Consider the following 41,863-nt stretch of genomic DNA (forward strand, 5'->3'; position numbering starts at 1 on the left):
TACGCTTTGCCACCATCACATGCTTGATGCCAGCAGTCTTTAGAACAGACTTTGCCCATGCCTTAGTACCAGTTAAAACCATTGTTGTTTCCTCCTTTGATTTTCTCTATATTCACGTACGAACACAGCTTAACATATTCAAAAACCCACATGCAAAGAGACCTAAAAGTCACTTTAAAATCCTGGATGTTCTCTTGCATCCAAACACAACGGGAACGTTTGTTGGGGTGGTTAGAATAACCGCACTTCTTCGCGGTACACGGCGACCTGCTCTTTTAATCGATCAAGATTATCAGCATCAAATTTATCTAGAACTGCTTTAGCCAATTCAATAGCGACCATCGCTTCCGCAATCACGACCGCTGCCGTTACCGCAGTGGTATCAGACCGCTCAATCGACGCACGGTGATTTTCGTGCGTATCAATATCTACACTTTGCATTGGTCGATATAGCGTTGGAATTGGCTTAACTACCCCACGTACAACAATCACATCCCCAGTTGTCATACCGCCTTCAAAGCCGCCCAGGTTGTTACTGCCCCGCGTAAACCCCTGGTCAGCATCCCAAAAAATTTCGTCCATCACTTGATCGCCAAATTTTTCAGCATTTTCAAAGCCACCCCCAAAATCAACGCCCTTGAACGCATTAATACTAATAATTGCCCGGGCAATTTTCGCATCTAGTTTTTCAGTCGCCGCAACGTACGACCCCAACCCAGCTGGCATCCCCGTCACCATTACTTGCACGGTACCGCCAACTGTATTCGCGTCACGTTTCGTCCGATCAATGACAGCTTGCATCGCTCGATCACCCGCTGCATCCAGGGCCCATGTTGGAAAACTTTCCGTTACAGCCCTTAATTCCGCTAGATTTTGGAACGTCGTTAAACGCTCTAGATTACTAAACGCCGGTCCAACATTTCGCACAAACCCGTGTACATCGACACCGATTTCTCGCAATAACGCTTTAGCAACCGCCCCTACCGCAACACGCATCACCGTCTCACGCGCAGATGATCGTTCCAACACATTTCTTAAATCAGACTGATGGCGATATTTAATACCCCCGACTAAATCAGCATGTCCAGGTCGTGGTCGCATAACCTTACGCATCGAATTTTCTGCATCCGCTGGCGTATTTGGATCCATAATCTTACGCCAATGATTGTGATCATCGTTATGTACGTTAAGGGTGATTGGTGAACCAAGCGTGACCTGATGGCGAACACCCGACAGAATGGTCACGGTATCTGTTTCAATCACCTGGCGTTGCCCCCGGCCGTACGCATGTTGACGCCGTGCTAATTCATGATTAATCATATCGGTTGTCACGTTTAAACCTGAAGGAATCCCCTCGATAATTGCCATTTCTTCTGGCCCATGGCTTTCACCTGCTGTCATGTATCGCATGCTATTATTCTCCTATTTCTGTTCGATTTCTATCCACTACGCGAATAGCGTGTGTCCCAACTAAAATGACATTAATGACACTCACGACCAGCAAACTCTGCATAACCTGTGCCAAGTGCTGTGTCGCAAATTGTCCGGTGATGATTGGCATTAATAACACCGCAATACTACCCGCAAAGAAGTACCACCCAGTCGCGCGACCGTTAAACCCTGGATTATGTGCAATCAATTGTGCAACACCAAGTTGTAACGCCCCACCAGCGGCCGACATACCAAACAAACCTGTCGCGAGGCCAACTAAGACCATTGTTTTGGTTTGAATGGTTAGCAAAAGTAATAAGCTCACCAACGCCATAAAATTCAACAGCACTAGCAACCACTTTTCGGGTATTAACTTGCGACCGGTTAGTACAAAGACAATGCCAACACCTAGTAATGACCCAACACTGTAGCAAGTCATCAACAAATGTGCATTTGACGCGCTAAAGCCACGAACCAGTTGAAAATAGCGTGTTACCCACTGTGTAAAATGAATCATCAGCCACATCGCCGTAAAACCATAGATCAAGAATGTCACTTGCACAATATCCCAGCGCCAACGTGGTGCCTGTGTCACCCCTTCAGTTACCATCGCTGTTGAATTTGGCATATTAGTCCCCAACAGCACAACCAATGCCACTGCTAAAATCCCAGCGGCCACCCAAAATACCCAACCGAACCAAAGTTGGTAATGATTTAAATTGATAATGATGATTGGCAAAATCCCTTCCCCGAGCGAAATCATGGCCTTGATCAAAACGTTGCCGTTCGAACGGCCATGATGAAGTATCAGTAGCATCGGGTAGGCTACCGCATCTAACATGGCGTTCGCAATACCGGCAAAGCTTGTTAAAATAAGGCCTTGCCAAATGTGCGTTGACACTGGCACACAGATAAAAAATAACCCGTACGCCAAAATCGCTAGCAATAACAACGTTTTCCGCGGCCAACGATCAGATAGTTCTCCCAAAAATGGATAAGCAATCAATTTACCAAGCCCAATCGCTGTTACTCCCGCTGTTACTCCCGCTAAATCAGTATGCCAAATCACGGTTAATGCGCTCATGGTCTGTGCCAGAATAATCAATGCAAAACCTTGTACAACGTACATGAGATAAACAATCGCCTGCATGCGAATCGCAAGTGCCTTGTTCATATTTGCGCCTCCTCTCGTTGAATCGCCGTTTCCGTCATCAACTTCAGATAATCCGAAACAAGCTGTGACGGTAACGTTGACGCAAAACGCGCTTGCAACCGTTCTTGCATGGCTGCCATACGACCTGGCTGTACCACTGCCAAATGATGCTTCGCTTTAATATTGGCCACTTTATCCACCAGTGCTAGCCGCGCTACCATTGCTTGCAAGATTTGGCGATCAATCGCATCAATTTTACTTCGTGTGGTGTCTAAAACATTTGCTCCTGCAATATGACGAACAATTTCATCACAAATTTCTGCCGGTGTTTTAAAATCGGTCGTGACCATTAAATCAGCCGTTTGTGCGTATTTTATTTGTCGTTCCTGCCACAGTGTAAAAAAAGAGGCTAGTGAGTGTTGTAATGCCAATGGCCGTATTTCGTCAGTCGCTAGCAAACGGTCGGCCACTGTACTAAATTCACTATCGAGCCAAATCGTGTAAACATCTGCCCTGTTTAACAAGGTGACACAACTTGGCGTTTCAATCACACCACCCCCAGTGCTGATAACAACATCTTCTTGTTCAAGTGCTCTCTCTAGGAGGTTTGCTTCAATTTCACGAAAGGTTGGTTCACCAACTTGCGTAAAAAACGACGGGATAGGTTGCCCGACATGCGCAGCAATTGCTTGATCTAAATCAATAAAGCGCTGCCCTAAATCACGGGCCAACCTTTGCCCCACCGTCGTCTTACCGACTCCCATAAAACCTATTAATAATATTTTCATGCTAATTCCCTTCGTATTTGTTGAATAGCTGTTAAAGCAGCTAATAATTGCTCGGCATCATTATCTACAAGCAAATCCCGCAATCGTTGCAGTTCTATCATGAAATGCGTTACTGCTTCAGTAGTCGCAACTCGGTTCGCCAATAATATTTGTGTCCATAGTTCAGGTTTGGCAGCTGCAATCCGTGTCGTATCACGGAAGCCCGGCCCGATAAATGATGGACGTACCTCTCCGCTCACATTTACGGCCAAAGTTGCTACTAATGCTTGCGCAATTAAATGCGTCGCATCACTTGTTAACGCAATCAAGGCATCGTGTTCGGTAGCATCAACCGTCTCGAAGCGACTATCTAAAGGCGAGAGTAGCGTCATAATACGACGACAATCAGTGTCATTACCAACTAAGAAAAATGACGCTTGATCAAACTTGACCTTTTTGCGACCAAGAAAGCCTGTTTGATCTGTACCAGCCATTGGATGTCCCCCAACAAAATGCGGTAGATGATCCGCCGCCTGCATAATCGGCTGTTTTATAGAGGCCACGTCGACGACTAGATTATTTGTCTGCAAATCACGTAACACCGCCATTGTTTCCGTCGGTGGCACAGCGACCACCAATAAGTCGATTGACAAGGCATTGATTTCCGCCGGATTAAACGCACCTTGGATAACCCCAGCCGCCAGAGCTTCACGAATTGTCACAGGATCAATGTCAAAACCTAACACTTCATAACCCTCAGTCCGACTCAGTTGTTCTGCCATCGCAGCCCCAATGGCACCAAGACCCCAAATTGCAATTCTAGTCATCAATCAGCACCGCCAAATCTTTGTAGAAGGCCGGGTACGATACGGCAATTGTCCCGATTTCTTCCTGCAGTTTAACGTTGCTGGTCAATAATTTCGCAACTGCTTGTAACATAGCGATTCGGTGATCATCATAATCTGCCAAGGGTTGATTTGGAACATGCAACTGGTCAACACCTGCAATCACAAAGCCGTCGGGCGTCTCGTTGATTTGGGCACCGAATGCCTGCAATGTCTTGGTAACGGTCGCAATCCGATCACTTTCTTTAATACGGAGTTCACTTGCATCAAATACGCGACTCTCCCCCTGGGCTACTGACAGGGCCAACGCCAAAATGGGTAATTCATCAATCATCGTCGGCACTTCCATCCCAGCAATTGTCGTACCAATAAGCATGTCAGCACTCCTAACCCGAATATCAGCAATCGGTTCACCATTTTGTAGGCGTTTATGCATCAATGTGATGTTGGCCCCCATCCGACGCAACACTTTCAGAATGCCTGAGCGTGTTTCATTCACATTTACATCTGCCAAGACAACGTCACTATGCGGTTTAAGCGTTGCGCCGACTAACCAAAAGGCTGCTGCAGACATATCACCTGGCACTTTAACCGTTGTCGCCACTAATTGTTGATCCCCCGCGACAAAAATCATCTCCGCCTGACAATCAACCGCTGCCCCAAAACTCGCCAACATGTTTTCCGTGTGATTACGTGTTTTAAAATCATCAAAGATAACGACTGAAATTCCCGCGCTAAGGCCCGCCAACATTAGACTGGTTTTAACTTGTGCAGATGGCACTGCTAGCGTTTCGTTAATCGCATCAGCTGTAATTCCTGAACGAATTGTCACTGGTAAATGACCAGCCGTCGTTTGAATCTCGGCACCGTAATCTGTTAATAACGCAACAATTCGATTCATTGGGCGACGCGTTAAACTTGCATCCCCCGTAATCGTTGCTGGTATCCCTAGTCCTGCTAACACGCCAATCATCAACCGCGTGGTCGTACCTGAGTTACCAAAATCAAATTGCAAAGGTTGTTGAAAACGATTGCTACGAATAGTCAAAGCCCCCGGACTTTTAATGATAAGTGCCTGGTCTTCGGTAACCTCAACGCTAACGCCTAACTGTTCAACTGCGTGAATCGTTTGCCAAGTGTCAGCAGACAACAACGGGTGGATAATGCGTGTCACACCAACTGCTAGTGCCCCTAAAATGATGGCCCGATGTGTGATACTTTTGTCGCTCGCAACACGTAATTGACCATTTAGGCCAGTTTGAATCGTCATAATATTTCCTCCAGATAACAAAAAAACGAATCGTGCGCCATGAAAGCACCGATTCGTTTAGAAAAATATCCAGCTGGTCATATTTTTTCTATTCCAAATCAAGCGCTTTTATGTTGTCGCCCGATTCGTAATAGAAAATGCTTCTATTTCGGGCACGTCGTGATTGACGTGCCCAGCACATTAATCACAACGTTCAGAAATAGAAGTAATAAGCATTATTAAATTGTGAGTTCTTAAATAACATAGTTTTTCACCTGTTTCTCATAATTCATTAACAAAACACACTATACGGACTTATTTTTTATTCGTCAACCCTAAATTTACTAAAACAAACGAAGGAGCTAGCAATCCAAGTGAATCACCAACTCCTTCGTTACTGTCATAGTTTACCAATGGCGCCGATTTAAGTAGGCCATGATAGGCGTCGCAATGACGCCTACCAAGATGGCCGAAACAATAATTTCGACAAGGCCATTGACCCCTGCAACCGATAAAATCAACCAGCCTAATAAATGATTATTTGGAATGCCAGTGAACGTCGTGTGCATGACAGTGAATCCAAGCCACGTAAACAACAGGACGAACGCTGTATTAATAAACGCAGCCAATCCACCTAATCCCATAAAAATAATTGGCTTTGTCCGCTCGGAACTATCCTTGAAAAAACGCCAATATAAGAACCCAATTATTACACCAACTAGAATTCTTGGTATCAAGGCTGTCAAAGGGTTTCGGAACATCAGTGCCCCGATCGATGGCACGCTAGTCCAAGCATCCCATAAGGCATAAGCGCCCCAAACGAACCCTAGGAAAGCGCCAGAGCCAGGCCCCAAAGCCACTGCGCCAATCGCTACTGTGACACCGATTATTTGAACAGCTAAGCCAACCGCAAACGCACCTAAAGGCAGCAGTCCCAACATTGGAACGATAGATTGAATAAGAATAATTGCAGTAAACATGGCGATTAAGACTAGCTGACGTGTCTTATTTTTTGGTCGCATACACAACCTCCCGTTAAAAATAGTTGCAGTCATTGTTTAAAATAATGGTGACTACCTCGTAAATTATACGCGTTTTCGCATATCATTACCTATCAAGTTTTGGAACCATGAAAAAATTACTAACAAGCCACTGTCCCTCACATTATATTTTCTAAGTTTATCTTGAAAGTATATTTCGCCTAATTTTAATCTTGGTGTCAAAGGACTGACTACGGGACAATCCAAAATTGCTGGCTAGGAATTCGCTCTTGATCAACTAATTCAAACAACAATTAGTTATGCAGACTATGCATGCAACTGCCATCATTGATATTCTTGACTCTAATGCACACATCCGCGAACGTATCATGATATACCGCTAAACAGTATAATCATCATCCAAATAACATGAAGTTTGATACGTATTCGTTTTAAATTTGCTTATCACAGTTTCTTCTGCTTTAAATAAAGAAAACATCAATCCTATCAATCGTTGATATCGCCGACGTGTCTAGAAGTACCTTTTACGTACATTTCAATGACATTTTTGAACAATACTAAAGAGCAGACGATCAACACTTAATTGTTAATCGCCTGCTCTTTAGTATTCCTTGGCATATAGCATTGTTGTTAATGGCACACTATCCGTGCCATTTAACATCGAAATCTGTTTTTCTCCAACGCGAGTAAAACCTCGTTTATCATAAAACTGAAAGGTTGATCCGTCATCCGTATATAGGTAAATGCGCTTCCCCTGCAAGTCTTTCTCAGCCTCGGACAATAGTTTGGATCCGACACCTTTGCCTACAATTGCACCATTCACCAAAAAGAAATTCAACTCACCGTCCACAGCGTGGTCTTTTTTATATTTAGCAAGCATCGTTGTATTCGCATTGCTGTATTGGTCAGACATGTCGGCGTAGCCCCATTGCATGACCCATTCCACGAACTTAACAAATATCGATGCCCACTTACTTTTATAGGCTTTTTCCTCACCAGCAATATCAAGTAGGAGCACACCAGCGAATTCGTCTCCATCATAGGCGGCATAAATTCTTGTCGCACGCAGAAGTTCTAGGTACCAAAAGTATTTTGCATAAAAGAATAGTTCAATCCGGTTTGACGTGTAATTAAAAAGGTGCATGCCAGTAATGGCAAACTGCTGAATCTTACCAAAATCTCTCCGACGTAACGACTTAAATTCCATGATCAACATTCCTCCACTCGCATTTTCTGCCAGTATACGAGATAGTCTGTCGTTACGCCATTCCAAACAACGCATTTCATCCAAAAACGGACATTCACCGCCATTTTGTCTAAAACTACCACCCGATTTCGCTAATATACAGACGCGCCCGCCGTTACTTGACAGTTTAATCAAAATATCGTGCTGTCATCACTGCATCACCAGACGTCGTATATAATTCAACAACATCATTGTCAACGATCAGTAACAAATCCCCAGAAATCTGCGCCCGCCTAATTTCAGTTTCGCCCGACTCCCACGCAATTCGTTTAAACGTAGCAGTATCCTGATTCCGTTGCATGGTCATTGTAGCTGTCAACTTAACTTGCCATACATCCGCAGTTAAGCGCCAAAGTCCAGGACCCGTAACTTCATCAGGCGTTACTTGCCTGAACTCGCCTAGTTCTGCAATGGCATACTGATGCAACCTACCGCCAACAAGGCGTAGTTCACGTGGCAACGACAAAACATGCGCCCAACCAGCCTGCATGGTTGGCAACGTCTTTTCTCTGCCGGACGGCATCATACCAGCCCAGCCCCACAATAAATGACGGCCAGCATGCTGTAACGTTTGCGAGGCATAAAATTCAAATCCCTGATCCAACTCTTCGAAATCCGACGTCACTTCAAATGAACCAGATGTACTGTCAAACTTTCCTAGAACATAACCTGTGTTGTGAATGTTTTGTAACCGGTCGCCTTGGGCAGGTAGTCCCTGCGGTGAGAACATCAGCACATCTTGGCCGTCAATTGTCAAAATATCTGGGCATTCCATCATGTACCCGCGATACGCCGTTACCTGTTCACCTAAAATCGACCCTAGAAATGTCCAATTGCTTAAATCTGTTGACTCATACGCAATAATATCACCAGTTAAATCAAGTTTTTGGGCGCCGAGCAGCATGAAAAAATGACCATCACGTTCAAAAACTTTCGGATCTCGCACATGACGGGTATAACCGCTCGGCTGGTCAAATAACTTACCGAGCTTGTCAAAGTGGATGCCATCATCCGACACAGCCGCCATTTGGAAAGAGGCCACACTTTCACCCGCATCATTCCGTACATTGCCCGTATAAAATGCGTACAATCGGCCATCCTTCACCAGCGTTGTGCCGGAATAGACGCCTGACCGGTCCTCTGGCAGACTTGGCGCAATCGCAATTGGCATGCGTCGCCAATTTACCAAATCATCACTACCCACGTGGGCCCAAACTTTATACGTATGATCCAGTGCGTTAGGATTCCACTGATAAAAAACATGATATTGCTTGTTAAAAAAAACAAGGCCATTTGGATCGTTAATTAAACCATGTTCTGGATAAATGTGATATCGTTCAAAATTTTCTGTGTCTCCAATAATCAAACGTTCGTCTCCTTTTGGGCTGCCAAAAGCGGTTCACCCGCCATAACTGTTTGGTTTGCAATCTGTTTAACGTCCAGATACTGCCCTGTATTCGTCACGATGACCATGACGTGTTCATCTAAACCGGCTGTTTTAATCTTATCCGCATTAAATGTCCCTAATGCTTCACCAGCTCGAACATGCTGATTTTGCTTCACAATGGTCTCAAAGCCATCCCCATTTAGCGATACTGTGTCCACCCCAATATGAATCAGGATTTCAACGCCATCGTCACCCAATAATCCGTATGCATGGCCCGTTGGGTACACAACAGTGACTGTCCCGTTAATCGGGGCAAACACTTGACCATCGGTGGGCAGTACTGCGACACCTTTACCCATTGCACCACTTGAGAAAACCGGATCATCAACTGCACTAAGCCGGTCAACCCGACCTGCTACCGGAGATGCCACCACGATATCATCAGGCGCTGGTTCATAGCGCGTTGGCACATCAGTTCGTGGACCAGTTTCACCGAAATGACGGCGCTTGCCATAACCATAGGTCACCGAAAAGGCCAAAACAAACGCCAACGCGATACTGATGAAGAAGCCAACCCACTTGGCGGCTGGAATGGCAATAAAGCCAATCACACCTGCAGGTCCTAATGAAGATGACAACACATGGAACAGGCCAATTACCAAACCGGCAATCCCAGCCGAACCAAGTGCAATGAAGAATGGAAATTTATATTTCAAATTAACACCAAACATCGCCGGTTCTGTAATACCAAGCATTGCTGAAGCCCCGGCAGATGATGATAATGCACGCAGTTTCTCGTCCTTTTTCGCCAAGAAGAATACTGCAAACGCTGCGGCTCCCTGAGCAACGTTAGAAACAGCCGCAATTGGGAAAATAAAATCACCACCCGTTTTTGTAATATCAGCTAATAACGTGGTTTCAATTGCCGGAAAGCTTTGGTGCAACCCCGTCACAACGATGGCCGAATACACTGATCCAAAAATCCCCATGCCGACAAAGCCTAACGTTTGATACAGAGTTACTAATCCATCAGTCAAGCCATTAGACAACGTCCGTAGTACTGGGCCAACCACCGTAAACGTCAAGAAACCCGTGATAATAATGGCAAACATTGGTGTGAACGTAAAATCAATCGCACCCTTTAAATGTTTATGGAAAAACTTTTCAACGTTAGCTAAAATGAATGCCACCCCAATGACTGGCAATACCTGACCTTGATACCCAGCTTGCGCAATATGCAGACCAAAGATATCCCACGACGGCATCTTTCCAGCGGCCATGACCGATGCCACGTCATTTCCGTTAATCAGCGCAGGCATCACCAAAATCATGCCAGCCACGGCTCCCAAAATTTCACTCCCGCCAAAGCGTTTAGTGGCTGTATAACCAATTAAAATTGGCAGAAATGCGAAGGGCGCCGACGACATTAGGTTAATCATGTCAGCTGCATCTTTGATTTGTGGAAACATTTGCACCAATGATTGCGGTCCAAACAAATCCTTTCCCGTCAGGATGTTATTCAATGCCATCAACAAACCTCCAGCTGTCATCGCTGGAATCAATGGCACAAAGATATCCGACAATACTTGGACCATACCCATAATCGGATTCTTTTTCTTACCCTGTTGCGCTGCAAGTTCCTTCAGTTCTTCAGGTGTCGCTGTCTGGACCCCTGTCTGGCGAACATAGTGATCATATACTTTATTGACATCACCCGGCCCAACAATAATTTGGAACTGCCCGTTTGAATCAAACGTACCCTTTAGGTCTGGATCGTTATCAAGTGCTTGTTGGTCAATACTGTCACGGTCCTTCACAATTAACCGTAAACGCGTGGCACAATGCGCTGCCGTAATGACATTATCATCACCCAAAGCCTTCGCAACCCGCTTTGCTACCTCTTCGTGGTTCATATTATTCCCCCTAAAACATAATTACGGAACCGGTTCCATTTGTGTACGGGTTAATTGTAACCGTTTTCAAAATAGTAAACAAGTTCAAATTTAGCTTATCTTGGGTGAAAAGACAGCAAAAAATGCCCGATGACTACGAAACATCATCAGGCATATACATGTTACAAGCGAATTTTGAGTAACTAACTACAACAGTTCTTCGCACGATCATTGAAAAATATTTTCGTATCAGATAACTTCTAAGAACTTTACATCGTCAACATAACCAGCGCCCCCAACATTAACACCTATTATTTCATCCTGCTGATTAACAGAAAGCTTTACAACGATTTCTGAAGGACTTCCCAAATTGGCGCCTTGCTGAAAAATGTACTCCTTTTGGCGCCGAATATTTTTCGTGAATAGATAGCACGCCAAGGCACCGCTTGACGTGCCAGTTGCAGATTCTTCGTTAATGCCATACAACGGTGCAAAATTGCGACAGACAGTATCCGTTTCTGACAAGCCAAATACGTGCATGCCGATGACACCATATTGCTCACTAAGTGTTGCTATTGCTTGCCAATTAGGATTTAGTGCGTTGAGATCATTGATATTAACCGGTACCAAAATATCTTTCCCACCTTTGGATACCACTTGAATATCGAAGGTGTCATTAACTGCTGAAATATCAATGGCCTCGCTCAATTCAGACTTCTCAATCTTTTCAAAAAATTCTGAGGGCTGCTGGTTCATAAATATTCTTTTCGGCTGGACTTCGATCGGAATAATCCCCCCTCAATAATCATCACTAATGTCTCAAGCTTATCACCTCGTTCATAAACCCCAAAATAGTCTATCGACTCGAGGCGAAATCTAAACGAAATTTTAGTATCGTTTTGCAAACGTTTTTTATGTTTGGTATCGTTTTTAAGTATTCAAACTAACACAAAATATATATCAGGAGGACTCTTATTTTGATAAACAAAAAGTCACTTGCCACTTCACTTATGGCAACAACTTTTCCACAAGAGTTGCTCTTGTTTCATGGTATCAACAATGAAATTGTCAACTAAGTCAAAAAAAAACGCTATTTTTGGCGGTTTAATAACACTTGTAGCATTAATTCTTAGTGCCCTGTTCCCAAAAGTAAGTATCACTATTTTAGTTATTTGGTTAATAGTGTTCGTTATTGGTGTGTCAAAAATTTCTAATTCAACGCCTAAGAACTAGATCATTTTCGGCGCTATGTAAACAGTCACTGGCATACATCACAATCTGTATTCTTCAAGGAAGATAAATAACTATTTTGGCATTTTCCCAAATTCTTTGACCAGTCATAACTGAATGAAAGAAGCCTGATAACCATTGCATTGCGTGATTATCAGGCTTCTTTCTATATATACGTATTAGCTTTTCGACTGCCTTAAGTTAGTTGCTCATCTATTAATTTCAATCCTAGACTTTCATCTTTTTTATTTTCAATAAGCTTTCCTTACAAGACAAGCCATTAACGTCGCTATACCAAACCCAACCAATCCCACATAGAATACGCCATCACTGCTTTGTACGTGTAAAACACCGTTTGATATAGCATTCGTCACTATTGGCGAAGCAAATACACCAATATTTAGAGCGATTGAAGCTATCGCTGTATACCGATCTGTACGACGAGTTGGCGCAATTTCCGATACCTTGTTAAAAAGTTCTGGTGCCATCAATCCATACGCAACTCCCACCAGAATAGTTGCAGTGTACAGTCCTAGAATGCTGTTTTGAACAATAATCAAAGCATAACCAATCGTCCCCAGCAATGGAATCAAAACGATCAACATATTTTTAAAAAATCTTTTAACCTGACCGTAAACTAACGACACTGGAATACTGATTAGTGTAAAAAATCCATACAGATTTGATGCGTCCTGGACACTGCCCAAATGTCGCTCTACTATCAACTGTGGCATTTTATAGCTCATCGCAACCAGCGCGATGAAAAATGCTAGCGTCATAACCACTAACTCCATCAAAACCAATTTATTATTCAAGCTATTATTATCTCTCGTATCCACACCTGGTTCGTATTGTTTATCAGGCACTGTATCAACTATACGTGGCACCCATTTCCAAAACACGAATAATACTGGTACGGCTAACAGATAAATTGCAAAAGCACCGTGCCAACTGTAGATCACAAAATAGCTCAATGTAAATGAGAAAAATGTACTACTTACACTTGCCGTCGCATTTTGAAATCCTAACATTTTAAATAATGTCGGCCCTTGAAAAAACCGACTTAACAAAGAAATGGCCAGTGCACTAAATAGACCTGAGCCGATTCCCAGTAATACCCTAGAAGCCAAAATGATAGTGTAATCATTAAAATAAAGTGGCATCGTACCAAACACTAAATATACAAGTACGCCTAGAAGTACTGTCGTTTTTGATCCGAGTATTTTAATAACGTACCCTGACATGAGTAATCCTATTAATGTTCCGAAATTGGGTACGGTACCAAGTAATTCGACACCAGCTTTTGAAACACCTTCAAACTGCGCATACATCAATGGAAAAGCCGCCGCAACAACTTGGGCTAATGCAAGAAGACTTGATATCGACAACAATCCTAGTTTGAGTCTAAATTCTTTATAATTTCCCATTAATGAATCACCTTAAACTCAGACATAAGTGCCTTATATAAGGCTCGTCGAAGAATAGGTTCTGGTCCTGAATTATCTTGCATCATGAAGACTGCCACTAATTCACGCGATGGATCAATCACAATAAAGTTGCCACCAGCACCGTCCCATCCAAACTCACCGATAGTTCCATTAACACCTAGCACCTTAGCCTGCTCAGGGTTGGTAAGAATTCGCATGAGATTTGAATAGTTATACCCAGGAACGGTAACACCAACTTCATCCTTGTTTTTAAATGCCATTTGCTTCTCCGTCAGACTAGGCGTAACCATATCTTTAACTGTTGCCCCTGATAAGATCGTTACGTCGTCAAGCCGGCCATTATTACGCAGCATTTCACCAAAAACAGCATAATCGTCTGCTGTTGAATAAGCGCTTCCGCCACCCGCAACGTACAGAGGCGCTACCACATCAATGTTATTATGTAGTGGTAAAGTTAAATACCCATTTTCCGGCTTTTTAGTTAGAGGCCGATTATGTTGAACGACTAATTCGAACTTTGTATCTCGCGTAAATACACCACTCACACGATGTGTCTCACTTTCAGGGACAAAAAAATGGGTGTCTTTCATTTTCAGCGGCTCAAATAACTCCTCCTGATACAGCGTTTCTAAATCTTTACCAGAAACAATTTCAAGAACACTACCTAAAATATCAGCATTGGCACCATATTCCCAGCCTTCACCAGGTTCAAAATCTCGAGGAACTCGACCGTATGAATTAGCAATATCCCTGTTTGATAATGTTCGCCCAGCCTTCAACATCGCCACAATCGCCTCTTCATGCTCCTTGGTTTTCTCTTTACCATATGTCCCTGTAGACGGGTATGAAATACCTGACGTCATATTTAATAAATGTTCGATTGTAATTGGCTTATCACTGTGATTAATATGACCATCTTCGTCAAAATATAACTGATTACCATACTCAGGTAGGTAGTCAGATAGCTCGTCCGTCAATGAAAGCTGCTGTTTTTCGATCAATTTTCTTGCAACTACCGCTGTAAAAATCTTGGTCATTGAATATAAACGATAAATTGCATCCTCACCATCAGTACCATAGTGAGCATGAACAACCTTTTTGCCTGATTGTAAGATTGTTAAATTAGCTCCCCCAAGGCTACCATTGTTAATAGCGTTATTGATAATGTCATCAAACTTGTTCATAGTTCCTCCAAAGTAAATACATTTTAGTAAGCGCTTACATTTAATATTGTATTTACTCGAAGAAGTAATTTGGCCAATTATCTACACTAAAATAGCCAATTTCTGACATTGGCTTTGTTAAACATGCTTCATCAACAAAGTTGGTCTAAATTAAATATCCCCCATACATTAGTTGCAAATTGAGATTTACTCTCAACACTAATGCATGGGGGATATAAGGTTTCTATAAAGTGTCTGTTTTTGATCGACTGTTCTAAAGCGTGTAATTAAACTGAATACAAGGACTTGATTCGTTCGCTTAATACCTAGCCCAGTGTCTAAAATTTGCATTTCGTATTCTTCGTGTTGACTAACAATTTGATAACGATCTCCTTCAGGAGCACCAAACGCCTCCAACATCACCTGGTATGAAATATCGAGAATTTTTGTGATTTCTTCCTGATTTCGCCCTTTTATCATATCAATTTTCATTAATGGCATTATTCATTTACCTCTAAAAATAACTGCTAATCATTTGCGCAATTTCTGCGGCATGAGTTTCCAATGCGAAATGCCCAGTATCTAACAAATGAATTTCGACATTTTCTGCATCCTTTCTAAACGCCTTAGCTCCTTGTGGAATAAAGGAAACATCATTCTTTCCCCAAACAGCAAGGATTTTAGGCTGATATGCACGTATATACTGCTGAAACTCCTCGTACTTCGCCACATTATTTCTGTAATCAAAAATCAAGTCGGATTGTCGTTCTGCATATTCTTCAGACTGGGTATAGGCAATATCCAAAGTATAACCATCGGGTGAAACCCTGTCTCGCATTGTCCCCTCTAGATATTGATTAATAATTGTCTTTGGCGCGAATGCTTGTTTGTAGGTTTCACGTTTGGATATTGTCGGATTGGCCCAATATGCCTTCCTATCCTGCCACTTTTCTCCCAATCCTTCTTCATAAATATTGCCATTCTGACTGACGATACCAAGAATCTTGTCAGGGGAATTCTTCGCAATTCGAAAACCAATTGGTGCGCCATAATCGAACACGTAGAGATAAAATTGTGGGATATTAAGTTGCCTGATAAATTTATTCATTACGTCAGCTAAATTGTCAAATGTATAATCAAATTCGGCTCGTAAAGGAGCGTCCGATTGGCCAAACCCCGGATAATCAGGTGCAATTAGCCTGAACCGCTCACTTAACAACGGCATTAAGTCTCTGAACATATGACTTGCAGACGGGAATCCATGCAACAAAAGCAAGACCGGTTTATTAGTTGAACCCATTTCCCGGTAAAAAATATTAATCCCATCAATATTAACGGTTTTATATAAGCTAATGCCATTCATCATGTTTTGACACCTCCAAAAGCATTTAACGCTCCCCTATGTGCACCATTATAAGCACCTCGTTTTCATATTGTTATCAAAATCGAAACTAAAAAGGCCAATTTCTGACATCGGAAATTAGCCTTTAAACTATTTATTACTGATTTCTAAAACTTTTACTGCCATTGCCAAAGTAGCGTTTCATCCATCTGTTCATATTTTTAACGTTTTTGAATCCGACTTGTACTGCAATGTCATCTAACCGATAATTCGTCGTGTCAATCAGATGTTTTGCATGATCAGCTCTGACAAGATTTATTAATTGTGTAACAGTAATCCCCATTTCGCTTTTTACTAGTCTTGCAATGTACGCTTCAGAGTAATTTAACTGGCGAGCAATTAAATTCGTATTTATTTCGTCGGCAAAGTGTGTCATCACGAAATTGGTTACTTCAGCAGTGCGTCCAACAGAAAATGTCAATTCATTATGGCCATCTACTTCATCTCGATATCTAAAATGATACGCAACTAACTCTTGAAGCAACTGCAATAATCGGATATCCTGAAGAACTTTTGCATCCTTTCGGTCACTACGATACAACGACCAAATGTCATTACCCAAACGCCATAAATCATCCCTGCGTTGTAAATTAATTTCGAAATATCCGAGAGATATATCCCCGTAAACAGCTGCCAAGAAATTGTATGGAAATAGGATAGTTAAAGCCTTCGGTGCTGCAGTTTTGTAGAGCGCTTGGTAGTTGTGTATTTGCATTGGATTCACTAGCCAAATATCACCTGACTTATGAACGACCCGGTTTTGTCCAATTACAATCACTGATTCGGGCCAGTCCATCATGAACGTAATTTCTAACGCTTGATGCCAATGCAACTCATTAGCGCTAGGCGTTTGACTATCATGTGCAATAATTTTCGCCAGTAACCCTGCATCTGGCTCTATATTTTGATGATTTAAAATTGTAGCCACCTACCTAGTTTGAAACATTTTTTCATAATACTGAATCGAATCCCGTGAGCTGCTATCAAACGATACAGATCCTTCATCCGGTTGAGTTCTTGCCAACCCTAATTCCGTCAACAAATTTTTAAGTCGATTGGCAACGCCTTCGTACCCTGTATGAATAGCGATGTTAGAACGGAAGCATGAGCGGATAGTCTCTGCAACAAACGGATAGTGTGTGCACCCGAGTACAACGCCGTCAAATGGAACATCTGAATAACTTGCCAATAAATTCTGTAGCAATCCCTTCAGTGCCTCATCGTCATGCATCCCCGATTCTATATATTCAGCTAAACCAGGGCTAGGTAGCGAAATAATATGACGTGTATCGCTATACTCATTAACCATCTTTTGATACTTTGGCAGTTTCATAGTTAATTTCGTTCCCATCACCAAAATATTTTGTTCGTTATTATCAACGGCCTCTTTTAGCGCTGGCTCGATCCCAATAATTGGTAGTTCTGGGTATTCTTTGGTCAATCGTTCTTTTGCTGCACTGGTTGCAGTGTTACATGCTATCACAATCGCTTTACCATCTTTCTGCTTAAAATATTCAACTATATCTTTTGACAACAGATAAACTTCCTCTTGTGATTTGCTGCCGTACGGCGCATTTTTAGAATCACCGTAGAATAAAAAATCTTCATTCGGCAACATCTCATGCAATTTTCTTAGAGTACTAACGCCCCCAACACCTGAGTCAAATACACCAATCGGGCGACTGATTTCTTCCGTTTTTTGCATATTAGTTCTCCATTCTCTGCATGCAATACAGGTCAAAAATTATCCACAAGAGATGTAATAATTCCACTCTTTGATTAATTTCAATATCCAACACAGTTCAAAAATTGTCAAATGTCTCAAGTTATAACTTGATGACATTTGACCCAATCTCAAGTGATATTTTTTAACGTTATTGACTTTTAGGAATTGATTTTACTACTAGTGAATAAATTGACTCATTCCAATTAAGGTGTACCGATTGACACAGGTATGATTAGTTACGATCACACGAACGACAAGTACATCATCGCTGCCACAGAGTACGCACAATTGCTTGGCACCATCAGCAATCACAAGCTCTGCAGCAAAACAGATGCGCATTCGTCATCTCGCTCTAGTGGTTGACCAACGAGGGCCAAAGTATGCCAAGCGTTATAGCAAATACACAAAACACAAAATCACCCCGACGCACTACTGGTTAGCAGTTTCGTCGGGGTGATTTTAATGAAAGAAATAACTAATCATAACGCAAGTACATACATACTTAATTGTCAGCCAATTCGTAACAGAAAAGAATACTCAAACCGATAATTTATCTTTGATTCGCCGCGCAATTACAACTTACCAAGACGCTCCAATTAATAATCAGCAAGTGCGGTTCCGGGTCTGCAACCAAGCACATGTGTGCGACAAAGAAGCATTCATACTGTCCCTCAGCATTAAAATGGCTAACGTAATCAATACGAATCATGTGAACTAGTTGACGTTAATCAAATGTTAAACAACTAAAAGTCCCGGTGATCATCCAGAGTAATTAAAACATGGACATCATATTAACACCCACCTCATACAGTAAGTGTGCATCGTATAGAATGAGAGATAGTAGGCATTGAGATGCCCGCCTTAATGAATAAGACATCCTTCATTTCCGTAAACAATCCAATTGATGATAAATCATCAATATCGGTTAGGTTACCAAACCGATTTAATAGTTAGCAATATACCATAAATATACAAAATCAAAATATGTATTCTACATCACTTTTATCATTTAGCCACAATTATTTATCCGGAAAAATATCTGGAACAGTTTAAAACAAATTGGCAGATTCGTGTCTGTGCAAACTTCTTCAACCAAAACATGTAGTTTACTGTTTACTGTTTTTTGGTTGTCTAGTCTCTTTTCTTTTATGTTCTCAACCACAAAAAGTAGCCTGACGACCACTTCTTCGCGCGATCATTAGGTTGTTTTCTACTATAATTAACGTTCTTAGTTAGGCAGTCCAACCCATACACCAAAGCCAAACCCAACAATAAACAATCCTAGAAGTACGCTTGCTGCGATTACTTCTGGAGTGAACTTTGATTCAGTAATAAATTCGCTGATTTTAGACATAACATCTACCCCCTAGTCACTTACTATCTTAATGCTACCAAACAAAAATCCGGTCAGCAACCTAAAATAAATAAGGTCATTAACCGGATGTTCTACTATGTTATTGTTGCTTGAACTGGCTCTTGGCTTGGCGCATAACTGCGTTAACGTCGTCTTTCCCACGCCACCCTCAGTCGTGGCAAATGTAATTGTTTTCGTCATGTGTAAACCTCGCGTTATCGATAGCCAAAAAGGCATTATAAAATAAAAAGGTTCTGACAAATGTATTTTATACACATAAAACCGTCTAAGCTTCGTGGCGGAATATTTGGTATTATTGGATTAACAAAGGAGTTTAAAGCCATGGAACCATACTCAACACGCCACGTTCGTCTCACTCACAGGATGCGTAATCTTCAAAATAAAATCGATTCATTCAAGTTAGGCCGTGACGAGAATGGCGTACCACTCGACATGGACATGATTGATTACGAGTGCATGAACGACGAGTACATCATCGCCGACACAGAGGACGCGCAATTGCTGGAAACTATACGCAATCACAAGCTCCGCAAGAAGTCGCGTATTCGTCATCACGCGCTCGTAGTTGATCAACAATGGGCCAAGTACGGTAAGCGTTACGGTAAGTAATCGATTTTTGATTTGATTATGAAACTGCCCTAAGCGTGGCTGCGCCCCTCGGGGGTTCCCCCTGTGTGGGCTGATTAGCCACACAAATGGATTTCCAGCATCCTGTGGTGTTTGAAACTGCTTAATTAAAGATAGCCCGACGACTGGATTAAGAAGAAGACTACCCCCAAAAAATGAAAACACAAGCAAACCATTTACATGATCATGTCAAAAATTACGCTGTAAAATGTCATTTTTTAACGTCATATTCCGTACATAATTTGATTTCATTCACACTTAACTGAGCATCCCCGCCTGCTGGACTCACATTTCTTGTAAGTTCAGCAATTTATTATCTCCATAAATCAACAATTGAAAGTACAAGCTGGGATTGAATTTTTCAAGGTAATCCCTATTTAGTTAAGCCATCTTTCTTAATGAATGAGCACAAGATTTATTCAATCTTGGTTTAGCGGCTCGCGTTCACAACGAACTCAAAAAACGATAATCCTAAAACTAGTCGCGAATGCAAAATAAAAAGCACCGGGAGAATCATCTCTCGGTGCTTTCTTGTATGGGCCTAGCAGGACTCGAACCTGCAATACCCGGTTCGTAGCCGGGGTGTTTATCCAATTAGCATATAAGCCCAAAACATTTACTTCGTTGCCTCAACAACATAATTAATAATAGCAATTCACTTCCCGTTTGTAAAGGATTTTTTATCGAATTTTTTTAAGAAAGCAAAAAGCCCACACCTTCAGATGCGGGCTTTTTAAAATTATTGACCTAATAGCTTACTATTACGTGCCACTTTTCGGTTTGGAAAAACACCAAATATCATGATGATCAGTATGCGCGGCCACCGCTTCAACTGGAACTGACATCACCGTCGTCCCCATCTGCGCCATGCTATTGAAGTCAATCGCAAAGTGCAAGATAATCCCGTACAAAATTGAGCCTGTCCGTGCATAAATTGCCGTAAAGATTAGACCAACCCACGTTGCGAACAATACTTGTGACAGTGTGGACGTTAAATCTTGGCCAGAGGCCATATTTGTTAAATGTAATAAACCAAAAAAGACAGATGAATAAATTGCCGCCTGAAACGGTGCATTCCGACGCTTTTGTAAGACACGTAGCAGAATATAGAAAATGCCGGCTCGTAAAATTGCTTCTTCAAGAATACCAGCTTCAAGTGCTCGCAATGTCAGCGACGCTGCTTGTTCAAAGTGATAATGCACGATGTTAGATGCACCAAAAGTTAACCTTAGTGCAACGATAATCACATAGCAAACCAACGGCACCCAACTAGCAAACTTCGTAAATTTTAGACCGATATCATGTTGCAACAATTGGTGCATAATGCGTACGATAATGAACAACGTCAAGATAGCATAAGCAATCGTCGCAATCGCGTCAATAAAATTGGGCACATGAAACAGCATCATACCATGCTCTAAAACAAAGTAACCTAGTAACAAACCGAGTACCGTAATGAGCGCTCTTTTTTCATTTTTAGTCATAACAAAGCCTACTTTACTGGTGCATCTTGTTCACGAATAAAGTCACGTGAAAAGACGGTCTGACGAACAATAATCGTTGGTATCGCAATCAACGAAGGTATAATCGTTATCAGCGTTGACCCATAAGCTGAGATGAAGGTATTGTCCGTGAAGTAAATACCAACCGATTGATGCGTCAAGACGACATACACTAGGTAAATCAAAATGATTAAAGCGAACATGATTACATACCATGTCAAAGTTAACATGAAGAGTTGTCCTTTATACCCTTTCATTTGATCATCAGACCAACCAATGTAAGCCAAAGCCCCTTGCAATGGACGCCCATTTTCAAAATCATCAACGGCTTTAGGAACTGCTTGCGTATAAGCGTAGGCCTTCACAATACCCGGAATCAGGAGCAATATGCCCCACAACATTGTAAAAATCGCCTGTAATATACTAATTTTTATCAATACCCAAAGCAACCGGCCGTTTTTGAAGTAATCGAAAATGCCACGTTCAGACCGATTAAAGGTAATCAATTGGTAAAGTGTCCCCAACATTACCGCCCCAAATATAGTCGCAACTAAAGCTAAAATTAAGCTACCGCCATAGAATTCACCGATTTTATCATCAACGACATCCCCAACCAAGGTAAAGAAAAGATCCCCAACAACCGCAATTAGTGCAACCAACAACACCCGCTTAATCGCTAAAAAACCACGACTATCCCGAATAATATCCGTATTTCTACTCATAAATAAATCCTCCAAAAACCAAACATTACAAATACGTTACCATTTATTTTCATTAAGAACAATTGACCAAAAATATACCATTTCATTGAAATATTAGTCGATTGTGTTTTTGTGGCGTTATGTAAAATTATTTATGACCTATACCGTTTTAAAAAAGCAACTGTCAAAATGACAGTTGCTTTCATGTTTTATTTATTTTTTCATTGCGCGTTGAATTAATGTACTGACTTGATCAGCTACGTCTTCCTGCCATGCCGTTACTGCAAACGACGTTGGCCACATCGCCCCATCATCCAATTGGGCGGCATCATTAAACCCAATTGTGTTATACCGGCTTTGAAATTTCGTAGCTGGTTGGAAAAAGAGTACCACTTTACCGTCCGCATTTGCATATGCTGGCATACTGTACCATGTCTTGGGTTGCAACTCTGGCGCAATCTCTCGCACTAAGTCATGCAATTTCGCCGCGATAAACGCCTCATCATCCGGCATTTCAGCAATTTTCTCCAGCAAATCGGCCTCTGGATTCTTCTTACTACGCTTATTTGCCTGTTCTCGTCGTAATTCAGCTGCGCGTTCTTTCATCGCCTGTTTTTCAAAATCTGAAAATCCGCTTTGTTCAACCATATGTTCACCATTTTCTTTCAATCTTTCTTGGCCTAAGTATAGCAAAAAAATATGGCAACCAAACAAAGTTGGTCGCCATATCCGTCTAATTTGAAAAGTCCATATGTTCTAAGTGAGTAAACGTCGCTTCCAGGGTTTGTTTCAGGTGCTGATCATAAATTTCATAATAGACCCGATTTCCAGACGTTTCGCGCGTCACCACGTGATTTTGATACAAAATTGCCAAATGTTTCGACACCGTCGGTTGCGCGATTCCAGTTTTCGCAACCAATTCACTCACATAAACAGGTCCTGGGTGCGTCACCATATAGTGCAAAATCGCTAGGCGACTCTCATTACCTAGGACTTTGTAAAAGCCGGCAACCGCACGCAATAGCGCTTGTTCCTGTGCCATCTTATCACCCAACCTTTAAATTGTGTTGCAGTTAGCTTCTAAGTGTGTTTCTGCCTGAATCGTTGTGTGGGCAATGCCAAACTCATGTTTCAACGTTTCCGTGATGTCATCCAGGTCAGCATCGTTAAACGTCGGTGCAACTGCTAAGTGGGCTGTTAACGCCGCTTCAGTCGTCGAAATCCCCCAAATATGAAGATCGTGGACTGATTTTACTGCCACATGGTTTGCCAAGTAGTCCGCGATACCTGCCTCATCAATCCCCGCTGGGACCCCATTGAGTAGCAAATTCAGAGACTGCTTGAATACATCCCATGAACTGACCACAATCACAATGCCAATTAAGGCTGACACCAACGGGTCGATCCAGTTCCAACCAGTCAGGGCAATCAATACCCCTGAAATCACAACGCCAACAGAAACGCCGGCATCGGCCAACAAGTGAATATACGCGCCACGTGCATTCAAATCATGTTCTTGCTGACCACTTTTGGCAAAGAAGTGTGCTGCCAAGAAATTAACTAAAATTCCAACTAACGCCACCCAAATCACGATATCGCCGTCAACATGCGCCTTACCGTTAATCAATTTATCAATAGCTTCAAACCAGATAATGCCAACGGCAATTAATAGCAAAATAGCATTGATTGCACTGGCAAGAATGGTTGTGTTATGAAAGCCATATGTTCGTCGTCGCGTCGCTTTCAACCCAAAAACTAATACTGCTAGCCAAGACAAAATTAGCGACGCAACATCACTCACACTGTGCAGCGCGTCTGCAAATAAGGCTGTCGATCCAGCCAATTTCGCAAAAATCATTTCCCCAATGATAAAAGCCAAGTTTAGTCCAATGCCGATTAAATACGGCGTCTGATTATTCTGTTCAATTTCATGATGATGCGTGTGTGCCATCCTCATCCCCTCCGTTTCCAATATGTCACATATGGTATATGCCAATTATGGCATATTAAAAACTAGAGTTCAAATGAAACCTATCATTTTATGGCCTAGGCTTAATGTTCAGTAAATACACTGGCCAACCAGTCTGCAATCGTCGCCATGACTGCGTCAGTATTCTCTGTTTGTGTCACTTCAATCGTAAACGCCTGTACATCTTCAAAAAAATCTGGCGTGGGGTCATAGCCATTTGTAGTCAAGAAAGTTTGCACAACTAGCATGGCCGTTCGCTTGCTGCCATCCACAAATACTGGCGTTTTGACAATTTGTTGCATCATGTAGGCCGCTTTCAGCCAAATTGTTGGGTACATTTCTTGTCCGAACACAATTTGCTGTGGTTGCGTAATCACAACATCAAACGCCCGCGGCGACTGCACCCCTGCGTTACCGCCACCAAGTGTTGCAATTGCCGTTTCATTTAGACGCAGCACTTCAGCAGCTGTTAAATACTTTACCTGATTCATGGATTATCCACCAATTTCTAAAAAAATGACGCTTGGGCCTTAATGCCAAACGTCATGTTTCATTACTTATTTTTGCAGCTCCAACAAGCGCGCACGCAATGCGTCATCGTACGCCGTCAAGTACAAACCGTACTTACCGCGCTTGATTAAGACGTTCAACACGTTTGCGATAAACGCCTTGAACTCATCTTCCGTAAACTTACGATCTTGACGCTTCTTGAAAATCTCCTTGTGAGAATACTTTTCTGGAATAATTGTCACGCTATCAGTCTTTGGATCATAACCAAATGAAGGACCAATAATCATCCCCACATAATTCAAATCAAATCCTTGCAACGTGTAAATCGTTCCGACCTGAGTAATCGATCCCTCACGCTTAGCCCAGTGGGTACGCTGTGGATCCCATTCATCCCAAGGCAAGTTAAAGGTATCCATCTCAACGTTGTGACGACCATCAATTCGTGGGAAGCCAGACGTTGCGACCACGCGACTTTGACCAAACTCCTTGTTCTTTTCCTTAATTGCTTCGTACAAATCGCCAGCCTTATCAAAGACCTTAAATTCAAACTCAGAATTATATGGAAATGGCTTCAAAGGCTTTTCAGCCGTCAAATCATCCAACCAGTCAACTTGTTCCTGGCTCGCTACCATTCGATATTGGAAGTCCATGTCAAATTGGTGATATGGGTTGTTACCAATCGTCTTAAACAACAAGTCCTTGTCCCAGTACATCTTTGACTGGAACACTTGGGCAAAATCGTAAACAACGACAACGACCTTAGCCAATGACATCAAATCTGCTAGTTGGTTTTCACCATTGTAGTGCATGTAAGGTTCAGGCTTTGATAGTAATAAGTGGGCCTCATCAACGAAAATGACATCGTATTGCCAGTTACGCTTTTGTGCATTGTTAATCAACGGTGTCGGCCGTGTAATATCCTTATCACGCATGCCTGGAATATCAACGGCCAAGTCCTTGTATGCTTTAAACAACTCTGGGTGGTTTACAACCAACGCCGTCTTGTAGCGCTTGTCAGTCATATACTTCGTAACTAAGTTCATTAGAACAACTGACTTACCAGTGCCGGCAGCACCTTGAATAATTGCAACACGGTGATCATTTTGCTTCAAGCCATCACCAATGTAGGCATTCATATTAGAAATAACAGCTTCTTGCTCCGCTGAAAGATTATCAACGAAAAATTGTTCTTTTAAAATTTTATTCATAATAAAAGACATTATACAACGTAAGTACTCCTTGTGCTATTTCGATGCCAAATTTTTCATCATTAACACATCCGTTTGTTGGTCAGTCCCCATATAGAAATCATGCGCCTCACCCGTTAACGTGAAGCCCATCTTCTCATAGAATGCGATGGCATTCGGGTTGTGTTCCCAGACCCCAAGCCAAATTTGGTGCTTATCTAGTGACTTAGCTAGTCGCTCGGCTTCACCGATAAACACACGGCCGAGACCTTGCCGTTGGAAACTTCGGCGTACATAAATGCGCTCAACTTCAAGCGCATCCTCGCCCATTTTTTCTGACTGTGCGTCATCCACATTTAACTTGAGATACCCTGCAATTTTTTCATCCACTAAGACAAAATAAAACATTGATGCTGAATTGGCTAATTCAGCTGCTAGTTTCTCTGGCGTGTACGCCGCTGCCAGGTAATCACGCATGTTTTCGGCCGTATTTTGTGCACCAAATGTATCTGAAAATGTTTCAATTGAAATATCGCGTAGTGTGTCCAAATCCTTGGTTGTCAATCGACGTAATGTCATACCCATCATTAATCTCCTCGTCTTTAATAGTTACGGTGTTGTCCTTTTTTTACAGCGTTCCAATCGGCTGCAACATTTTCACGCATCCGTATCAACATGGCGTTCAATTGTTGCACCTCTGCATTGGAAAATCCTTGTAACGCCACAGCTTCTGAGTAATCATTTTCCCGTTTAATCACTTGGTAAATGGCGCGCCCCTTTTCCGTTGCGCGAAGATGTTTAATTTTCAAATTACCGGGATTATCCTGTTTCTCAACTAACCCATCGGCAATTAATTTCTTAACAGCCCGCGACACCGTTGTGCGGTCGACCATAATCAAATCTGACAACGCCTCTTGAATAATATCAGGCTGTTCAACAATTCGAACCAAATACAGATATTGTCCTTTGGTCAGATTAAATTCTTTAAATTCCACATTGCTTATTGAATCTAGGGCACGCGCAATCATGCCAATTTCTCTTAAGTTAGCTGTCATATTTTCGTCCTCACGCATAGTCTATAATTATTTTGTTGCAAATGCAACAAAAAACGGTAATCATTAAATTGATTACCGCTCTTATATAGTGTTAATTAATCTAGTGCGTCATAGTCCGCATCTGAAACCGGCTCAAGCCATTCTGGTGTTCCAGCCGTAATCGCAATGTGCTCAAACCAACTATCTTTTTTGGCACCGTGCCAATGCTTCACACCATCACGTGTCACGATAGTATCACCCTTTGTCAGTGACTGAGCAGGTTGTCCTTCTTCTTGATACCACCCTTCACCGGCAGTCACCAATAAAATCTGATAGCCGTCATGGTGAATATGCCAATTATTTCGTGATCCTGGCTCAAACGACACTGAACCAATGCCAATCTTTTCATCCGGTGACGTCACCAAGTTGGTCAAATAGGTGTCACCGACAAAAAATTCGCCATAGGGATTTAGAACACCCGCTGCAAAGATTGTCCCCGTTTTAATTTCTGGAAACTTTGCCATTATGCTACCTCATAAACTTCTTTTGCGATATTAAATGCTGACCAGGCTTTGGGCCAGCCAACGTAGAATGCCAAGTGGGTAATAATTTCAGCCACTTCATCAGCAGTTAGACCGTTTTCTTTCGCTTTCTGCATGTGGAAGGGCAATTGTTCAAACGCCCCTGTGGCAATCAGTGCGGTAATCGTTGCAAACGACCGATCACGAGCTGAAAGTGCCGTCTCGCGTGACCAAACCTGGCCAAACAGGACCTCGTCATTTAATTCTGCAAATTTAGGTGCAAACGCGCCCAATGCGTCGTGCCCTGCAGTTACCTTCTCTGCCATATCACTCATCTCCGTTCTTAATCTAACGTGCCCCCGAACACTGGGAAGCCACTAAATTCACCATAATCGTTAAACGTAACTCGCTTTAGCAGCGTCATATCATCATCACTAATGGTAAAGTCGACTGTTGCGTTATGACGCATGTGGTCTTCAGACAGCGTCTTTGGCAAAGGCAAGGCATCTAATTGCAACAAGTAGCGAATCCCCAATTGTGGTACCGATACACCATACTTATCAGCAATTTGTTGCAAGTTCGGATTCTTCAGCATTTCACCGTGACCAAATGGCGAATAGGCTTCAATTTGAATATCGCGTTGCTTGGCATAATCAAAGAGACCAAATGGCACATTGCCGATGTGCGCCAAAACTTGATCTACAGCAGGCTTAATGCGTCCGTTATCAAGAATGTTCTGCAAGTCAACTTCATCAAAATTTGAGACACCGATTGTTCGAATCTTACCAGCATCAACGGCCTCTTCCAGCGCACGCCAAGCAGCCAGATTACCGGCAAAGAAACGGTCCTCTTTTTGGAAATCAACCCAAGGCTTTGGTGAATGAATAATCATCATATCGATATAGTCCAACCCTAAATCAGCCAATGATTGGTCAATGGCAGCCACCGCATCATCATAGTCCTTGATTTCACCGGCTAGTTTGGTTGTCACGAAAACATCTTCCCGTCGTACACCACTGTCACGGACGCCACGACCGACACCGACTTCATTTTCATAGGCTTCAGCCGTATCAATATGCCGGTAGCCCACTTGAATCGCCGTTTTAACAGCTTGGGCTGCGTCATCGTTATCGGTAATCATCCACGTGCCAAACCCAATCTTTGGGATTTCAACACCATTATTTAATTTGTAGGTTTCATCAAAAATTGTCATGTTCATGCTCCTCGTTCTTTCAAAATCACACGGACCGTCGCCTCACGTGGTCCGGCACCCAGCATCGGTGGCATATAGGCGCTGTCCGCATACTTTGTCTGATAGGCAGTATCAATTGCCGCCTGAAGTTGCTCATGGCTAGCCCCCGAAATGAGTTCAAAGGCGACGCGATACGCCTGACCAGCAATGGTGATTTCACCCGCCCTTTGGCTCTTCGCTGATCCGTACCAACGTGATTGCACCCCATTCCAAGCCCGAACATATAACTCACCGTCGACAACAACCGACCAAATCCATGTTGGTGTCCCCGGCGTGCGACCATCAGCTCGATAAGGTGCAATATGAAAATCATCTGCCCGACTAAAGTCGTTAACTTGTTCTGGCGTTAGTGTCATCTTAGCTACCTCCCTTGTATCTCAAGTGTAGTGCGTTATACTTGTCATTACTAATGCCTTGTTTTTATAACAAACTATAACGAGAGGTAATAATATGGAATTGCGCGTTTTAAGATATTTCCTAGCTGTTGCACGCACTGGCACACTAACCGCCGCCGCAGCTCAGTTAAACGTGACACAACCTGCTTTATCACGTCAGTTAAAATTGCTTGAAACTGAACTTGGTGTGCAACTGATTAACCGTGAACATAAGCCTGTCACGCTAACCCCTGAAGGCATCTACCTGGTCAAACAAGCTGAATACATGATTGCAATCGCTGACAAAACCGTTACCAATTTACAATCCAAGGAAGCGATTGCCGGCGTTATCACGATTGGTGCTGCTGAAACAGTGATGTTCGATCATGTTATCCAGGCAATCTCTAAATTACAACGTGACTACCCGAACGTCACGATTACTTTAATTTCTGGATCAACAACTGACTTACTGGCTCGCCTTAACCAAGGCGAACTCGACTTCCTGTTTGCCCTTGATTTCACGCAAAAAGCTTCTTATGACTACCTCGACTTTCCAGATGCGGATGTTCGTGGGGTCTTTATCAACCAGCATCATCCGCTGGCCAGTGAGCCAGCAATCACAGCTGAACAACTCACCCAATACCCCGTCGCGATTTCAAGGCAGTCCTCGTTTAACGATTCCTTAGTAGAAGAACTTGACTTGAAGGCGTCGCAGCTAAATATTCGCATGAAGTACAATCTGATTGGTAATGCCCGCATGTATCCATTGGTTGACGACCAGCTCCTCTTGGTCGGTATCGCTGGGGTGATTAATGCCCCTGAGTTACTCTTCAAACCATTTACACCTGAAAACATTTCGACAGGCACGATGATTTGGAAGCACACCCCCTTCCTAACCCCCTTGCATGAGGAGTTTATCCATTATTTGGAGAATGAACTCCCAATTAAATAGTGCTACGCAGAAAGGGCTACCAAAATGAATTGGTAGCCCTTTTTGGTTATTAATATTAGTAAATTAATTAGTGAAATGAGTTTCCCGCCGCTGACGCCACGCCAGCCCCGTCGCAAGAACGCCACCGATTGCCAGATATGTCAAAAATGAAGGCCAATACCAGTTAGCATACGAGACCCAGTCAAACACCTCGGTTAGCACACCAAACAAAACAGCACTAATGACTGCTCCTCCCCAATTAGGTGCTAAAGACATAATCACGGCCACTAAGGCAACTGCTAAGTAGAACAACAACTCCGCAAAATTATGGCGGATTACAAGTGTCGGAACTGCGAAAATTACCACTATATACAGTACATTTTTCGACCACGTGTTCATATTTTTTAACATCATTGGCCTCCTACTGTTTTGTTAGGCGTTCGCTTTCGGCCAACATTCCTAACATTTCTTGTTTTGTCGCATCAGTAGCGTTGACCGAAATCGTAATCCAATGCCGCTTATTCATATGATAAGCACGGGTAATCCCGCGCGTTTTAATCATCTCGTCAACATGGTCAGGCGTTAGTTTCAACGTCAAATACAACACCGCCTCACGTTCAAAAATCATTGCCGTAATTTTGTTACTTGCGTTATGCTTCATAACTGTCCAAATAATCGTCTCATGTGAATTGGTTTTGTTAAATGGATACGTTTCATGAGTCGCCGCATCGTTTTGTACCAGCGCGATCAACTGTTCTCTGGTGTACATCTGAGTCGCTCCTTCAATCATGTTTCACCATAATAGCACAGACAACTTGGACGGCACCTCTATATTTTTATAGTCAACACAAAATCACGTTTATGTACGAAACCAAGACAGCCTACTGGCAGTATAACGCCAACACCTGTTTTGCTTTCTCTAGCGTTGTCGCATCCGGCGCCTCGTAAATTTTGATTACTTCCAATACTTCTTTGCCAGCGACGGTTTTGTACCGCTTAACCCCGTCATGGGTTGGATCGCTATTATAATCACCCCAATAACCACCATCATGAGGATCTTTAAGCAGCCAATATTTATCATCTGTAACCCGCCCAGTCCGATTCTCCACGATACTTAGTGCGTAATCCAAGCCATGTTTTCGTGCATCCAACACCAACGCCCGCTCAGTCCGGTTCACCGGTAAGATATTCTGGATAGTCGGCTTATCGGGGGCTAATACGTCATCAGTATGCGTCACCGCTACAAATGCACCCGCAAAACCAATCAATAGTAACAAAATCATTTTCATGCCATTCCCTCTTATATGATATATTTCATCAATATATTCATATAATCATATAAATACGAAGGAATAGTGACTACCTATGCTTTATTGCCAGCTAAACAATAGAACCGATAACAATTTCATTACGATAAGTCTTTGGCCTTCATTCGTTCAAGTTCTTGTTGAACTTTCTTCTTACGGGCATCCAAGCTACTTAGCCAAATACCATTTAAAATTGATTCACCAACTAACAGCAGTGTTAATGCACTGAAGAATGACGTATGATAGAAAATCACCAAATAACCAACAAGCACGGCAAATAATACACCTGGAACGGCCCCAAACCATTTGGGCAAATAGCGATCCGCCAGATAAATAACTGCCGCTATTAACATCCCCATCATTAGTCCTTTAAAATCACTCATTTATTTGCCTCCCGATAATCTGAAATAATTTCTTTTGCAACATCCAACGATATTTTTTCCGCAATCACCATCTTCATAATGCGGCCTTCAAAACTATTAGCTTGTTTACTATCAATTAAATTAATGGTCTGAATGACCATATTCAACCTAGTTCTAACAGTTGGGTAGCTCACATCATATATCTTTGCTAATTGTTTTAGTGACCCAGAAGAAAGTACCAATTGTTTTACAAATTCCTGATCTTCAATACTCAACTCTAAAAACCATTCCATCACTGTACTCCTTTAACATTGTTTATTTAACTTTAACAATGTTGAACGAAATGTGCAAATTTAATTTACAAAAAGAAAAAGCCACGTTGTTAAAACATGGCTTTTTGATCATTATCTATTAAATTATGTCAGTGTAAAAATTAGTTTGTGTGCTTTAACAAGCTTCCTTCGCTAATCTCAAAGACCTCAGTTGCAACATCTCTCACGAATTGGGCATCATGGGAGACGAAAATCACAGCTTGTTTCGTTGTCTGCAGATACGCAGTCAATGCTTCTAACGCTGGAATATCTAAATAATTCGTTGGTTCATCAAGAATTAATAAATCACTAGCTTGTAGCAAAGCTTTGACCAGCGCGACACGAACACGTTCACCACCACTCATATTGCCAACCAATTCATTAACCTGTTCTAACCGAATCCCCATTGCCCCCAAGAAGTTACGAGCAATCTGTTCTGATTCATCAGTCGTCAGCATGATATTTGCCAAGGCTGTTTTGCTGGCATCTAATTGACGCAAGTCCTGATTAGCATAACTAATCCGCAAATTATCAGCATGTGTAATCCCCAGGCCGCCCTGCAACAAACGATTAATTAGCGTCGTTTTACCTGATCCATTTTTGCCCGCAATTGCTACGCGATGACCGGTTTCAACCTTGAGTGTCACATGCTGGATTAATTCCCGTTCAGCTTGTGACACCGTTACATCCAATGCGGTGATAACCGGCTTACCCGGGCGCACCAACACTGGATTTTGTAACATCAATTTTGTCTCTGATAATGGCTTTTCAACTTTATTTAACCGGTTTAGACGACTATTGAAAGCTTTGCGTTGTTGCGCAAAACCTTTCTCAATGCCATTTGAATTATTCTTGATTGATTCAACTTCAGCTCGGCTATGCTTGTGCGGATTGATTTTTTTAGCGCGGTTAGACCGTTCACCAGCCTCTCTAGCGCGCTGCGATAAGCGACTTTTCTCCGAAACGTACGCTTTGTAGGCTTGCATTTGAGCGTCGCGCTTAGCAGCTGTCTCAGCTAAATACCCCTCATAGTTGCCATTGAAAGCGGTGACCGTCCCATTTTCAAAAGACCAAACCGCCGTTGCAACTTCACGCAGGAATGTCCGGCTGTGCGAGACCAAAATAACCAACCCCTTAAAATGGCGAAGTGACTTAATTAACCACGCTTGATGTGCGGCATCCAAATGTGATGTTGGCTCGTCGAGAATTAAAACATCTGGTCGACTGACTAATGCTTCACTAATTAGTCGTCTCGTCATTTCACCACCAGACTCCCCATCTACCGTATTAATTTGTGGCACAAATGCAATAAAACCCGGTAGCGTGACGGTACCAGAATAATCTGCGTCCACTCCTCGTAGTATGTTTAGCAGCGTTGTCTTGCCTGCACCGTTCTCACCAACGATGGCAACAATACCTGTCTGGGGAATCGTGATATGATCAATTTCGAATAGCGTGTCGCCACTAATCCGCTTAGTAAGATTTTGAATTTGTCCTTGTAACATAAAAGCCTCCAATCTCAATGACGATGAGATTGAAGGCACTTCAAAAAGCATGTTTGTTAGTACACGCAAAAGTCCACACTAAAACCAATCTCACCGATAGTATCTATCAACTTGAAATCAGCTTAATTGCGCAATGGACCTTACCTCGTGTTCTTTTAATTGTTTATATTATGCCAGGATAACTTCGGCTGGTCAACAAGAACCGCTTTCTGGTTTACATAATCTATGTTATCCCAAGTGGATTTTTACTATTCAAAAAATCTTTCCCAATAATTAGCAATTTTATTATTGTCGTCAGAACGAGTTTTACCAGAAACCAATTTAAAATTTTTATTCATACATATACAAAAAAGATACCGACAAAACGTCGATATCTTTCGGTTTAAAAGTTTTGGTGACCAATTGTGACCAGAAACGCTGTCAGCCCAGTCATATCAAGGGTTGGTATTAATCGTTACGCGTGTTTCCGTTCTCGTCGTGGATTGCGCGGATCTTGCCGCCGTTCTCCAAGTGACCAGTTCCCGTGTATGGCTTTACTTCGTCAAAGAAGACGCCCTTCTTAGCGTAGTGGTCAAGCAATTCTTGACGTGAAGCTTCGAAACGTGGTGGCAAAGCGAACGTCGTACCCAAGTCGAACAATGACTCGTCCAACGTAAATCCTGGGTTCGTCGTTGCCAATTCGATACGGTTTCCACCAGGCTCGATGAAGTAAGCTGAACGGAAGTAACCACGGTCGATGAAGACTTCACGCTTGAAGCCCAAGGCCTTAGCACGCTCCCAGTAGTACTTCAAATCTTCTTCTGACTCAACACCCAAAGCGTAGTGGTCAGTTGAACCCTTACCAAAGCGTGAGTTAGGTGCATCTTCAGCAGTTTGAACCAATTCGATTGCTTCAACACCATCCAAGTCGATAATGTTACCCTTAACTGGGATTTCCAACAACTCTTCAAAGAAACGGCCCGTTGCAGCAACATCTGGCACGTGCAATTCAGCACCGATTACGCCAGTGATTTGGAACTCAGCTGGAACATCTGACATGTAGTTGATGTGCCAGTCAAAGTTCTTACCCTCAGTTTCTTGCATACGGATTGGCAAGTCTTCAAAGTCAGCCGTACGGATACGGCCCATAGCATCAACTTCAGCCTTCAACCCCTTTTCAGCAAAGCGGTCCAACCAGTATTGCGTTGATCCCTCAGGAATTGAGTAGTGAATACCTGAGAAGAACATCTTACCGTCAGTGCGGTCGCGCAAATCGTCGATTGGGAAGAACGTGATAACCGTTCCTGGTGTTCCCATGAAGTCACCATAGTAGACGTGACGGTTACGTGGGTTAGCTTGGTTAACTGAGTTCTTGATGAAACGCATGCCCAAAACGCCAACGTAGTAATCAGCGTTCAACTTAGCATCGCCAGTCAATAGTGAAATGTGGTGAGTTTGCATTACTTCTGCCCTCTTTTTATGTTTAAAAATTTTTATGTCATTTACTTTATGTACACATAATAACCAACTACCAAAAACAATGCACGTAAAAAGTGTCATTTTTTTATCAAATATTTTTGACAGCTGACACCTGCATTAAACCCGCATTTCAGGTAGACTATAAGTATCAAATAATATTGAGGGGTTATCACAATGGATTACAATATTGAGGCAAATATGCAATTTCCACTGGTGACATATAACTTGTTACCCAACGAAACAGTTCGCATTCAAAGTGGTGCGATGGTTTATCACACTGGCGACACCCAACTAAAGGGTCGTCTAAACGCAAATGGCGGTTCAGGTATCGGTAAGCTATTGCGCGCCGCTGGACGTGCCATGGTCAGTGGCGAATCAGTCTTCATCACGGAAGTCTCAGCCGGTGCGCAAGGTGGTGATTTAGCTTTGGCCCCCGCCGTGCCTGGTACGATTCAAGCCTTGGAAGTTATGCCTGGTCGCAACTACTACTTGAATGACTCAGCTTTCTTAGCCATGGATGGTACCGTGCAGTACAGCATGGAACGGCAATCAGTTGGCCGCGCTATTTTGGGTGGTCAAGGTGGTTTATTCGTTATGAAGACGTCTGGTGAAGGGACTTTGCTCGTTGCAGCGTTCGGATCAATTAAGGAAATCGACCTGCAAGACGCCCACGACTTCACCATCGATAATGCGCACGTTGTCGCTTGGGAAACGTCACTGACTTATGACATTCACCTTGAGGGTGGCGGTTTGATTGGTTCAATCGGCACAGGCGAAGGTGTGGTCAACACGTTTAACGGCACTGGAAAAGTTCTCGTTCAGTCATTGAATCTTGAGAATTTTGCCAACATGCTCAAGCCGTTCATGCCACAACCTAGTTCAAACTAAAAAAATGGGTATCGACCGCGTTGTCGATACCCATTTTTCTATTGTTTTTTAACTTGGCTAAAGATGATAAAACCAACCAATTGCACCCCAACAATCAATATTGCCATTGGCATGTATGTGTGTTGGCCGAAAAGCCCGACAATTGGTGACATCAGTCCACCCAACGCATAACGTGCTAGTCCAAGCAACGCTGAAGCTGAACCTGCGTTTTGTTGTTGTCCTTGCATCCCCAACGCCGTCGTCAATGAAATAATGCCCCCGACCGTTGCCACAACTAAGAATAATGGTGGCAAAATCAGCCAAAGTGACTTAGGCAAGAATGCCGTCACAAGTAAGAGGCTCCCACCTAAAAAGCCAGCTCGGATAAACCAGCGGAGTGCGCGGTATTCACCAAACTTCACCGCCCAGCGACCGGCCAGGCTCGACATAAGCGCGATACCAGCACCATTAATCGCGTACACAATCCCGAAAGTTGTCACTGACATGCCAAAAATCTTTTGCAAGACGAATGATGAACCAGAAATGTATGCAAACAACGCTGCCGTCATAAAGGCTTGTGTGAGGGCATATAGCACAAATTCACGTTGCTTAAATAGTTGTGCGAAACCACCCACCACTGATGGACGGTCAGCTACCTGTGCCTTTTCAACCGGCAAGGTTTCCGGCAAGGCAAGCAAGACGCTCACAAACAAAATCAGCCCCAAGACTGCCAAAACCCAGAATGTCATCTGCCAGTCCGCAATGGCAATAATCACCCCACCAAACACGGGTGCCAAGACTGGAAAGACGCCATTAATCGTTTGATTAATCGCAATTTGCTTTGTCAAAGTCTTACCAGTAAATAAATCCGTAATTACCGCCAATGACAAAACAATCCCTGTTGACCCGGCCAACCCCTGAATCAACCGTAAAATAATCAACACCCAAATGTTCGGTGCGAAGACAATTGTTGCCGAACTCAGGCCGAATAAGACCGTGCCCCACAGCAACGGTGTCCGCCGGCCAATTCGGTCAGACAACGGTCCAATGATCACTTGTCCGAGGGCCAACCCCAGCAAGGATGCTGTAATCGTCAACTGCGCTAATGACGTCGACGTGTGTAAATCCTGTTGTAACTCTGGTAACCCTGGCAAATATAAATCCATTGCCAGTGGTGAAAAGGCACTTAAGACACCCAATAAAAAGAGCTGAAAGATGCCAATTTTCTTCTTCATAACCCACAATCTCCCAATCAAAAAACGACCCAATTTGAGCCGTTTTACTTAAATCATGTTTTTAGTATAAGCGTACGTCCTACTTTACGCACTCACAAAGTGACTAATAAATAAGCCAGCGATGTTGAAATAAATAATGACGGATGTCAAATCAGATAACGTTGAAATGAACGGACCCGACGCAACTGCTGGATCAACCCCGATTTTATCCATTACTAGTGGAATGAATGATCCTGCGACATTCGCTACCAGAATGGCCACACCCATCGCCAGACCGACCGCAACGCCTAAGAGCATATTGGCCTTCCAAATCCACACAACCAAAAAGATGGTCAAACCGGCCGTCGCACCAATCATGGCACCAATCAACACCTCAGTCATCAACATCTTAATGAGCGAACTTGTTTCTTTCAACGCTAAGCGACGGACTGACACGGCCAAAGACTGCGTCCCAGCATTACCGGCGGTTCCCGTAATCAAAGAGATGAACACCGCCAAAATCGACGCTTGGCTCACTAAACCTTCAAAGTTATTGATTACTGAAGCCGTTCCCATTCCCAAGAAAATCAAACCAACTAGCCAAGGTAAACGCTTAGCAGCGGATTTAAATGGATTCTCTTCCAACGTGACAACGTCCACACCGGCCAGACGAGAGTAGTCTTCCGCGGCCTCTTCATCAATAACGTCCACGATATCATCGACTGTAATGGTACCAACAAGGTGGTCTTTCACCACAACTGGAATCGACACGAAATTATAGTCGGCCATCAATCGGGCAACGTCCTCTTGGTCATCACTCGGCGTCACCGTAATCAAGTTTGTATCCATCACATCCGCAACCTTGGCTTCGTCCGGCCAAACAATCAAAGAACGCAATGAGATAACGCCGACAAGCTTTTCGTCATCGTCAACGACATAAATGTAAGTAATTTGTTCGGCTTCCTGAGCAGCCTTCTTCACCGCTGTCATCGCCTGACCGATTGTCAGTTTTTGATTAATCGCGACAAACTCAGTACCCATCAAAGATCCAGCTGTGTCGTCTTCATAATTCAACAACCGACGAATCTGAGCTGCATCTTCCTTCGGCATCAACGCCAAATACATCCCCAATTCACGCTGGTCCATGTCTTCAAACAAGTCAACCGAATTATCGGTATACATTTGGTTCAGCATTTGGGCAGCATAGCGTGGTGACATTTCCTCCAGCAAGTCGTTAATATCAACGTCTTCGGGTTCAATTTCGTCAAAGACTTCCGCCAATTCAGTTGGTGTTAACCACTCGATAATTTGATGACGGAGCTGTGATGGCAAAGTCACATAAAAAACGGCCTTGTCGTAACCGTGAAGTTCGTCAAAGCCGTCCAAGAACGCCTCTTTCTCACCATGTTCCAAATAATTGACCAAGTGATGAGCTTGTTCGGAAAGTTCATCACGCATCTCATCTGTAATTTCGTCCAGCATGTCGTTCATGATTCTTTCCCCGCATTCTTAACAATTAATTTTCGTCTGGTTCGACTTGATAGCCGTCCAAAACAGCCACGATATCTTGTGGCAATGCACTTTGTGTCGTGCGTTCAACTTGTGCAAATGGATCATAGAAGCGCAACCAATAAGCATGTAGCGCTTGGCGTGTAATGCCACGATCCATTGGGCCACCATAGATTTCATCCCCAATCAACGGGTGACCCAAATACTTAAAGTGCACACGAATTTGGTGTGTGCGGCCAGTGTGCAACTGCACGCGGACCAACGTTTGGTTGCCAAAACGCTTCACGACCCAGTACTCGGTTTGTGAAGGACGCCCATCTTCTCGCACTTCGCGTCGAATAAAGTCGTCGTCCATCCGACCAATCGGTGCATCGATAAAGCCGTAATCATCTGGCAAATCGCCATCGACAATTGCATAGTAACGCTTATCAACTGAGTGCGTTTGCAATTGCTTGTCGAGCAGGCCATGGGCAAAGCGGTGCTTAGCCAACAAGGCAACCCCCGACGTAAAGCGATCTAGTCGCGTGACCACGTGGGGCACTAAATCCTCAGCCCCAGACCGGGCTAAGTAACCCTTAACCCGGTTAACCATGGTCGTTTCACGGTCAGCTTTACCCGGTACTGACGTCACGCCAGCTTCTTTTTCAACAACCAACCAGTTTTCATCTTCATATAAGACCGTGATTGGCAAATCCGACATCGCAACGACGTCATTTGATTCTTCAGGTGGCATCACAATCGTGACCTTATCACCTGGCTTAACCTCATCGACGGTCCGAACTTGCTTACCCGCAAGGAGCACCGCCCCGCCACCACGCTTCACAATGGAAAACATGCGGTGTGAGACACCACGTTGGGCTAAGAACGTCTTAATTTTAAGCGTTTCGTCGCCTTGGTTGATCCAACTGAATTGGGCCATTACTTTACCTCCGTACCAATAAAGCTTGACTGAACACGGTGCCAGAAGTGCATGTGTCGATACTCAGCAAACTGAATTTTTGTTTTTGACACGCGGAACTCAATCCAATCAATGTTTGAGGCAATTTTGCTCAAATGATCGAAACTAAGGGTTACCGCTGCGCCGTCGTTCTCTAGTTGCACCCGAATAACTTCATGGTTTCCAATAATCAATGGTGAACCAAGTGTTCGGAATACGCGACTGTTAATCGAAGCAATTTCTGCTAATTGGATAGCATCCAAGCTTGGATGCATCACTGCCCCGCCGATTGCCTTATTATAGGCGGTTGATCCGGTTGGCGTTGATGCTGTCAAACCATCCCCACGGAATCGTTCAAACAACTCACCTTGAATGTACACATCTGCCACCAAAGTACCCAATGGTCGCTTAATAGCGGCTTCGTTCAATGCAAGGACGCGTTCTTCTCGGCCGTCAGTATACCGGACGTGTGCTTCCAACAAGGGATACTTAACTGTTCGGGCATCTTCATCATTGACCAAACTATCAATCAATTCGTCAATTTCAAAATGTTGCCAGTCCGCATAAAAACCCAGGTGGCCGGTATGCACGCCAATAAAGCGCACAAAAGCCAATTGATCGGCGTAGTGATGGAAAGCCCCAAGCAAGGTACCATCTCCACCCACTGAAATCACAACATCTGGATGCTCGTCATCAAAGACAATCTTATCGGTATTGCGTGCAGCCAATTTTTCTTTAAATAAAGCCACAACAGCCTTTGACTGTGCGCCATTATTACTGTAAATTGCGAGTTTCATTTCGTCTTCTTTCCTTGTGGCTGACAATTAATCTGCTGGTTTATCCAAACCATTATGTAATTCAGAGAATAACTCGTCGACGCGAATGCTCAATTCAGCCACTTCACGAAGCTTCTCAGTCATCTCCGGTGTATAGTCACCATCATACTTATAATTAATTGCGTGTTCAATCGTTGCCCATACGTTCATTTGCATTGTGCGGACTTGGATTTCTGCCAAAATCTTTTTCTCTCCCGTGATCAATTGGACGGGATACTCAATTACGATGTGGTAAGAACGGTAGCCAGATGGCTTCGCATTGCTGACATAATCACGTTCTTCCAAAATAACCATATCTTTACGTTGACGGAGCAAGTCCACGATTTTAAAAATGTCTTCCGTGAATTGCGTCATAATACGGACACCAGCTAGGTCTTCCATGTCTTGTTCCAAGCGTTCCATGTCGATATGACGGCGAACCAACTTTTCTTCAATGGCTGGAATTGCCTTCACACGCCCCGTTACGAATTCAACGGGTGTCTTGATGCCGGCCAACTCAAATTCCGTTCGCATGCCACGCAACTTAACCTTTAATTCGTCAACGGCCTGAACGTATGGCTGTAACAATTTGTCCCATTCATTATGTGTCATGTCGTCAATCCCCCGATTTTTTCTCACTGTTTCTATTATACCAAACGATTTGGCATTTCTAAGACATTATCCAAGCAAATATTTTGGTTTTGATTTATTCTTAGTCATGTTGAAAAAACACAAATCGGTCACAAAATGTTCATAGATAATATGACAACTATTGCAGCTGGTTTAAGAATTGGTAATGTTGCACATTTTTAGGCGTTGCGATTAGACAATCGCCTAGTAAAACGTTTAATATTATCACAGATATTTTAGAGAAATAGTTTTGGAGGTCGTGGCTCATTATGTTAGAGGTGTACCACTTCGTGAACCCACTTTCCGGTGATAGCTTAGAGACCGAGAAGAAATTGGCGTCATACGTAACCACAGCAACAGAAAAAATCGCTTTGCAAGTCGTCCCTGTGATGACGATGCAATCCGTCCATGAAACCGCCGTAGCGCTTGGGCATCCTGAGCAAGAACAAGTGCTATCGCAAACCATGTATCGCTTCATTTTAGACGTTAAGGCCCTACAATTCCAAGGAAAAAAAGTTGCCCGTCGTTTCTTAGAAGCCGCCCAAACCGCTATTTTTAGCGGTCAACCTTACACCGACGAATTCGTCATGGGTCTCGTTGCAGATATTGCAGCTGATCAATCCCTCTTCTTAGAGGATCGTAACAGTGACTTAACGATTCAAGCCTACCGCGCTGATCACAACATGGCCGCTGAAATGGGCGTTACTCAGTTCCCAACCTTGGTTGTCTACAATACAAACGGTGCGAACCACGCCAGTCGAACAACTGATTTTTCCGATGAAAGTCTTCGTTCGCTAATTACACCATCAGCCAGTCAACAACTTAACACATACGACGGTTACCTCCATAATGGTCACGTCACGGAGATTGAAGAAGGCTAAAATAAAGAGGCTGGGACAAAACTCAGCTGAACATTTTGAATAAAAGCAGGCGCAAACCCATGTATATCAAGGGTTTGCGCCTGCTTTTTGGTATAATAGTGGTAATAAAGGCAAAGAAAAAGACGTTGAGCGGCAACTCAACGT

General features: G+C 43.1%; 47 protein-coding genes and 1 tRNA gene (1 of these 48 running past the window's edge). 4 read left to right on the forward strand and 44 right to left on the reverse strand.

Features of this window, described 5'->3' with window-relative positions; all coding sequences use genetic code 11:
- The 18 genes from ACJ28U_RS06850 to ACJ28U_RS06935 form a co-directional block, all read right to left on the reverse strand.
- On the reverse strand, nt 1-82 hold the 5' portion of the coding sequence (locus tag ACJ28U_RS06850) for a hypothetical protein (protein WP_010373766.1). Its footprint begins 68 nt before the window's first position; 82 of the gene's 150 nt are visible here — the first part of the coding sequence; the start codon lies at nt 80-82; the stop codon falls past the left edge of the window.
- A 149-nt stretch (nt 83-231) separates the two neighbouring features.
- Nucleotides 232-1,410, reverse strand: a complete 1,179-nt coding sequence (aroC, locus tag ACJ28U_RS06855; RefSeq protein WP_407618798.1) for a chorismate synthase — start codon at nt 1,408-1,410, stop codon at nt 232-234.
- A 4-nt stretch (nt 1,411-1,414) separates the two neighbouring features.
- Nucleotides 1,415-2,605, reverse strand: coding sequence for an MFS transporter (locus ACJ28U_RS06860; protein WP_407618799.1), 1,191 nt, complete (start codon nt 2,603-2,605; stop codon nt 1,415-1,417).
- Nucleotides 2,602-3,372, reverse strand: a complete 771-nt coding sequence (locus ACJ28U_RS06865) for a shikimate kinase (protein ID WP_407618800.1) — start codon at nt 3,370-3,372, stop codon at nt 2,602-2,604. The genes ACJ28U_RS06860 and ACJ28U_RS06865 overlap by 4 nt, the downstream gene beginning before the upstream one ends.
- Nucleotides 3,369-4,178: a prephenate dehydrogenase gene (locus tag ACJ28U_RS06870; RefSeq protein WP_407618801.1), complete on the reverse strand. Its 810-nt coding sequence runs from the start codon at nt 4,176-4,178 to the stop codon at nt 3,369-3,371. The genes ACJ28U_RS06865 and ACJ28U_RS06870 overlap by 4 nt, the downstream gene beginning before the upstream one ends.
- A complete protein-coding gene (gene aroA / locus ACJ28U_RS06875; protein WP_407618802.1) occupies nt 4,171-5,466 on the reverse strand; it encodes a 3-phosphoshikimate 1-carboxyvinyltransferase in 1,296 nt (431 codons plus the stop codon). The genes ACJ28U_RS06870 and aroA overlap by 8 nt, the downstream gene beginning before the upstream one ends.
- A gap of 386 nt (nt 5,467-5,852) precedes the next feature.
- Nucleotides 5,853-6,467 carry an ECF transporter S component gene (locus ACJ28U_RS06880; protein WP_407618803.1) on the reverse strand — a complete coding sequence of 205 codons (615 nt, stop codon included), beginning with the start codon at nt 6,465-6,467 and terminating at the stop codon, nt 5,853-5,855.
- A 580-nt stretch (nt 6,468-7,047) separates the two neighbouring features.
- Nucleotides 7,048-7,653 (reverse strand): GNAT family N-acetyltransferase, encoded by a 606-nt coding sequence (locus ACJ28U_RS06885; RefSeq protein ID WP_172437038.1) that lies wholly within the window; start codon nt 7,651-7,653, stop codon nt 7,048-7,050.
- A 166-nt stretch (nt 7,654-7,819) separates the two neighbouring features.
- On the reverse strand, nt 7,820-9,058 hold the full coding sequence (locus tag ACJ28U_RS06890; RefSeq protein ID WP_407618804.1) for a glycoside hydrolase family 32 protein: 1,239 nt from the start codon (nt 9,056-9,058) through the stop codon (nt 7,820-7,822).
- Nucleotides 9,055-10,992 (reverse strand): sucrose-specific PTS transporter subunit IIBC, encoded by a 1,938-nt coding sequence (locus ACJ28U_RS06895; protein ID WP_407618805.1) that lies wholly within the window; start codon nt 10,990-10,992, stop codon nt 9,055-9,057. Before ACJ28U_RS06895 ends, ACJ28U_RS06890 begins: the two co-directional genes overlap by 4 nt.
- A 228-nt stretch (nt 10,993-11,220) precedes the next feature.
- Nucleotides 11,221-11,727: a PhzF family phenazine biosynthesis protein gene (locus ACJ28U_RS06900; protein ID WP_407618806.1), complete on the reverse strand. Its 507-nt coding sequence runs from the start codon at nt 11,725-11,727 to the stop codon at nt 11,221-11,223.
- A 725-nt stretch (nt 11,728-12,452) separates the two neighbouring features.
- Nucleotides 12,453-13,628, reverse strand: a complete 1,176-nt coding sequence (locus ACJ28U_RS06905) for an MFS transporter (RefSeq protein ID WP_407618807.1) — start codon at nt 13,626-13,628, stop codon at nt 12,453-12,455.
- Complete coding sequence (locus ACJ28U_RS06910; RefSeq protein WP_407618808.1) at nt 13,628-14,833, reverse strand: serine hydrolase domain-containing protein; 1,206 nt, start codon at nt 14,831-14,833, stop codon at nt 13,628-13,630. The genes ACJ28U_RS06905 and ACJ28U_RS06910 overlap by 1 nt, the downstream gene beginning before the upstream one ends.
- 198 nt (nt 14,834-15,031) lie before the next feature.
- The gene (locus tag ACJ28U_RS06915) at nt 15,032-15,313 is read right to left on the reverse strand and encodes a tautomerase family protein (protein ID WP_407618809.1); all 282 of its coding nucleotides are present in this window, start codon (nt 15,311-15,313) and stop codon (nt 15,032-15,034) included.
- Nucleotides 15,314-15,326: 13 nt separating this feature from the next.
- On the reverse strand, nt 15,327-16,178 hold the full coding sequence (locus ACJ28U_RS06920; RefSeq protein WP_407618810.1) for an alpha/beta fold hydrolase: 852 nt from the start codon (nt 16,176-16,178) through the stop codon (nt 15,327-15,329).
- 133 nt (nt 16,179-16,311) lie between these two features.
- Nucleotides 16,312-17,142 carry an AraC family transcriptional regulator gene (locus ACJ28U_RS06925; RefSeq protein ID WP_407618811.1) on the reverse strand — a complete coding sequence of 277 codons (831 nt, stop codon included), beginning with the start codon at nt 17,140-17,142 and terminating at the stop codon, nt 16,312-16,314.
- Nucleotides 17,143-17,919 carry a glutamate racemase gene (murI, locus tag ACJ28U_RS06930; protein WP_407618812.1) on the reverse strand — a complete coding sequence of 259 codons (777 nt, stop codon included), beginning with the start codon at nt 17,917-17,919 and terminating at the stop codon, nt 17,143-17,145.
- A 1,249-nt stretch (nt 17,920-19,168) separates the two neighbouring features.
- Nucleotides 19,169-19,294 carry a hypothetical protein gene (locus ACJ28U_RS06935; protein ID WP_259713956.1) on the reverse strand — a complete coding sequence of 42 codons (126 nt, stop codon included), beginning with the start codon at nt 19,292-19,294 and terminating at the stop codon, nt 19,169-19,171.
- 342 nt (nt 19,295-19,636) lie between these two features.
- Here ACJ28U_RS06935 and ACJ28U_RS06940 point away from each other — a divergent pair, with 342 nt between their 5' ends.
- Nucleotides 19,637-19,924: a hypothetical protein gene (locus ACJ28U_RS06940; protein WP_145559212.1), complete on the forward strand. Its 288-nt coding sequence runs from the start codon at nt 19,637-19,639 to the stop codon at nt 19,922-19,924.
- Nucleotides 19,925-20,478: 554 nt separating this feature from the next.
- Here the strand turns inward: ACJ28U_RS06940 and ACJ28U_RS06945 are convergent.
- The 14 genes from ACJ28U_RS06945 to ACJ28U_RS07010 form a co-directional block, all read right to left on the reverse strand.
- Nucleotides 20,479-20,551 (reverse strand) — tRNA-Arg (locus tag ACJ28U_RS06945).
- Between the two features lie 152 nt (nt 20,552-20,703).
- Nucleotides 20,704-21,426 carry a CPBP family intramembrane glutamic endopeptidase gene (locus ACJ28U_RS06950; RefSeq protein WP_407618813.1) on the reverse strand — a complete coding sequence of 241 codons (723 nt, stop codon included), beginning with the start codon at nt 21,424-21,426 and terminating at the stop codon, nt 20,704-20,706.
- Between the two features lie 8 nt (nt 21,427-21,434).
- The gene (locus tag ACJ28U_RS06955; protein ID WP_407618814.1) at nt 21,435-22,166 is read right to left on the reverse strand and encodes a hypothetical protein; all 732 of its coding nucleotides are present in this window, start codon (nt 22,164-22,166) and stop codon (nt 21,435-21,437) included.
- A gap of 192 nt (nt 22,167-22,358) precedes the next feature.
- Entirely contained in the window at nt 22,359-22,793 is a 435-nt protein-coding gene (locus tag ACJ28U_RS06960) for an iron chaperone (RefSeq protein ID WP_145528210.1), read from the reverse strand.
- 85 nt (nt 22,794-22,878) lie between these two features.
- Complete coding sequence (locus ACJ28U_RS06965) at nt 22,879-23,187, reverse strand: ArsR/SmtB family transcription factor (RefSeq protein ID WP_407618815.1); 309 nt, start codon at nt 23,185-23,187, stop codon at nt 22,879-22,881.
- Nucleotides 23,188-23,202: 15 nt separating this feature from the next.
- Nucleotides 23,203-24,096 (reverse strand): cation diffusion facilitator family transporter, encoded by an 894-nt coding sequence (locus tag ACJ28U_RS06970; RefSeq protein ID WP_407618816.1) that lies wholly within the window; start codon nt 24,094-24,096, stop codon nt 23,203-23,205.
- A gap of 101 nt (nt 24,097-24,197) precedes the next feature.
- Nucleotides 24,198-24,605: a type II toxin-antitoxin system death-on-curing family toxin gene (locus ACJ28U_RS06975; protein WP_407618817.1), complete on the reverse strand. Its 408-nt coding sequence runs from the start codon at nt 24,603-24,605 to the stop codon at nt 24,198-24,200.
- A 66-nt stretch (nt 24,606-24,671) separates the two neighbouring features.
- Nucleotides 24,672-25,832 (reverse strand): DUF2075 domain-containing protein, encoded by a 1,161-nt coding sequence (locus tag ACJ28U_RS06980; protein WP_010373802.1) that lies wholly within the window; start codon nt 25,830-25,832, stop codon nt 24,672-24,674.
- A 36-nt stretch (nt 25,833-25,868) separates the two neighbouring features.
- Complete coding sequence (locus tag ACJ28U_RS06985) at nt 25,869-26,399, reverse strand: GNAT family N-acetyltransferase (RefSeq protein WP_407618818.1); 531 nt, start codon at nt 26,397-26,399, stop codon at nt 25,869-25,871.
- Between the two features lie 14 nt (nt 26,400-26,413).
- Nucleotides 26,414-26,866, reverse strand: a complete 453-nt coding sequence (locus tag ACJ28U_RS06990; RefSeq protein ID WP_407618819.1) for a MarR family winged helix-turn-helix transcriptional regulator — start codon at nt 26,864-26,866, stop codon at nt 26,414-26,416.
- A gap of 95 nt (nt 26,867-26,961) precedes the next feature.
- Nucleotides 26,962-27,369 (reverse strand): cupin domain-containing protein, encoded by a 408-nt coding sequence (locus ACJ28U_RS06995; RefSeq protein WP_407618820.1) that lies wholly within the window; start codon nt 27,367-27,369, stop codon nt 26,962-26,964.
- The gene (locus tag ACJ28U_RS07000; RefSeq protein WP_134644156.1) at nt 27,369-27,692 is read right to left on the reverse strand and encodes a carboxymuconolactone decarboxylase family protein; all 324 of its coding nucleotides are present in this window, start codon (nt 27,690-27,692) and stop codon (nt 27,369-27,371) included. The genes ACJ28U_RS06995 and ACJ28U_RS07000 overlap by 1 nt, the downstream gene beginning before the upstream one ends.
- A 17-nt stretch (nt 27,693-27,709) precedes the next feature.
- A complete protein-coding gene (locus tag ACJ28U_RS07005) occupies nt 27,710-28,573 on the reverse strand; it encodes an aldo/keto reductase (protein ID WP_407618832.1) in 864 nt (287 codons plus the stop codon).
- A gap of 8 nt (nt 28,574-28,581) precedes the next feature.
- Nucleotides 28,582-28,974, reverse strand: coding sequence for a DUF2255 family protein (locus tag ACJ28U_RS07010; RefSeq protein WP_407618821.1), 393 nt, complete (start codon nt 28,972-28,974; stop codon nt 28,582-28,584).
- A 94-nt stretch (nt 28,975-29,068) separates the two neighbouring features.
- Between ACJ28U_RS07010 and ACJ28U_RS07015 the strand changes: the two genes are divergently transcribed.
- Nucleotides 29,069-29,944, forward strand: a complete 876-nt coding sequence (locus tag ACJ28U_RS07015) for a LysR family transcriptional regulator (RefSeq protein ID WP_407618822.1) — start codon at nt 29,069-29,071, stop codon at nt 29,942-29,944.
- A 63-nt stretch (nt 29,945-30,007) separates the two neighbouring features.
- Here ACJ28U_RS07015 and ACJ28U_RS07020 read toward each other — a convergent pair whose 3' ends face one another.
- The 7 genes from ACJ28U_RS07020 to ACJ28U_RS07050 all read right to left on the reverse strand — a co-directional run bounded on the left by ACJ28U_RS07020 (nt 30,008) and on the right by ACJ28U_RS07050 (nt 34,848).
- Nucleotides 30,008-30,337 carry a hypothetical protein gene (locus ACJ28U_RS07020; RefSeq protein ID WP_407618823.1) on the reverse strand — a complete coding sequence of 110 codons (330 nt, stop codon included), beginning with the start codon at nt 30,335-30,337 and terminating at the stop codon, nt 30,008-30,010.
- A 7-nt stretch (nt 30,338-30,344) separates the two neighbouring features.
- Nucleotides 30,345-30,692, reverse strand: a complete 348-nt coding sequence (locus tag ACJ28U_RS07025; protein ID WP_407618824.1) for an MmcQ/YjbR family DNA-binding protein — start codon at nt 30,690-30,692, stop codon at nt 30,345-30,347.
- A gap of 112 nt (nt 30,693-30,804) precedes the next feature.
- Nucleotides 30,805-31,212 (reverse strand): hypothetical protein, encoded by a 408-nt coding sequence (locus ACJ28U_RS07030; RefSeq protein ID WP_407618825.1) that lies wholly within the window; start codon nt 31,210-31,212, stop codon nt 30,805-30,807.
- A 119-nt stretch (nt 31,213-31,331) separates the two neighbouring features.
- Nucleotides 31,332-31,613, reverse strand: coding sequence for a hypothetical protein (locus ACJ28U_RS07035; protein WP_407618826.1), 282 nt, complete (start codon nt 31,611-31,613; stop codon nt 31,332-31,334).
- Nucleotides 31,610-31,885 carry a DUF2089 family protein gene (locus ACJ28U_RS07040; RefSeq protein ID WP_407618827.1) on the reverse strand — a complete coding sequence of 92 codons (276 nt, stop codon included), beginning with the start codon at nt 31,883-31,885 and terminating at the stop codon, nt 31,610-31,612. Before ACJ28U_RS07040 ends, ACJ28U_RS07035 begins: the two co-directional genes overlap by 4 nt.
- Nucleotides 31,886-32,025: 140 nt before the next feature.
- Nucleotides 32,026-33,408, reverse strand: coding sequence for a ribosomal protection-like ABC-F family protein (abc-f, locus tag ACJ28U_RS07045; protein ID WP_407618828.1), 1,383 nt, complete (start codon nt 33,406-33,408; stop codon nt 32,026-32,028).
- 447 nt (nt 33,409-33,855) lie between these two features.
- Nucleotides 33,856-34,848 (reverse strand): VOC family protein, encoded by a 993-nt coding sequence (locus tag ACJ28U_RS07050; protein WP_010373824.1) that lies wholly within the window; start codon nt 34,846-34,848, stop codon nt 33,856-33,858.
- A gap of 192 nt (nt 34,849-35,040) precedes the next feature.
- On the opposite strand from ACJ28U_RS07050, the gene ACJ28U_RS07055 reads away from it, so the two are divergent.
- On the forward strand, nt 35,041-35,754 hold the full coding sequence (locus ACJ28U_RS07055) for a TIGR00266 family protein (RefSeq protein WP_407618829.1): 714 nt from the start codon (nt 35,041-35,043) through the stop codon (nt 35,752-35,754).
- A 38-nt stretch (nt 35,755-35,792) separates the two neighbouring features.
- Here the strand turns inward: ACJ28U_RS07055 and ACJ28U_RS07060 are convergent, their stop codons facing one another.
- The 5 genes from ACJ28U_RS07060 to ACJ28U_RS07080 form a co-directional block, all read right to left on the reverse strand.
- The gene (locus ACJ28U_RS07060) at nt 35,793-36,968 is read right to left on the reverse strand and encodes a multidrug effflux MFS transporter (RefSeq protein ID WP_407618830.1); all 1,176 of its coding nucleotides are present in this window, start codon (nt 36,966-36,968) and stop codon (nt 35,793-35,795) included.
- An 84-nt stretch (nt 36,969-37,052) separates the two neighbouring features.
- Entirely contained in the window at nt 37,053-38,438 is a 1,386-nt protein-coding gene (mgtE, locus tag ACJ28U_RS07065) for a magnesium transporter (protein WP_010373831.1), read from the reverse strand.
- A gap of 25 nt (nt 38,439-38,463) precedes the next feature.
- The gene (locus ACJ28U_RS07070; protein ID WP_010373833.1) at nt 38,464-39,375 is read right to left on the reverse strand and encodes an RluA family pseudouridine synthase; all 912 of its coding nucleotides are present in this window, start codon (nt 39,373-39,375) and stop codon (nt 38,464-38,466) included.
- Nucleotides 39,375-40,190, reverse strand: a complete 816-nt coding sequence (locus ACJ28U_RS07075) for an NAD kinase (protein ID WP_010373835.1) — start codon at nt 40,188-40,190, stop codon at nt 39,375-39,377. The genes ACJ28U_RS07070 and ACJ28U_RS07075 overlap by 1 nt, the downstream gene beginning before the upstream one ends.
- A gap of 27 nt (nt 40,191-40,217) precedes the next feature.
- Nucleotides 40,218-40,820, reverse strand: a complete 603-nt coding sequence (locus tag ACJ28U_RS07080) for a GTP pyrophosphokinase family protein (protein ID WP_231898319.1) — start codon at nt 40,818-40,820, stop codon at nt 40,218-40,220.
- Nucleotides 40,821-41,107: 287 nt separating this feature from the next.
- Between ACJ28U_RS07080 and ACJ28U_RS07085 the strand changes: the two genes are divergently transcribed.
- Nucleotides 41,108-41,719 carry a DsbA family protein gene (locus ACJ28U_RS07085; protein WP_407618831.1) on the forward strand — a complete coding sequence of 204 codons (612 nt, stop codon included), beginning with the start codon at nt 41,108-41,110 and terminating at the stop codon, nt 41,717-41,719.
- The last annotated feature ends 144 nt before the right edge of the window (nt 41,720-41,863 follow it).

This window comes from Weissella sp. MSCH1 (assembly GCF_045799135.1).
Lineage (GTDB): Bacteria > Bacillota > Bacilli > Lactobacillales > Lactobacillaceae > Weissella.

Bases quoted from the DNA above. Each gene is read 5' to 3' on its own strand.
- ACJ28U_RS06935 (WP_259713956.1), bottom strand. From the start codon at position 19,294: ATGTCTAAAATCAGCGAATTTATTACTGAATCAAAGTTCACTCCAGAA.
- ACJ28U_RS07040 (WP_407618827.1), bottom strand. From the start codon at position 31,885: ATGGAATGGTTTTTAGAGTTGAGTATTGAAGATCAGGAATTTGTAAAA.
- ACJ28U_RS06980 (WP_010373802.1), bottom strand. From the start codon at position 25,832: ATGAATAAAATTTTAAAAGAACAATTTTTCGTTGATAATCTTTCAGCG.
- ACJ28U_RS06905 (WP_407618807.1), bottom strand. From the start codon at position 13,628: ATGGGAAATTATAAAGAATTTAGACTCAAACTAGGATTGTTGTCGATA.
- ACJ28U_RS06860 (WP_407618799.1), bottom strand. From the start codon at position 2,605: ATGAACAAGGCACTTGCGATTCGCATGCAGGCGATTGTTTATCTCATG.
- ACJ28U_RS06910 (WP_407618808.1), bottom strand. From the start codon at position 14,833: ATGAACAAGTTTGATGACATTATCAATAACGCTATTAACAATGGTAGC.
- ACJ28U_RS07075 (WP_010373835.1), bottom strand. From the start codon at position 40,190: ATGAAACTCGCAATTTACAGTAATAATGGCGCACAGTCAAAGGCTGTT.
- ACJ28U_RS06870 (WP_407618801.1), bottom strand. From the start codon at position 4,178: ATGACTAGAATTGCAATTTGGGGTCTTGGTGCCATTGGGGCTGCGATG.
- ACJ28U_RS07035 (WP_407618826.1), bottom strand. From the start codon at position 31,613: ATGAGTGATTTTAAAGGACTAATGATGGGGATGTTAATAGCGGCAGTT.
- ACJ28U_RS07010 (WP_407618821.1), bottom strand. From the start codon at position 28,974: ATGACACTAACGCCAGAACAAGTTAACGACTTTAGTCGGGCAGATGAT.
- ACJ28U_RS06950 (WP_407618813.1), bottom strand. From the start codon at position 21,426: ATGACTAAAAATGAAAAAAGAGCGCTCATTACGGTACTCGGTTTGTTA.
- mgtE (WP_010373831.1), bottom strand. From the start codon at position 38,438: ATGAACGACATGCTGGACGAAATTACAGATGAGATGCGTGATGAACTT.
- ACJ28U_RS06885 (WP_172437038.1), bottom strand. From the start codon at position 7,653: ATGGAATTTAAGTCGTTACGTCGGAGAGATTTTGGTAAGATTCAGCAG.
- ACJ28U_RS07085 (WP_407618831.1), top strand. From the start codon at position 41,108: ATGTTAGAGGTGTACCACTTCGTGAACCCACTTTCCGGTGATAGCTTA.
- ACJ28U_RS07060 (WP_407618830.1), bottom strand. From the start codon at position 36,968: ATGAAGAAGAAAATTGGCATCTTTCAGCTCTTTTTATTGGGTGTCTTA.
- ACJ28U_RS07030 (WP_407618825.1), bottom strand. From the start codon at position 31,212: ATGAAAATGATTTTGTTACTATTGATTGGTTTTGCGGGTGCATTTGTA.
- ACJ28U_RS07055 (WP_407618829.1), top strand. From the start codon at position 35,041: ATGGATTACAATATTGAGGCAAATATGCAATTTCCACTGGTGACATAT.
- ACJ28U_RS07000 (WP_134644156.1), bottom strand. From the start codon at position 27,692: ATGGCAGAGAAGGTAACTGCAGGGCACGACGCATTGGGCGCGTTTGCA.
- ACJ28U_RS06940 (WP_145559212.1), top strand. From the start codon at position 19,637: ATGGAACCATACTCAACACGCCACGTTCGTCTCACTCACAGGATGCGT.
- ACJ28U_RS07015 (WP_407618822.1), top strand. From the start codon at position 29,069: ATGGAATTGCGCGTTTTAAGATATTTCCTAGCTGTTGCACGCACTGGC.
- ACJ28U_RS06955 (WP_407618814.1), bottom strand. From the start codon at position 22,166: ATGAGTAGAAATACGGATATTATTCGGGATAGTCGTGGTTTTTTAGCG.
- ACJ28U_RS06895 (WP_407618805.1), bottom strand. From the start codon at position 10,992: ATGAACCACGAAGAGGTAGCAAAGCGGGTTGCGAAGGCTTTGGGTGAT.
- ACJ28U_RS06880 (WP_407618803.1), bottom strand. From the start codon at position 6,467: ATGCGACCAAAAAATAAGACACGTCAGCTAGTCTTAATCGCCATGTTT.
- murI (WP_407618812.1), bottom strand. From the start codon at position 17,919: ATGCAAAAAACGGAAGAAATCAGTCGCCCGATTGGTGTATTTGACTCA.
- ACJ28U_RS06915 (WP_407618809.1), bottom strand. From the start codon at position 15,313: ATGCCATTAATGAAAATTGATATGATAAAAGGGCGAAATCAGGAAGAA.
- ACJ28U_RS07020 (WP_407618823.1), bottom strand. From the start codon at position 30,337: ATGATGTTAAAAAATATGAACACGTGGTCGAAAAATGTACTGTATATA.
- ACJ28U_RS07050 (WP_010373824.1), bottom strand. From the start codon at position 34,848: ATGCAAACTCACCACATTTCACTATTGACTGGCGATGCTAAGTTGAAC.
- ACJ28U_RS06975 (WP_407618817.1), bottom strand. From the start codon at position 24,605: ATGAATCAGGTAAAGTATTTAACAGCTGCTGAAGTGCTGCGTCTAAAT.
- aroA (WP_407618802.1), bottom strand. From the start codon at position 5,466: ATGACGATTCAAACTGGCCTAAATGGTCAATTACGTGTTGCGAGCGAC.
- ACJ28U_RS06965 (WP_407618815.1), bottom strand. From the start codon at position 23,187: ATGGCACAGGAACAAGCGCTATTGCGTGCGGTTGCCGGCTTTTACAAA.
- ACJ28U_RS06900 (WP_407618806.1), bottom strand. From the start codon at position 11,727: ATGAACCAGCAGCCCTCAGAATTTTTTGAAAAGATTGAGAAGTCTGAA.
- ACJ28U_RS06995 (WP_407618820.1), bottom strand. From the start codon at position 27,369: ATGGCAAAGTTTCCAGAAATTAAAACGGGGACAATCTTTGCAGCGGGT.
- ACJ28U_RS06920 (WP_407618810.1), bottom strand. From the start codon at position 16,178: ATGATGAATGGCATTAGCTTATATAAAACCGTTAATATTGATGGGATT.
- ACJ28U_RS07080 (WP_231898319.1), bottom strand. From the start codon at position 40,820: ATGACACATAATGAATGGGACAAATTGTTACAGCCATACGTTCAGGCC.
- ACJ28U_RS06865 (WP_407618800.1), bottom strand. From the start codon at position 3,372: ATGAAAATATTATTAATAGGTTTTATGGGAGTCGGTAAGACGACGGTG.
- ACJ28U_RS07070 (WP_010373833.1), bottom strand. From the start codon at position 39,375: ATGGCCCAATTCAGTTGGATCAACCAAGGCGACGAAACGCTTAAAATT.
- ACJ28U_RS07025 (WP_407618824.1), bottom strand. From the start codon at position 30,692: ATGTACACCAGAGAACAGTTGATCGCGCTGGTACAAAACGATGCGGCG.
- ACJ28U_RS06960 (WP_145528210.1), bottom strand. From the start codon at position 22,793: ATGGTTGAACAAAGCGGATTTTCAGATTTTGAAAAACAGGCGATGAAA.
- ACJ28U_RS06970 (WP_407618816.1), bottom strand. From the start codon at position 24,096: ATGGCACACACGCATCATCATGAAATTGAACAGAATAATCAGACGCCG.
- ACJ28U_RS06990 (WP_407618819.1), bottom strand. From the start codon at position 26,866: ATGACAGCTAACTTAAGAGAAATTGGCATGATTGCGCGTGCCCTAGAT.
- aroC (WP_407618798.1), bottom strand. From the start codon at position 1,410: ATGCGATACATGACAGCAGGTGAAAGCCATGGGCCAGAAGAAATGGCA.
- abc-f (WP_407618828.1), bottom strand. From the start codon at position 33,408: ATGTTACAAGGACAAATTCAAAATCTTACTAAGCGGATTAGTGGCGAC.
- ACJ28U_RS06985 (WP_407618818.1), bottom strand. From the start codon at position 26,399: ATGATGGGTATGACATTACGTCGATTGACAACCAAGGATTTGGACACA.